48 protein-coding genes and 3 pseudogenes (1 of these 51 cut by a window edge) are annotated in these 57,671 nt (G+C 35.4%); 13 read left to right on the forward strand and 38 right to left on the reverse strand.

Translation table 11 applies throughout. From position 1 onward, the window contains the following. Nucleotides 1–52: the 3' end of a heterocycloanthracin/sonorensin family bacteriocin gene (locus A6749_RS29380; protein WP_084797791.1), read on the forward strand. It extends 281 nt beyond the left edge of the window; only the last 52 of its 333 coding nucleotides appear in the window; the start codon falls outside the window, past its left edge; it ends in the stop codon at nt 50–52. A gap of 610 nt (nt 53–662) precedes the next feature. Here the strand turns inward: A6749_RS29380 and A6749_RS10515 are convergent. Further along, the gene (locus A6749_RS10515; protein ID WP_066389120.1) at nt 663–1,280 is read right to left on the reverse strand and encodes a nitroreductase family protein; all 618 of its coding nucleotides are present in this window, start codon (nt 1,278–1,280) and stop codon (nt 663–665) included. A gap of 130 nt (nt 1,281–1,410) precedes the next feature. Here A6749_RS10515 and A6749_RS10520 point away from each other — a divergent pair, with 130 nt between their 5' ends. Next, on the forward strand, nt 1,411–1,767 hold the full coding sequence (locus A6749_RS10520) for a winged helix-turn-helix transcriptional regulator (protein WP_084797794.1): 357 nt from the start codon (nt 1,411–1,413) through the stop codon (nt 1,765–1,767). Nucleotides 1,768–1,954: 187 nt separating this feature from the next. Here the strand turns inward: A6749_RS10520 and A6749_RS10525 are convergent, their stop codons facing one another. Beyond that, nucleotides 1,955–3,703: an ABC transporter substrate-binding protein gene (locus A6749_RS10525; protein ID WP_066389126.1), complete on the reverse strand. Its 1,749-nt coding sequence runs from the start codon at nt 3,701–3,703 to the stop codon at nt 1,955–1,957. A gap of 219 nt (nt 3,704–3,922) precedes the next feature. Here A6749_RS10525 and A6749_RS27615 point away from each other — a divergent pair, with 219 nt between their 5' ends. The 3 genes from A6749_RS27615 (at nt 3,923) to A6749_RS10535 (ending at nt 5,846) form a co-directional block, all read left to right on the forward strand. After that, the gene (locus tag A6749_RS27615; protein ID WP_084797796.1) at nt 3,923–4,066 is read left to right on the forward strand and encodes a YrzI family small protein; all 144 of its coding nucleotides are present in this window, start codon (nt 3,923–3,925) and stop codon (nt 4,064–4,066) included. A 190-nt stretch (nt 4,067–4,256) separates the two neighbouring features. Further along, nucleotides 4,257–5,288, forward strand: coding sequence for a Delta(5) desaturase DesA (locus A6749_RS10530; RefSeq protein WP_066389132.1), 1,032 nt, complete (start codon nt 4,257–4,259; stop codon nt 5,286–5,288). 36 nt (nt 5,289–5,324) lie between these two features. Beyond that, a complete protein-coding gene (locus tag A6749_RS10535; RefSeq protein WP_066389135.1) occupies nt 5,325–5,846 on the forward strand; it encodes a response regulator in 522 nt (173 codons plus the stop codon). Nucleotides 5,847–6,085: 239 nt separating this feature from the next. Here the strand turns inward: A6749_RS10535 and A6749_RS10540 are convergent, their stop codons facing one another. After that, nucleotides 6,086–6,703, reverse strand: a complete 618-nt coding sequence (locus A6749_RS10540; protein ID WP_066389137.1) for a nitroreductase family protein — start codon at nt 6,701–6,703, stop codon at nt 6,086–6,088. 130 nt (nt 6,704–6,833) lie between these two features. On the opposite strand from A6749_RS10540, the gene A6749_RS10545 reads away from it, so the two are divergent. Beyond that, entirely contained in the window at nt 6,834–7,190 is a 357-nt protein-coding gene (locus tag A6749_RS10545; protein ID WP_084797794.1) for a winged helix-turn-helix transcriptional regulator, read from the forward strand. A gap of 596 nt (nt 7,191–7,786) precedes the next feature. After that, entirely contained in the window at nt 7,787–8,314 is a 528-nt protein-coding gene (locus A6749_RS10555) for an NUDIX domain-containing protein (RefSeq protein WP_066389140.1), read from the forward strand. Between the two features lie 184 nt (nt 8,315–8,498). Here A6749_RS10555 and A6749_RS10560 read toward each other — a convergent pair. Further along, nucleotides 8,499–8,927 (reverse strand): annotated as a pseudogene (locus A6749_RS10560) (transposase). Nucleotides 8,928–9,281: 354 nt separating this feature from the next. On the opposite strand from A6749_RS10560, the pseudogene A6749_RS10565 reads away from it, so the two are divergent. After that, a pseudogene (locus tag A6749_RS10565) lies at nt 9,282–9,635 on the forward strand (DNA-binding response regulator); the annotation flags it as partial. 729 nt (nt 9,636–10,364) lie between these two features. On the opposite strand, the gene A6749_RS10570 reads toward A6749_RS10565, so the two are convergent. Continuing rightward, on the reverse strand, nt 10,365–11,678 hold the full coding sequence (locus tag A6749_RS10570) for a hypothetical protein (protein ID WP_066389153.1): 1,314 nt from the start codon (nt 11,676–11,678) through the stop codon (nt 10,365–10,367). 446 nt (nt 11,679–12,124) lie between these two features. Between A6749_RS10570 and A6749_RS28605 the strand changes: the two genes are divergently transcribed. After that, nucleotides 12,125–12,316: a hypothetical protein gene (locus tag A6749_RS28605; RefSeq protein WP_169809853.1), complete on the forward strand. Its 192-nt coding sequence runs from the start codon at nt 12,125–12,127 to the stop codon at nt 12,314–12,316. A gap of 8 nt (nt 12,317–12,324) precedes the next feature. On the opposite strand, the gene A6749_RS28885 is transcribed toward A6749_RS28605, so the two are convergent. The 8 genes and pseudogenes from A6749_RS28885 to A6749_RS10615 form a co-directional block, all read right to left on the reverse strand. Then, nucleotides 12,325–12,528 (reverse strand): DnaD domain protein, encoded by a 204-nt coding sequence (locus A6749_RS28885; RefSeq protein WP_066389155.1) that lies wholly within the window; start codon nt 12,526–12,528, stop codon nt 12,325–12,327. Between the two features lie 86 nt (nt 12,529–12,614). After that, entirely contained in the window at nt 12,615–13,232 is a 618-nt protein-coding gene (locus A6749_RS28890) for a hypothetical protein (protein ID WP_066389160.1), read from the reverse strand. A gap of 455 nt (nt 13,233–13,687) precedes the next feature. Continuing rightward, nucleotides 13,688–16,360, reverse strand: a complete 2,673-nt coding sequence (locus tag A6749_RS10585) for a tetratricopeptide repeat protein (protein ID WP_066389162.1) — start codon at nt 16,358–16,360, stop codon at nt 13,688–13,690. Nucleotides 16,361–17,011: 651 nt separating this feature from the next. Next, nucleotides 17,012–17,721 (reverse strand): annotated as a pseudogene (locus A6749_RS29280) (sulfatase-like hydrolase/transferase). 22 nt (nt 17,722–17,743) lie between these two features. Further along, complete coding sequence (locus A6749_RS29385; RefSeq protein WP_407937527.1) at nt 17,744–17,905, reverse strand: sulfatase-like hydrolase/transferase; 162 nt, start codon at nt 17,903–17,905, stop codon at nt 17,744–17,746. Nucleotides 17,906–17,958: 53 nt separating this feature from the next. Next, a complete protein-coding gene (locus tag A6749_RS10600) occupies nt 17,959–18,351 on the reverse strand; it encodes a hypothetical protein (protein WP_066389169.1) in 393 nt (130 codons plus the stop codon). An 835-nt stretch (nt 18,352–19,186) separates the two neighbouring features. Continuing rightward, on the reverse strand, nt 19,187–20,521 hold the full coding sequence (locus tag A6749_RS10610) for a glycosyltransferase family 2 protein (protein ID WP_066389176.1): 1,335 nt from the start codon (nt 20,519–20,521) through the stop codon (nt 19,187–19,189). Further along, on the reverse strand, nt 20,518–21,768 hold the full coding sequence (locus A6749_RS10615) for a glycosyltransferase family 2 protein (protein ID WP_066389178.1): 1,251 nt from the start codon (nt 21,766–21,768) through the stop codon (nt 20,518–20,520). The genes A6749_RS10610 and A6749_RS10615 overlap by 4 nt, the downstream gene beginning before the upstream one ends. A 1,450-nt stretch (nt 21,769–23,218) precedes the next feature. On the opposite strand from A6749_RS10615, the gene A6749_RS10620 reads away from it, so the two are divergent. Further along, a complete protein-coding gene (locus A6749_RS10620; protein WP_161487136.1) occupies nt 23,219–23,608 on the forward strand; it encodes an NUDIX hydrolase in 390 nt (129 codons plus the stop codon). A 74-nt stretch (nt 23,609–23,682) separates the two neighbouring features. Here the strand turns inward: A6749_RS10620 and wecB are convergent, their stop codons facing one another. From wecB to A6749_RS10720, 20 genes are all read right to left on the reverse strand, one after another. Next, nucleotides 23,683–24,822, reverse strand: coding sequence for a non-hydrolyzing UDP-N-acetylglucosamine 2-epimerase (gene wecB / locus A6749_RS10625; RefSeq protein ID WP_066389180.1), 1,140 nt, complete (start codon nt 24,820–24,822; stop codon nt 23,683–23,685). 120 nt (nt 24,823–24,942) lie between these two features. Then, nucleotides 24,943–26,220: a nucleotide sugar dehydrogenase gene (locus tag A6749_RS10630; RefSeq protein WP_066389185.1), complete on the reverse strand. Its 1,278-nt coding sequence runs from the start codon at nt 26,218–26,220 to the stop codon at nt 24,943–24,945. A 1,034-nt stretch (nt 26,221–27,254) separates the two neighbouring features. Beyond that, a complete protein-coding gene (locus A6749_RS10635; RefSeq protein WP_066389188.1) occupies nt 27,255–27,710 on the reverse strand; it encodes a serine O-acetyltransferase in 456 nt (151 codons plus the stop codon). 121 nt (nt 27,711–27,831) lie between these two features. Then, on the reverse strand, nt 27,832–29,289 hold the full coding sequence (locus A6749_RS10640) for an O-antigen polysaccharide polymerase Wzy family protein (protein WP_084797803.1): 1,458 nt from the start codon (nt 29,287–29,289) through the stop codon (nt 27,832–27,834). Nucleotides 29,290–29,344: 55 nt separating this feature from the next. Continuing rightward, entirely contained in the window at nt 29,345–30,547 is a 1,203-nt protein-coding gene (locus A6749_RS10645; RefSeq protein WP_066389193.1) for a polysaccharide deacetylase family protein, read from the reverse strand. Beyond that, a complete protein-coding gene (locus A6749_RS10650) occupies nt 30,547–31,167 on the reverse strand; it encodes a hypothetical protein (protein ID WP_066389194.1) in 621 nt (206 codons plus the stop codon). Before A6749_RS10650 ends, A6749_RS10645 begins: the two co-directional genes overlap by 1 nt. Continuing rightward, on the reverse strand, nt 31,168–32,622 hold the full coding sequence (locus tag A6749_RS10655; protein ID WP_066389195.1) for an oligosaccharide flippase family protein: 1,455 nt from the start codon (nt 32,620–32,622) through the stop codon (nt 31,168–31,170). A 10-nt stretch (nt 32,623–32,632) separates the two neighbouring features. Continuing rightward, complete coding sequence (locus A6749_RS10660) at nt 32,633–33,730, reverse strand: GNAT family N-acetyltransferase (protein ID WP_066389201.1); 1,098 nt, start codon at nt 33,728–33,730, stop codon at nt 32,633–32,635. Nucleotides 33,731–33,741: 11 nt separating this feature from the next. Further along, nucleotides 33,742–34,830 carry a glycosyltransferase family 4 protein gene (locus A6749_RS10665; protein WP_066389207.1) on the reverse strand — a complete coding sequence of 363 codons (1,089 nt, stop codon included), beginning with the start codon at nt 34,828–34,830 and terminating at the stop codon, nt 33,742–33,744. 119 nt (nt 34,831–34,949) lie between these two features. Next, entirely contained in the window at nt 34,950–36,911 is a 1,962-nt protein-coding gene (locus A6749_RS10670) for an alginate lyase family protein (protein ID WP_084797804.1), read from the reverse strand. A gap of 30 nt (nt 36,912–36,941) precedes the next feature. Beyond that, on the reverse strand, nt 36,942–38,111 hold the full coding sequence (locus A6749_RS10675; RefSeq protein ID WP_066389210.1) for a glycosyltransferase family protein: 1,170 nt from the start codon (nt 38,109–38,111) through the stop codon (nt 36,942–36,944). A gap of 34 nt (nt 38,112–38,145) precedes the next feature. Next, a complete protein-coding gene (locus tag A6749_RS10680) occupies nt 38,146–39,300 on the reverse strand; it encodes a glycosyltransferase family 1 protein (protein ID WP_066389211.1) in 1,155 nt (384 codons plus the stop codon). Nucleotides 39,301–39,318: 18 nt separating this feature from the next. Beyond that, nucleotides 39,319–40,212 carry an NAD-dependent epimerase/dehydratase family protein gene (locus tag A6749_RS10685; RefSeq protein ID WP_066389212.1) on the reverse strand — a complete coding sequence of 298 codons (894 nt, stop codon included), beginning with the start codon at nt 40,210–40,212 and terminating at the stop codon, nt 39,319–39,321. Continuing rightward, nucleotides 40,209–40,868, reverse strand: a complete 660-nt coding sequence (locus tag A6749_RS10690) for a sugar transferase (RefSeq protein ID WP_066389214.1) — start codon at nt 40,866–40,868, stop codon at nt 40,209–40,211. The genes A6749_RS10685 and A6749_RS10690 overlap by 4 nt, the downstream gene beginning before the upstream one ends. Further along, a complete protein-coding gene (locus tag A6749_RS10695; RefSeq protein WP_066389217.1) occupies nt 40,868–41,692 on the reverse strand; it encodes a formyltransferase family protein in 825 nt (274 codons plus the stop codon). The genes A6749_RS10690 and A6749_RS10695 overlap by 1 nt, the downstream gene beginning before the upstream one ends. 20 nt (nt 41,693–41,712) lie before the next feature. Then, the gene (locus tag A6749_RS10700; protein WP_066389219.1) at nt 41,713–42,393 is read right to left on the reverse strand and encodes a PIG-L deacetylase family protein; all 681 of its coding nucleotides are present in this window, start codon (nt 42,391–42,393) and stop codon (nt 41,713–41,715) included. A 20-nt stretch (nt 42,394–42,413) separates the two neighbouring features. Next, a complete protein-coding gene (locus A6749_RS10705) occupies nt 42,414–44,240 on the reverse strand; it encodes a polysaccharide biosynthesis protein (RefSeq protein ID WP_066389221.1) in 1,827 nt (608 codons plus the stop codon). A gap of 495 nt (nt 44,241–44,735) precedes the next feature. Next, nucleotides 44,736–45,500 (reverse strand): tyrosine-protein phosphatase, encoded by a 765-nt coding sequence (locus A6749_RS10710; RefSeq protein ID WP_066389231.1) that lies wholly within the window; start codon nt 45,498–45,500, stop codon nt 44,736–44,738. Nucleotides 45,501–45,599: 99 nt separating this feature from the next. Beyond that, nucleotides 45,600–46,304, reverse strand: a complete 705-nt coding sequence (locus tag A6749_RS10715) for a CpsD/CapB family tyrosine-protein kinase (RefSeq protein ID WP_066389235.1) — start codon at nt 46,302–46,304, stop codon at nt 45,600–45,602. Continuing rightward, a complete protein-coding gene (locus A6749_RS10720) occupies nt 46,294–47,043 on the reverse strand; it encodes a YveK family protein (protein ID WP_066389237.1) in 750 nt (249 codons plus the stop codon). Before A6749_RS10720 ends, A6749_RS10715 begins: the two co-directional genes overlap by 11 nt. A 261-nt stretch (nt 47,044–47,304) precedes the next feature. On the opposite strand from A6749_RS10720, the gene A6749_RS10725 reads away from it, so the two are divergent. After that, a complete protein-coding gene (locus A6749_RS10725; RefSeq protein WP_066389239.1) occupies nt 47,305–48,114 on the forward strand; it encodes an SGNH/GDSL hydrolase family protein in 810 nt (269 codons plus the stop codon). Nucleotides 48,115–48,213: 99 nt separating this feature from the next. On the opposite strand, the gene A6749_RS28610 is transcribed toward A6749_RS10725, so the two are convergent. Together A6749_RS28610 and A6749_RS10735 are read right to left on the reverse strand one after the other, a co-directional pair. Then, nucleotides 48,214–50,421 carry a patatin-like phospholipase family protein gene (locus A6749_RS28610; protein WP_066389242.1) on the reverse strand — a complete coding sequence of 736 codons (2,208 nt, stop codon included), beginning with the start codon at nt 50,419–50,421 and terminating at the stop codon, nt 48,214–48,216. A gap of 76 nt (nt 50,422–50,497) precedes the next feature. Beyond that, nucleotides 50,498–51,433 (reverse strand): endonuclease/exonuclease/phosphatase family protein, encoded by a 936-nt coding sequence (locus A6749_RS10735; protein ID WP_066389245.1) that lies wholly within the window; start codon nt 51,431–51,433, stop codon nt 50,498–50,500. Between the two features lie 137 nt (nt 51,434–51,570). Between A6749_RS10735 and A6749_RS10740 the strand changes: the two genes are divergently transcribed. Continuing rightward, a complete protein-coding gene (locus tag A6749_RS10740; protein WP_236719784.1) occupies nt 51,571–53,628 on the forward strand; it encodes an AAA family ATPase in 2,058 nt (685 codons plus the stop codon). Nucleotides 53,629–54,065: 437 nt separating this feature from the next. On the opposite strand, the gene A6749_RS28380 is transcribed toward A6749_RS10740, so the two are convergent. The 3 genes from A6749_RS28380 to A6749_RS10750 form a co-directional block, all read right to left on the reverse strand. Then, on the reverse strand, nt 54,066–54,221 hold the full coding sequence (locus tag A6749_RS28380; RefSeq protein ID WP_161487137.1) for a hypothetical protein: 156 nt from the start codon (nt 54,219–54,221) through the stop codon (nt 54,066–54,068). A 371-nt stretch (nt 54,222–54,592) separates the two neighbouring features. Further along, the gene (locus A6749_RS10745) at nt 54,593–54,793 is read right to left on the reverse strand and encodes a hypothetical protein (protein WP_066389247.1); all 201 of its coding nucleotides are present in this window, start codon (nt 54,791–54,793) and stop codon (nt 54,593–54,595) included. Between the two features lie 67 nt (nt 54,794–54,860). After that, a complete protein-coding gene (locus tag A6749_RS10750; RefSeq protein WP_066389248.1) occupies nt 54,861–56,321 on the reverse strand; it encodes an alpha-amylase in 1,461 nt (486 codons plus the stop codon). A 353-nt stretch (nt 56,322–56,674) separates the two neighbouring features. On the opposite strand from A6749_RS10750, the gene A6749_RS10755 reads away from it, so the two are divergent. Continuing rightward, nucleotides 56,675–57,529 carry a glycerophosphodiester phosphodiesterase gene (locus A6749_RS10755; RefSeq protein ID WP_066389249.1) on the forward strand — a complete coding sequence of 285 codons (855 nt, stop codon included), beginning with the start codon at nt 56,675–56,677 and terminating at the stop codon, nt 57,527–57,529. Nucleotides 57,530–57,671 lie beyond the last annotated feature (142 nt).

The following is a 57,671-nucleotide window of genomic DNA, read 5'->3' on the forward strand; positions in this document are numbered from 1 at the left end:
CTATGATGGCTACTATAACGGCTACAACTGTGCCAGCGTTGTTGTTATTTAAACATTTCAGGAAAAACTTTATGAAAAGGAAGTGTCCCTGCAAATCCGCAGGGCGCTTTTTTACAGTTTATCGTATTGGACAAAAAATCGTACCTAAACTGATTATCTGAACGAATTTAGATAAAAGAGATTGTGAAAAAAGTACTTAAACTTAAGGGTGCGTTAGTAAAACAACCTTATATATGACTAAAGCCAAGGTATGCATTATTTTATTCACTCAAATACATATTTTGGGCTTCTTACTATCCTGTTGAGCTATCATTGGTAAATATATTGGCGATGTATGGTGAATCCTCTGGCGTATATTGGTAAAAAAGATGGCAAGGGTGGTAAAATCCTGTGGCCGTAATCATTTAGTTCTAACATACGGGAACAATTCTAAAAAGGCTGCCCAAATGCCATTAAAAAATTGAAATTTAATAGGCTTATTTAACTATGCTCTTAAACAGAAAAATAGTTAACGGCAGTCAAAAAGAACTTTTGACTGCCGTTAACTTGATGGCTATGGTGGCAGGCACCTAAAACTATGCTGCATTTTCTACATACAAAAATTCTATCAATCTTATGCAAAATTCGGGTGGTGACTGGAACTCAAATGACAGGTACCCGAATTAAATGAACTTTACTTTATCCTTTATGGCGAGGCGTGTTGTCTGATAAGCTGGTGCGTTTTCTTTACCTAGCGTAATCAGGACAATTGGGAAATAGCGGTCAGGTACATTGAAGCGCTCTGAGAACTTAGCCTTATCAAAGCCGCCCATTGGCCCTGTAGCATAGCCCCGATCCTTAGCGATCAGCATTAATTGCATTGCGGCTAGGCCGGCATCAAACGTTGCTAAGTTCTTGCGTGCTTCTTCAGGTGCATATGGATAGGTGCTTTTTGCATTGCCGACGAGTATTTCCTTGCTTGAGGCATCAATATACCCTGCCTCCGACATGCTGTCATAGACCGAATCGATATTTTTATAAAACTCTTTATCCCCTAATACCGCGATGACGGCTGAAGCGGTTTCAATCTGCTCCTGATTGTATGCAATCGCCCGCAAGTCCTTCCTCTCTTCGGGATTCAGAAAAACAATGAATTCCCACGGCTGCAAATTACTTGTAGAAGGTGCTAATGCTGCTTCCTTCAGCATTTCCAAAATCTCCTCTTCCTTGATTTTAAAATTCGGATCGTATTTCCTAACCGAACGCCGTTCTTTAATTAAGGTAGTAATCGTTTCAGACATTTTGAATTCCTCCTGTTATTTGAACTAATTTTTAGTAAGTCCAATTAAAGCTTACTTTTAGTAAGTGCAATCTGTCAAGTAGTTTACAATATGGTATGATTAAGAAAAGTAGAAAAAGAGGTTTGAGCGAATGAACAGGAATGCAAATGAGCAAAAGCCAATCAATGAATCACCCTGCCAAACGTACCGGCTAGCGATTGAATTTATCGGAAAACGCTGGACGGGGATCATTATTTATCAACTATTAGAAGGACCGAAGCGCTACCATGAACTCCTTCATACCATTGATGGGATTTCGGACAGGCTGCTATCGGAGCGATTAAAAGATTTGGAATTAGAAGGTTTGCTAAGGAAGCGTGTCATAGAAGAAGCCCCGAAAAAAGTGGAGTACGAACTGACTCCTCCCGGCTATGAATTCATAGAAGTCATTAAGGCGATTATGAACTGGGCGGAGAAAAAAGAAGAGTATTTGAAAGGCGGAAAATGATATATTCAGTTGCAACTCTATCCAACCAAAAAATACCCATAATAAATCCTATCAGTCTTCGACAAAAATGAGGCGGTGACCAGGCACCATTATTTTAATTAATATAATAGTGGAACCTAAGAAAATAATTTCAAAGGTTCCAGATCTATTTAATAGGTTACTTGGGCGGTGACACCAGGCACCTGTATTAAGTATTCGGCTTTAGCCATAACTTGTTATAATTGATTCCATCTCCTTGTAATGAAACATCCATTGAAGAAAAAAATAAAAAACGTCGGCGCCCTCTTGTAAGGAAAATGACAGCAGCTTCGTCAAGGAGAAGCCGCTCAATCCTTTTGAATTGAACATATCTTCTGCTTATCGAAAATTCCCGATAAATTAGATTTAAAATCCTGTTGATTCTTTCTGAAACATCTTTATTTAACAGGTGTTTTATAATGGAATTATTTGAATTTAAGATTGTAATTAAGTCGATTTCCAGATTATCAGGTGCCAGTTCCTTTAGAAGAAAGATGTCTCCGATCAGAATAATCTCTTCATTCCATAATTCTCTATATTTAATAATTTTCACTTCTAAGTATATTCCCAATTGATGAAGCTGCTTCTTTATTAGGTTTGCTCCATTTTCATATTGTTTACCTTCTAAGGTAACAAGAGTAATCTTTTCCCCGCAATAGCCGGCACGTTCCATATATTTTTTTGCCAAGGCAGGATTAAAGGAATTTTTATAACGATCATTACTCAAAAAATAATCCGTTGCAACACTTCCTTCACTAAGTTCTGCTAAGCTAACTTTGTTTATCCCACTTTGAATGGCCCTTCGAAAGTCTTTACTTTGACAAATCCCTGGTTTTCTAAGATTAAAAGATAAAAATGCTGCACCTTTTTCAAGTTCTTTTAACTCTGTGAATTGAATAGGTGAAAGATTAGTTGAAATAGTTGTATCATAATAAACAATTTCAGGAATACACCAAAATTCGATTCTATCTAATAAAGGTCTTTCTTTAAAATAAATAGAGTGAGCTTCTAATGTTAATCCCTTTCCATTATTTTCAGTAACTTTAAATGGACCACTCCCAACTGGTTTAGTAAAAAATTTCTTACCTGACTCATCTATTATGTTATGCGGGATAATAGATGTTTCGAACGATCCTAAAAAATGTAAGAACAAGTGATTTGGTTCAAAAAGCTTGATTATGACAATATAAGGATGTGGAACAGAAATATCTTTAATATTGGTAAAAATATTTTTTAATAGACTCGGTTTTGTATCATATTTAATTCTCTCATAAGAATACTTAACATCATATCCGTCAAGCTCTTTTCCATTATGGAAGAAAACGCTTTTTCTCAAAAATAATGATAATTTGGTTCCCGTTGAATCGAATTCAAAGTGGTGTGCTATATGGGGATCAACCTTATGATCTTTTGTATTAAATCTGACTACTGTATCAAAAATATGGTTTATTAGTTGAATCTCTTCAGCGGATTGTTCATTGAGTGGATCCAATTCCAAAAAGCTTGCTGGAAATGGTAACCTTAATAAATCGATTGTTTTATGATTTTGAGTATTTTCATGGAAGCCAAAAAAGTCTTTAATCAAAGTAAAAAACTTCTCTCGAGTAAGGGGTGAAAAATAATTTAATTGATTAAAGCACCAAGTAAAATCCCCATTAGCGATTTTATCTTCAGCTAATTGGAAAAAGATTGATTCGGGGGACTTTAGAAAAATCAACTTCGAGGATTTGCCTCGTCCCGGTGATGGCGTCCAATCAATCCATCCAAGCTCTTTTAACTCTTTAATAATATATTTAGCGTTCCTGTTTGAACAGAAAAGGATGTTTGCAATTTCTGAAATGGTTATTTCCCATGTCAGTTCACTACTGTCTGTATACAAATGGTTATAGAGTCTAAAATAATGTTCGGCTATATGCATAGAATATCTCCATCATTAATCCCTTTTTATTCCCAATAATTTAATTCTATCCTACATTAACCCGCAACAGATAAAAAAGAGGAAAAAAAAAGAAAGTAATTTCACTTTTTAGAAATTGATTTCACTCTTATAATAATGGTAACGGAAATTATTTCCAATAACTACAAGGACATTGTACCGAGTGAAAAAAGAGGATATTTTTTAAGGAGGACCACGGAAATGACAATAAATATTCTATTCCTTACGATAACCATTAAAAAACGTAAGATAAGTGTTGAAGAGGCTATCCAACAAGACATGGTTGAAAAGCTCTATAAGGAACATAAAGATCGGCAATTTTCTATGAACCGTTTTAGATTATAACAAACAAGTAATGTATGCAGCCCCTAGCGCCTCAAAGTCATTGCTTCCCAAATAATTACGTAACATGAGTGCGGGTCTGACCCCGATATATGACATTTGTCATGTCCCATACATGACAACTACTCCTTACAAAGACAATTCTCTTCCTCTATACTTGGAATTACAACAAAAGAAGAAGGGAATTCAAATCATGACCTTACAAAATACAAAAGATTTAAAAAAACAAGTAGCGCCCTTTGAAAAAGCAACAACAAAGGAAAGTGTATGGCAAATCATCAATACGGTAGGGCCCTTTATTATTCTTTGGTACCTTGGGTATGTAAGCCTTTCCGTTTCTTATTGGTTAGCATTAGTACCGATTATATTAGCGGCAGGTTTTTTAGTAAGGATTTTCATTATCTTTCACGATTGCACCCATCATTCCTTTTTCAAAAGCCGTCGCCTCAATCGAATAATTGGAACATTTACAGGTGTTTTAACGTTATTTCCATTTGACCAATGGGGGCACGATCATGCTGTTCACCATGCGACAAGCGGGAACCTGGATAAGCGGGGAACAGGCGATATTTGGACCCTTACAGTGGATGAATATTTAGCGGCACCGCTGAGACTTCGTTTAGCATACCGTTTTTACCGTAATCCTTTCGTGATGTTTGTATTAGGACCGATTTACGTGTTTCTTTTAAAAAATAGATTTAACAGAAAAGGCGCTCGACAAAAGGAGCGTAATAACACCTATTTAACGAATATTCTAATCCTTGTTCTAGCGGCATTGCTCTCTTGGGCAATCGGCTGGCAGTCTTTCCTATTTGTTCAAGGTACCATATTCATGATTTCAGGTGCAGCAGGTATTTGGTTGTTTTACGTCCAGCACACATTTGAAGATTCTTATTTTGAAGAAGATAAGGATTGGGAATATGTGAAAGCGGCAGTTGAAGGAAGTTCCTTCTATAAGCTTCCGAAAATCTTACAATGGGTCACAGGAAATATTGGCTTTCACCATGTGCACCACTTAAGTCCAAGGGTACCAAACTATAAACTCGAAGAAGCACACAATAATACACTTCCTTTAAAAAATGTACCGACCATTACGCTTGCAACAAGCTTGAAATCACTCCGTTTCCGTTTATGGGATGAGAAGAACAAGAATTTTGTCACCTTCAAAGATGTGAAACATTTAATGAAGAACAGTGTTCCTGCCCAAGTGAAGACCGAGCTATAACTTCACGGCAGCTGTCAGATAAGGAGAGAACATCAAATGATTCGAATTGTCATTGCCGAGGATCAGGAATTACTGTTAGGGACAATTGGCAGCTTGCTCAATTTGGAAGAGGATATGGAAGTGGTCGGGCTGGCAAAGAACGGAGAAGAAGCACTTTCCCTAGTACACCGATTAAAACCGGATGTATGTATCATGGATATCGAGATGCCAGAAATGAATGGACTTGAGGCAGCTGCGGAGTTAGTATCGACTGGATGCAAAGTAATCATTTTAACGACCTTTGCTCGGACAGGTTATTTTAGAAGGGCATTACAAGCGAATGTAAAAGGATATTTATTAAAGGACAACCCGAGTGAAGAGTTAACCCGTTCGATTCGCTGTATTATGAAAGGAAAGCGGATCTATGCCTCCGAACTAATGGATGATGAAGAGGAATTGGTCAATTCTCTTGCTGATGATCAAATAATAAATACCCATAATCAGCAAAGAAAAACAATTGGTACGGTCAAAAATTACTTTTCAACCATCTTGGATAAAATGAAGCTTCCAACTGGGTAATAATTTACAATCGAATTGTTGGTGCCAGCCCCCTAGTGGGGAGGGTACACTGGATTTGGGACAGACTCCTCTTAAAGGTGGTCTGTCCTTTCTTCATTTCAGGGGGACACGGTATCAAAAGCCCATTGAACATATGAAGTTGATTAACTCAAGATTTGAAGGAGATAAAGGAATGTCTACCACTTCCTATTAATCTAACAAGCATCAATCTTCGACAAAATTTGGGCGGTGACAGGCACTTAAATGAACTTTACTTTATCCTCTATGGCGAGGCGTGTTGTCTGATAAGCTGGTGCGTTTTCTTTACCTAGCGTAATCAGGACAATTGGGAAATAGCGGTCAGGTACATTGAAGCGCTCAGAGAACTTAGCCTTATCAAAGCCGCCCATTGGCCCTGTAGCATAGCCCCGATCCTTAGCGATCAACATTAATTGCATTGCGGCTAGGCCGGCGTCAAACGTTGCTAAGTTCTTGCGTACTTCTTCAGGTGCATATGGATAAGTTCTTTTTGCATTGCCGACGAGTATTTCCTTGCTTGAGGCATCAATATACCCTGCCTCCGACATGCTGTCATAGACCGAATCGATATTTTTATAAAATTCTTTATCCCCTAATACCGCGATGACGGCTGAAGCGGTTTCAATCTGCTCCTGATTGTATGCAATCGCCCGCAAGTCCTTCCTTTCTTCGGGATTTAGGAAAACAATGAATTCCCACGGCTGCAAATTACTTGTAGAAGGTGCTAATGTTGCTTCCTTCAGCATTTCCAAAATCTCCTCTTCCTTGATTTTAAAATTCGGATCGTATTTCCTAACCGAACGCCGTTCTTTAATTAAGGTAGTAATCATTTCAGACATTTTGAATTCCTCCTGTTATTTGAACTAATTTTTAGTAAGTGCAATTCAAGCTTACTTTTAGTAAGTGCTATCTGTCAAGTAGTTTACAATATGGTATGATTAAGAAAAGTAGAAAAAGAGGTTTGAGCGAATGAACAGGAATGCAAATGAGCAAAAGCCAATCAATGAATCACCCTGCCAAACGTACCGGCTCGCGATTGAATTTATCGGAAAACGCTGGACGGGGATCATCATTTATCAACTATTAGAGGGACCGAAGCGCTACCATGAACTCCTTCATACCATTGATGGGATTTCGGACAGGCTGCTATCCGAGCGATTAAAAGATTTGGAATTAGAAGGTTTGCTAAGGAAACGTGTTATAGAAGAAGCCCCGAAAAAAGTGGAGTACGAACTGACTCCTCCCGGCTATGAATTCATAGAAGTAATTAAGGCGATTATGAACTGGGCGGAGAAAAAAGAAGAGTATTTGAAAGGCGGAAAATGATATATTCAGTTGCAACTCTATCCAACCAAATAATACCCATAATAAATCAGATCAAGCTTCGACAAAATTTGGGCGGTGACCAGGCACCAATATTCTAATTAAAATTATAGTGGAACCTAAGAAAATAATTTCAAAGGTTCCAGATCTATTTAATAGGTTTAGGGTCAATGGCGTAGCGCTTATCATGTCCTAAACGATCCGTAACAAATTCGATTAGCTGCTTTAGCTGTCTTTGGGGCATTATTTTGTCTATTCCTTTATGGATCATAATGGATTTTATATTCCGGAAACTATTTGGTTGATGAAAAAACTTGCCCGCAAGAAAAATTCGCTTCTCTTGCTTTACCGTTATGGCTACAGCTTTATCACCTGATACCAAATTATTGTAAATTCTATTTAATACTTCAATAGAACTAAAAAGTCTACCATACTCGAAAAGGAATTCCTTCCTCCTTTTGAATCCACCTACTATATCCTTAATGATAAATAAAATTCAAACGTTTGTTTAACAGCTTTCAGTCTGCTTCCCCATTAGATTTACCAATAAACTATCCAATCAAGTACAATGTACATATACTAAATGAGAGGTGAGCCTAATGGAATGGAATATTCGTTCATCAAATACAGAGAAAGTGGATCGCTTTAAGGTTACGGTTGATCAGGTTGTTCTTCCCAATGGAGAGGAAAAGACATTTTCATATTTAGATTTTGCCAAAGGGGTTTGTGTCCTTCCAATTACTGAGGAAGCAGAAGTTATTTGTCTAAAGCAATACCGCCACACATTAAGAAGCTGGCAGTGGGAACTGCCCGCTGGAATGATTGAGGAGTCCGATCAGTCACCCCTGGAAACAGCGAAAAGAGAGCTCGAAGAGGAGACAGGCTATATAGCCGAGCACTGGCTTGAATTAGGAAGCTTCTATCCATCCCCAGGTTCAACGACAGAGGAGATATTCTTGTTTGCCGCGGCTGGTCTCGTTCCTACTGAACAAAAGCTTGAAAACAGCGAGAAAATTGAATTACATAAACTGACCATGGAAGAACTAAAAACGTTAATCAAAGTTGGCGACTTCAAACATGGTGCAGGACTCGCTGCAGTATTAAGATATAAATTCATGACTGATTAATTCGAGTGGTGATAGGCACAGGATTTTATTTTGATATTGACCAGGATGGAAAGGCAGTGATATCACTGCCCTTTTCTACTAAACATCTACAATATCTTACACTCTTCTATTCCCCTGCCCCTTCGTAATAGACCAACAGGCTTCCTAAATACATAAACAGGGTGGAACGGCAGCTAAATATATATTATAAATAATAGCTGATCCATGGATAATGTACGGGTTTCTTGGTTATTTTGGCTTCTACAGGGTTTAAATGAATATAACGGCTGACCGCAAGCACCCTTCTATCCTCAATTACTTTGTCATAATATCGTTTCTCAAACACATGACCGGTTAAACGGTATTTTGTATTATAGTAATTAGCGTATCGTTTATTAATCAGCAGCATCAGTTTCGATAGTGAATATTCCTTTGACCTCATTTGCAGATGTTAAGGATTATTCATTAAACAATAGGAGGCCATAACAAAAGGGAATTTTTCATGGAGTTGATGGAAGATATGAAGGAAGGCTTGATAATCACCGGCATTTCGAAAAAGCGGATCACGGCGATTTCCTCTACAGACAACATGATAATAACAGTTGGAAAACCATACTCTTTTTGGACGTGACATTAGGTTTCCCTTGCTACAGACTGTTGTGCATGTAATCCTCATGCACGCGAATTTAGGATATATTCAATAATCAAATTGTTGAATCGTAATTTATGAAAACTGTTTAATTCCACTTGATGGTTACACCATTTCCATATGAATGTACTAACCAGGATATCTATGAAAGAGCATGGAAAATTATACGGGAGTTCTTCAAAGGTTAACATATGAATTGAAACCATTAAAAAAGCACCTCTAGAAACACATTGTAATAAGAGGAGCTTTTTATTGGTAAAGAGTGGGCGGGGCTTGTAAATTCTTTGTCAAAGAGTGGTACAAAGGATGGCAGTGGTGATAAATTCCTATAGCCGAAATCTGCCTGAAATGAACGGACTTAAGGCAGCTGAGGAGTTAGTGTCGTCTGGATGCAAAGTAATCATTCTAACGACCTTTGCTCGGAAAGGTTATTTCAGAATGGCATTAAAAGCGAATGTAAAAGGATATTTATTAAAGGATAACCCAAGTGAAGAGTTAACCCGTTCGATTCGCTGTATTATGAAAGGAAAGCGGATTTATGCCTCCGAACTAATTGATGATGAAGGAGACCTGGTAGATTCTCTTGCTGATGATCAAATATTAAATACCCATCATCAGCAAAGAAAAACAAATGGTACGGTCAAAAATTACTTTTCCACCATCCTAGGTAAAATGAAGCTGCCAACTGGGTAATACCTTACATTCGAATAGTTGATGCCAGTCCCCTAGTGGGGAGGGTACACTGAATTTGGGACAGACTCCTCTTAAAGGCGGTCTGTCCTTATTCATTTGTATCATTGTTGTTACAAAGGCTATTGAACATGTGAAATTAGGAATGTCTACCACTCCCAATTAATCTCATGATTACAGCCACAAGAATGTACCATCTCTGCCATGTTTTTTACCAGCAGTTGCAACGAAATGTACCACTTGCTGTAAAAGTATTTACCAATAGAAAAACGCCAACTAATTTTGAAATAAAAAAGCCTAAATCCTCTTTATTTTTACCGAGGACTTAGGCTTTTGGTCATCAATCACGCCGATTGTGGAGTATCATATTCTATTGAATAGTATATTTGTACTGCCCAATAAATTTATCTATTGTTTTTCTAATTGTTTATGCAACAATAGCGCCCGATTGCTGAATATCCTAACTGAAGTAAAGCACCTTTACTTCACCTCAATCTCCATTTTTAATATCATTTCTATTGCTTTCATTATTTTTCTTCCATTTCTTTAGATGGCTTTACTTTTTCAACTACCTCTTTGATATGTCGTACAAAATCTGCGGTAGGATTGGTGCAAGTGCCTTTTTAAAAATTTATTGCCCTAAAAATCACCAAATTTCAGTCAAATAACCTCTAATTATTTACAGACTGTATGGAGTGGGAATAATAAAAAGGAGCATAGAAACCGCGCATATTATAACTTCCGTATTACCCCCTCTTTAATTCCAGTAATATAATCGCCGTAAATATTCCTTGTTAAAAACTCATTTTGTACACCTAATCTCCATTTTTCATTTGAAGCAGCAATATAATACTTAAACATATCTTCAACATGTAAATTACTTGACTTTTTATAATAATTCTCATAGCTACTAAATGAACTTATATACCTACAATATATTTCAAAAAGGAGAGTTTCGTCAAAGTAACTATCCCCTATGAAACTGTAAGTATTGTCATTTCCAAAAAAGAACTGTGTCATTTTTAAAATTAGGTCAAACTGATGCTCTTCTAGAACAAACCACTCTTTATCAAGATGTTTAGGCTTTTCTGGTTCCCCTTTATCATAACGAATTGCAGTTATAAGTTTAGAAATGTAACTACCAGTTATTACTACCAACATATCTGCTAATTGTAATCCAACGAAAACTTTAGAATCCTGGTCTACCAGCACTTTCCCAAATCCAATCTTTTCAAATGGCTCAGAAGGTATACCTTGGTCAAGAATTAACGTTGACTGCTCAGGTTGCCATATATCTTTTAACTTGTTCTCGGATAACCATAAGTCAACATCGAAGCTCACCTTATCCCAATCAAATGATACTTTTTCAAACACTAAATTATCAGCTAAGTGTTTCCCCTTCCCAATTATTGTTATCATATTTTTGTAATCTTCTAATTGATATTTCATTCTAGTGTTATTTTTGTGCTTTGCTACGAATTCTTTCAAATCTTTTTGAATAGAATATAATATTTCATTAATTTTTTTTTGTGGATCGAAAAGATTTTTAATGACCTCTTCTGATGCTTCTAATTCACAATATTTTGTGAGGCTATATTTCAACAATATGGCGGATTTAATAAATCTTTTAGATTCAAGTTTTAGAATCCATTGTGTGAGTCTGGCATCAACAACCATTGACATTTTATTTACTGAAAAAAGTAAGTTAGAAACGTCTGCCTCTATCAGGATATCAAATAACTTAAGATAGAAATCACTATTAACTTTTTTTATACTCGCAATGCCAAATTTGAAATTCCCCTGTAGAATATCAGTTCCTTTTAGTTCCTTTTTTACTTTATTTTTTTGTTCTTCTCTATAATCTTCTACAAGTTTAGAATATTTTTTGATAATATCCTTTATAGAACTTTCAGGGATATAAAGTACATCAGCAACATAAGATCGCATTAAATCATCACCAAGACTTATTCTTCTATCATCACTATAGTTTCTTGAAATTCTAATCGTTTCCTGTGGTCCCTTTTCATCAATAAAAACTTGTCCCATAGTTAATTATCCTCACTTCAATTTTAGTCAGATTAACTTTTTATTGATATTGTAAACTGTTATCTGTATCCACTAAATTTCTTATAGTTCTATTTCTTTAGATTCGATATCCACTGAAATCCCATTTGTTGATAACTCAATAAAACACCCGTAACCATCTATTTTAGCCATAATGAGTTTTGTGTGACATTGCCCCATCCTATCTTTTATTCCGTTAAATATCCCGATTGTTGAACACCTGATAAATAAAACCTTTTTAATAAAGTTATCACAAACGAAATTATTTGTTGCGCAGTAATTATCTACTACTATAATATAAGAGTTAATCTGGACCGTTTGCAGAAGACTGATCTTATTGAAAGTCAATCCAATTTTTTATAACATTTTGATTCTCAGAACTATCGTTTATATCCTTTATCACCAGATAGATTACAGTGGTAAACAGTTTGTCATTCTTTGATACATTCTTTGTCATTCGGTTGGTAGAGGTGGTACATTCCAATGGCCGTAATCAATCTAACAAGTCATCCATCTTCGAAAAAATTCATGTGGTGCCTGTCACCATTATTCCAGGCGGTGACAAGCACACGTATTTAGAAGGATTGTTCAGCCACACTCCTCCTCTTCCCCAGCCGTAAGATCGAATTCAAACCCATCTGGAATAGATCTTCCGGCAAGAATCGATTTCTTCTACGGTCAGTAACGATTCATTTTGCCGATTTTTCAGAATTCCCACCACATAGCTCAGCCTTCGCTTGTTATTGGCACAGGCAATAGTCATCGCCTTTAAAATCACCTCTTTAGGGCGTAGAAAGCTAGAATCATCTAACAGCTGCTGTTTCCCATTCACGTTCGTAACACCAAATCCATTAGAGTCCCAAAAAGCAATTACCTCGTTAACATCATCTGTTTTTTGATTACGCTGTAATTGATTCTCTATCTCAGGGTGGTTCTCACGATATGGGTTAAAAACTTTTTGTTGTTGTTTTTTTTTTCTTTTTTATTTTCTTTTTCTTTTTGTCCACGTATCGTATGACGAGACGTGAACGACCCGTCCATTTCTTCATATTGGATTTTATATGTATCATTTTCATCCTGTTCTCTTTCGCCCTTATCGACACTTCTCTCTTCTTGTTCACAAAAAGATTCAAAGAGGCTGCGAATTTCCTGTTTCTGAATGGATTCCGCAACATATTGAATAAGGGAGTGATCCTCAACCTCTTTCAGTTCGGAAACGATACAATCTATTACTGGTTTCCCGCATGCATGCAGGTTATCTTTCCCCCAGTTTTTAATCGCAAGTTCTCTTGTTTCTGGATTGTATCGAATCAACAGATGATGATGGATGAACCGTTCCATTAACGCATGCACACTCTCGATGGAATAGCCTAAATCAAAAGCCATTTGCTTTTTCGTTATTTGATAGATTCCAATTTGAGTTGTATTGGGATTCGTCAGCAGATAAAGATAAAAATACTTATCCTCCGGGCTCATCTCCTCTGAAACAACTGGATTCGTCCAAAAATTAGTACGCACCATTCGATACTTAGCCATCCGCAACCAGTCCCTTCTTCACCTATTATTCCCTTCATAGTACATATATGGAATAAGGGGATATATGGACAGCCTTTTTTTCAATAAGATGTGAATGTTTGATGGCTTTTTTCCACAAAACAATTAAGTCCTAGATAACCCCAAAATTCTGGTAGTGTGGGGTTCGAATGCGAGAAAAATTACAATTGAAATTAAGTTACTCCATTCTCTTTGATACTTGCTAACAGGTGATTCAAACAATTGATTCGTTCTTTTTGGATCTCCTTTCTAAGAGTGCCATCATTAGTAACACCTCTCGATTCGACAAAATACGGGCGGTGACAGGCACCAAAACTAAATACTAAAGAAACAATTGTTTTCAATTAGGGCTAAAATCTGATACACAATACAAATTTTATCTACCAGTAAGTCCCCGATACTTAAATTGAAAAGGCATCGGGGGATTAAATTCTTTATTAGGACTCGTTTGTCAATTTGCGGTATAGTTCCTTATATTTTGCTACCCTATTGGAATCCTTGTAGGTATTTGATAAGGTTAAGATTATTTTTAGTATATCAATGACCTTTTGATGATTCGGACTGAATACCCTCCTAAGCTGTTTGTATTGTTGTTCATAGACAGGTATCATTGATCGATACTTTTTTAAGTTGTTTAGTAGTTGCAGGTAATCATTGATAATCTGAATAGAATATTCAGGAGTTAGAGATTCTTTTCTACTCCTGATTCTTCGAAATGTTTTCCTTAGATACTCCTCTGCTTGGGGAGTATTGGGCTCATTTTTATAGATTAATCCCAATTTATAATAACATTCCGTCAGCAAACTCGAATCCCCATTTATTTCCTCTAATAAAGCTATACATTCTTCTAGATTCTTCTTTGCGTCTGGAAGATTATCCTTTCTTAAGGAAATATTATACAAGCCATAATAGCCATATACAGTATAAATGTTTCTTATGCCGAATTTTTCCAAAATCCCCATACTCTGTATATACTCTTTTTCGACTATCTGTTCAGTAGTAGGTGGATAAAGTAACATCGAATGTTGGAGCATTAACCTGTGGTGAGCATAATCCGGATGTTCCGGATATAAACGTTCACCAACATTATTGGCTTTAGTATAATAAGAAATTGCGTCAACTGTTTTACCATGAGAAGCATAGAAACTCCCAAAATTATGGTAGTGTCTCCCAATTTCGGCGCTATCTTCGTCGAGAACGGTAATTGCATTTTTAAATAGAGTTTTAAGCTCATGGAACTCACCAGGAAATCCTAATGCCATTTCTATTGATAAATAATCTAACACAATACTAGCAAATTTCGGATTAGCGGTATTATTTTGATCTTCCATTCTTTGATAACAATTTAAAGCCTTAGAAATTTCCTCAAATGCGTCTGTTAATTGGTTCATTTTTTGATATAGTGTACACATGTGTTGATGGCCTCTTGCTAACAATGATAAAGAATTATCATCATTTTCTCTGGAGAGCTTATCAATACTATCTGTTAAATATTTCTTTGCTTGCTCATAGTCTTGGATTTGAATATTAAAGTCACCCAGATCATTTAATAACATGTAAGAGAAAATCCCATTAGGTATGAAGGCTTTAAACATTTCCAAAACCTGAATAGGAGCAGAAAACTCTCCATTATTAATAAAATAACTATTATAAGGCTGGAACTCTAAATAAGTTAATACGATATTTTCAGTTTTGCCTCCATGGTAGGCCCCTTCAATCAGGGCATACATTAATTCAGTATTAACCGGAAGTTGGGTCGATTGTGCAACTTTTAATTTTTCCATATAGTAAGAAAAAACTGTCTTGTTAATCCGTTTATATAGGTCTTCATTTTCCTGTTTTAACTGCTCTTCTAAAGATTCTTTCATTAGGTCATGCATGTACCACATGTTTTCCAAGGGAGCTTTTGTAATAAAGGAATGTTGAAATAACTCTGTAATTGAGATGGTCGAAATGCCGGTAGGATGTTCTTTTACCAAATGGTTTGCCAGTTCAGTATTCCACCTTCTCAAAACAGACAATAATTTAAGTGTCTCTCTATCAGGCTTGTCCAAGTGATTTAAAAAGTTTTTAACAACACTCTCTTTATTATTTAGGAAATCTTCAATAGTGGGCGTCCTTTTTAACCCAATCTTATTGTAGGTTTCAATACACAACATAACGTACAACGGAATTCCATTGGTTACTTCAAAAATACAATCTTGCATTTCTACATTTTTAATATAATATAAGTCAAGGAGAGCCTGTACTTCTTCTTTTAAAAGGTGATCAATTGGTTGAGGAGTCTTGGATGCCTTTTTTAATTCCGTATCTATCCAAATAATTGGGTCCCTGCCGAAAATTAACCATTCAAATTCCAGGAAATTTTTAACTAGTTTCTCCATCCATGTATAATTGCCGTGGATATCAGCATATCTTTCTGCCATGTATTGATATTTCTCGAATGTATCTACGATAAAAATGGCATCCACTTTCTTTTTAAGGCAATATCTTCGTAAATCCATGGACCAAAGTTCTAATAGATGATTTTCAATGTCATTTGGCTGCATATTCGGTAATCTTTTTATAAAATCAATGCCACGAAATGTTCTCCAATCGGTTAATTTTTTGTAACCAATGCTTAAAAAGTTTATTGTTTTTGTTAACAGCCCTACCCCTGGTATTAAATCGAATTCTTTACCTGTATCCTTTATCTGATCCGCAATTTCCTTTATAACATTTTCAGTGTAGTCACCGCCTTCAAGCAGTTTAATATTTAAGTTCCGATTGTAAGTGTTATACGGACTAATTTTGGCCCGATAGATTTCATCCGCAAAATAGAATAGCGGAAAGTCAATATCTTTATAGGTTTGTTTTAAATTACTGCTTATAATGGCTAAAGCATTGGCAAGGGAATCAATTCCCCGATTTTTAAAATCGATATGTATTTGAAGTGTTTTAGGATGGTCCGCTTTTATCTTTTGGGCAATTTCATCTTTTAAACTAGATTTTCCAATCCCCCCTACGCCATAGTAGGTCAATATTGTCATTTGTTTGTTTGCATTATTAAAAAAGTCAAAAAAATTATCAAGATACTTTTTTCTTCCAGTAAAACGCAAAGAATTTTCCAAAAAATATCACTTCCTATTATTATTGATTATTTACTAAAAAAATGAAGTACCATATAATAATAAATCTAATTTGAAATTAACTCCATAAGATTAGTTCAAAAGAACTATTTTTATTGAAGTTTGATAGGTTCATACTAATAGAAATTGAAGAAGGTTGTTCTTTGAACCTGAAGTTCTGTGCTTCTAAATAGGTGAAAGAATTCAAAGGAAATGTTATAAATGCCATTTGGGCTTTTTCTGTAGTAATACGGATCATGTGAATATAACTTTCTTCTGTTCTTATTTAGTTTAGCTGAATATTCATAAACTACAGAAATGGGGCCAAAGATTCCTTCAAAGGCGATCTGGGTATCACTATTAAAGGTATTAAAGTAATTGATCATATTTCCGGAAAGCTTCTTGGGTGTCCTTGAGCCATTATTTATTTCAACTAGAAGGTCCACTTTAAACGTGGTAATTTCATCGCTGTCATAATATTTAAAAACTTATATTTTTTCAATAAAAACTTCCATAATCGACACCAATAATCCTTTTGGTTTCAGCCAGTGAAGTTTACCCAATGATTGTCATGTTGATGGCGATATTGGCCATTATTAATCTATTGTCATTAATAATCTTATTTAAATCAATAAATGCATTCATCGTAAATCCCTAAACTATTGCCTTTTTTGAAAACCAATTACTACATTGAAATAAATTATTCTTACTATACTGTTCCCCCACCAACAAATCATACTCAATCAATTCGTAATCATGTAGTAACTCTTTCTGCTTCTTTGTAAGTTTGTTAGTAACAAATTCTTGATTACCGTTAATTTGCAAATTGAATTTTAGGCCTGGTAAATTTTTTTTCAATTTATCAAGCAGCAAATAAAAAGGAGGAGTATTTAAGACAGCCATTTTAAATACCGTCGGTCCAAAATAAACTGGACTTAATGTATGTAATTCTTGTTTCTCCAATTTATAATTTGAATAAATCAGTAATGGCGTTTCCGAGTACTCCATTTCATATAAATCTTCATTCTTAGTATCGGCATAGTTTGCAGCTTTATATATAGCCAAACTTTGACCTAGCGCCGGCAGGTGATCACCCTCAAAAACAACAATAGTTGGTTCACCCGACTTTTCAATTTCTCCACCAATTGCTGAAGCGCTTGGTCAGCTTGCTTTATTCCCTCAGAATAAACCGCCAGTTTCTCATTAAATTTAGATGAAAGACCGGATACCTTCACAGTATTCTCCGGATAGCGGCCAGGCAGGTAGTCAAAATGGTTTTGAATTGAAACTGCATGAATAAAAACTGGCTTCTGCTCGCTTTTTACTTTATCAATTATTTCTTTAGATAAGGAATTATCAGATATATAGGGACCTGCTTTTTCCTTATTATTTCATTGTGTTCATATCGAAAAAGTGATTAAATCCAAATGTTTTATAGACTATATTTCTCTTATAAAAAATTTTATTATAAGGGTGAATGGCCATAGAGTCATAGCCTTGATTCTCCAAATTGCTAACGATTGTTGGGATAAATGTTTTCTTATCAATTAAGTATTGGTACGGAACTGTACCTACCTTAAAGAAATAATTAGTAAACCCTGTTAACGCTCAAACTCGACATTGGCAGTGCCGCCGCCAAAAGAAGAAGATAGATTGTATCCCGAGGTATATTTCCCCATTAACCTTCGAAGATTTTTCATAGGGTCTTCACTAAAATGAAAAGCCGAGAGCTCCGTAGGATCCCAGAAGGCTTCACTCATAAGGTAAATATTATTCGGTTTCTGTTCAATTTGTTTACATTTATTGGTCACGTTCATCCTATTATACTTCGCAGTTATGGCTAGAACATTTTTCTTTGTATATCCCTTTGGTTCATCAAATGCGTCATTTTGCATATTTGATATGAAACCAAATATAAAACCATTTTTCGAATAATTTTCTATCTGATTCCAATCAACAACCTCTATATTGGCTTTATCAACTAACTTTTTCATAAAGGTCTTCGAATAAAATGTATATGAAAAAAGTAATGCAGCCGTTACTACTAAAAGGATAATCCTTCCCATAAACGGATTTTTATTTTTGGCAACAGTTTCACAAAGTATAAAATGATAATAAGAGAAATAAAAAAAATAATAAGCTTATTAATAGAAAGATATTCACTAATCATAGGAATAACGTCTTTAATCTGTGTCACATGGCTAAAATCGGTTGGATATAAAGGCTCTACTCTTACACTTAATTTCGTAAAATGTACAATACCAATTGCTAGAATAGAGATTGTTGTTAAAACCGAACTAAGATGTATATTGCCAATTAGTGTGAACATAATTAGATATATTAAAAATAAATATAAAGCCCCGGCTAAATAAATACTTATGTCTCCTAGTATCCATCTAAAAGTGGTTAATGAATCTTGCAGACTCTGAAAATACTCCAAGTAATAGCTGGAAAATAAGCTAAATATGGACAATAGCCATAATATATAGATATATTTCGAAACCTTTAAAAACAACGGCGAAGACTCTTTTATTCTATTTAATACTCTTTGGTGAACATTCCTGGTAAGGAGAATTAATAATGAACGCAACGATTAATATTTGTATAAAATTCTTCGTAATTTCAACCAACCAAGCCGGAATCGAATGCTTGAAAGGTACTGATAATAATATAAGAAAATAACATAAATAAAAAAGATAAACCACTAATGGCAACAAGGAACAATAGGTTATACTTTTTGTTTTAACGATGATACCTCCCTAGTTAATATAGAAAACTAGAAAAAATCCTCTATGACTATGTTTGACCGTAGAGGATTTAGCATTAAATTTATTCCTTCGTAATCTCATCAATCGAAATACTTCTCGTATGTTTCGTGTGAGACCAGACTTTATCATGTCTATTAACTATTCCAAGAATGGATAAGGGAATAAACAGCAAATTTAAAAAGTAAGTAGGAATCGTCCAATGTATTTCCCTGTATTTTCTTTCTAATATTAATCCTATAAATGGAATACCATATATACCAAGTAATAAAAATAAATAAAAATAGCTAAAAGTATCATTACTAACGATGATATTCCAAATTGAATATGATGGTCTAAGGTTAAAAAATGAAAGACATGCAAACATCCAAACTACTAAATTTAAAGCAATTCTAGAAGGTGATAACAAATATAAGGCAGAGTCAAAATGAAGTAAACTACGTTTTAGAATAGCCTGTTTCATAATCGGACCTGTTAACCGAAACATGCAGTCAGCATGCCCCTTCATCCACCGTAATTTTTGCCTCCAGGCTGCGATAAAAGTCAGCGGCTTTTCATCATAGACAATAGCCTCATGTACCCAACAAACAGGAAGACCTTTATGTAGGATATATAGCTGTGTAAATTCTACATCTTCAGTTAAAGATGTTGCATTCCATCCTAAATCTTTTAATACATTGGTTTTTACTACAAAACCTGTGCCGCCAAGCTGTGCACTTAAGCCTAAATTTTGTCTTGATAATTGACGCATTCGGTTATTCGACCAATACGATATCGCATAAGACTTGGTTATTAATGTATCCTTGGGGTTCTTAGAATCTAAATACCCTTGTAATACCTCATATCCTTCCAGAAGTTTGGTATTCATAAAAGATAGGAAGTCTTGATTGACTAAATTATCAGCATCTAAAACGACAACCGCATCATAGGATGTCCCTTCCTCCTCTAGCTTCCACAACTGGTCAAACATCCATTTAAGAGCATACCCCTTTCCGCGCTCTTTATCATTAAAGCGCTCCATGGCAACAGCTACATTTTCTCTAACAACCTTCGCTGTTTTATCTGTACAATTATCACAAATTACATAAACATCATAAAGTTCATTTGGATAGTGAAGTGTTTTTAGGTTTTTAACTAACTCACCAATTACAGCCTCTTCATTATGTGCTGCTACGACAATAGCAAACTTGGATGCCGGTTCCTTTATGGTTAACCTTTTTTGCCTTCGTAAACCAAGCACACTAATAATGGTATTGTAACAAATAGAAAAGATCACTAAACCCTCAGTAACGAGAAATACCGAATTAAATAATGGAGATATGCCTTTAGTGTAAACTACTATTAAAGCTAAAATAATAAGCAAAAAAAAGAATGACTTTTGTTTCAACAATGCTTTCATACTGCAGACTCCTTTTGGTCATCAATTTCTTCTATTGTAATGTTACTTACATGCTCCGTTTTCACCCAAGTTTTTTGATTTTTCCATGACCATATGCTTTTTAAAAAGGCTGGCAGCCACTTTATGGAGTACCAGATAATATGAGGGAATAAGGAAACATATTTAAATGTAATCTTCTTAAAACGAAAAGAAGGGCTAATAACAAAAATAAATAACGATTGTATAATTGCTGTACTTATCCAAATAAAACTAATAAACTTTAGAAAAAAAACATCAAAGAAAAAAGTCAAAAATAAAGGAATTGAAAAAATAGTTAATGAGTAAATGACAGCCGTTTTCCCTGGCGAAATCAACGTAAAAAACAAATCTAAGTATTGCAAATTCCATTCCATTAAAGCCTTCTTTAATGCCGTAAACCCAAATTTTCGAAACACCCATACAATCCCCTGTAGCCATCTGGAACGTTGTTTACGAGAGCTGCGGGCGTCAATTGGCTTTTCATCGTAGGTTATGGCATCCAAATTATAATAAATTCTTTCTCCTGATAGAATGAGCTGTGCAGAAAGCTCTAAGTCTTCAACTAAGGACTGTTGGCGCCATCCGTATTCTTTTAGACAGTTTGAAGTAATCAGCATGCCGGTCCCGCCGAGCATGACCGATAACCCAGCTTTAGAACGAGCATAACTCCAAAAGCGATTCTGAAACCAATAGGTTACTGCATATAACTGGGAAATCCATGAATCATTACTATTCTTCGTTTCCAAATAACCTTGTATTGCTTGAACATTAGGATGACATTCTAATAAATCATTCATTTTGGAAAGAAAATGACGATCGACTATATTATCTGCATCAAAAAATAAGACTGCATCAAATTTATGAATATTTATTTTTGATAAAGCCCATTGCACGTTCCATGTCTTCCCTTTTGTTGCTTTATTTTCTCTTTCAAGGACCTTAACCCCTAATTCTCTGCTAACGTTTGCAGTATCATCGGAGCAATGATCACAAGAAACTATAATCTCATACATATCTTTTGGGTATGCTTGGGCTATTAAACTATTAATTAAATTCCCTATCACCTTTTCCTCATTATGAGCCGGAATTAGGATAGCAAACTTTCTAAAATTATTAGTGCCTTGTAGTAAATTAGGGGAGGTTAATCCCCATAACCCGATAATCATTTGATAGATCCAAATTAACCAAATAAAGATTAGAACACCTGCAATAACGTATAAAAAGCTCATTCTATCGCTTCCTTATTTTCCTTACCTAGGACCAATCCATTTCACTTAACTCAATGGATTTAGCGTTTTCGGTAGATACAAAATTAAGATTAGAGAACTGCTGATCATAAACTAAATTACCAAATAATTTTCTGTTAACCTTTACATTTCTAGTCAATAAAAATAATTTACCTAAAAAAAGGAGAAAGAATTAATCTCCTATTAATGGCATTGGCGATCAAGGCTGCTAAATCACTTGTACTTATATACTCTCTATTCTGAGGATGATGAATACCACCAATTGCCTTATCAATTAAGTATTAATATATTTGCATATTAAATCATTTTGATTCGAAAGTGTTGACATAGACCACGAAACCCATATACTCCTTTAAAAATATTAATTTATTGCGATAATTCGTCTAAGCTGGAATTTCCGTAAATACCTACCAAGTTGAATAATATAATATTGTGTATTTACCAAAAGATGTGTTGAAATATATGGGGGAATAAAAGAGAAATCCAAATAGTCAAAAAAAATAATCAACTAGTCGCTTTCCAAAAGCTCTATCAATCACTTCATCCTCACCTCAATCCCAAAACGTATAAAAGGCAAAACAAAATAACAAAAAAATAGATTGATTTCCCCACTTTATACCTAACCCTTCTTTATGAAAATTGAAACTAATAAAATTGTCATTTCCACAAAGGTTCTTAGGTCAATTGTCTTATATAAAAATGAATCTTTTGATAAATATGAACTAATATTCCTAGTTTTGAGTAAGTTTATTTTACCAGAGTTTTACCTGCTTTTGAATCACTCTCCAACTTTTCCCTACTAAAGATTCTGTAAACTAATCTGTAATTTGGGAAAGTTATATGTTAAGGGATGGATTAATACTAGAGACAAAATCAATAACTGTAATTGTGTTACCTGTTGAGAATATTGTGAATGAGGAATTATCTCTAGAGTTATTTATTTATATAACTAAACGTTATCAAAATATGTTTGGAATAATATGACGGTAGTGGAATGAGGAAAAGAAATGAAAGACACTGATGATACCTTCATAAACATGACTATATTTCAAAAAGAAGGCAACTTTTATCCTTAGAATGACGGTATTCTTTTTTCACTATGAATAATTTAAACAATTAGATAGATATTTTCGCTTTTTGTGCTCTAAAATGAAGAGTTTAGAATTCAATTTATAACATATGGATCTGTACAACAAACCAATAAAATTAATGTTCCTTTAGAATTTCCATTAACAACCGGAAATAAACCCTTTTATTACTAACGGCATAAGATAAATTAGGTTTTCTCGAACCATAAAAATAACCACTTCTATTTACAGTTGGACAAAAATACACATTAAAATGACACATTAATTTATGTATAAAATAAGGAGTGGTTTCCCTGGGTTATATAGAAGATATAAGAAAACTTGTAGGAAATTCCCCTTTAATTTTGAACTCCGCAGGTGTATTATTTACTGATCAAAATTCAAAAATATTACTTATCCTAAGAATGGACAGCAATAATTGGGGATTACCCGGCGGTTTCATGGAACCTGGCGAATCTTTTGAAGAAACCGCCAAAAGGGAAATCCTCGAAGAATTAGGTATTAAAGTGAATAACATGACCTTATTAAAAGTATTCTCCGGCCCTCAATTTTACTATGTATGTCCTAACGGTGATAAAGTATTTAACGTAATTTCACTTTTTACCATTAAGGAAAAAGTAAACCAGATATTCGTTGATAATAATGAAATAAGCCACGCTAAATTTTTTGGCATCCATGAGTTACCTTTCAATTTAACAAAAGTTACCAAAGTAATTTTAAATGAAGTTCTTTAGCGCCAAAAATAAAAATGGAAACTAGTTCAATCCCAAAACTAGGTTCCATCATACACAATTCTTTTTTCTGATGACTAAAAATCCTCAGGTTTCTCACTATTTACACTAAAATGGTAAAGTATTGCTTCTGCAATCCTCTTGGAAGCAAATCCATCTCCATAAGGGTTAGATGCCTTTGCCATTTGATCATGAGCATTACTGTCACTTAAAAGCTCGTCTGCTAGCTTAAAAATCGTTTCCTCATCAGTTCCAGCCAGTTTTAATGTCCCAGCACCTACCCCTTCCGGACGTTCTGTTGTATCCCGTAGGACTAGAACAGGAACTCCTAAAGATGGTGCTTCTTCTTGGACCCCGCCGGAATCCGTTAAGATTAAATAAGCTCTGGAGGCAAAGTTATGGAAATCAATAACATCTAATGGCTCAATTAAATGAATTCGGTCATTATCACCAAGTATTCTGTTTGCAATTTCACGAACTACCGGATTCATGTGAACTGGATATATCACTTGAATATCATCATGCTTTTCAACAAGACGTCTAATCGCATTAAACATATTTTCCATAGGATCACCGAGATTCTCACGACGGTGAGCTGTCATTAATACTAACTTGTCTTCACTAAGTTTATCTAACACCGGATGTGAATAATTTTTTTTAACAGTCGTCTTTAAAGCATCAATAGCAGTATTACCAGTAATAAAAATGGTTTCTTCCTTTTTATTTTCAGATAATAGGTTATCTTTCGATTGATTAGTTGGAGCAAAGTGCAGATCCGCTAAAACTCCAGTAAGCTGCCTGTTCATTTCTTCAGGGTATGGGGAATACTTATTTCTTGTACGAAGCCCGGCTTCTACATGACCAATTGGAATCGAATTGTAGAACGCAGCCAAACTTGCCACAAAAGTGGTTGTCGTATCTCCATGAACTAATACAATATCAGGCTTTACATCCTGAAATACTTTATTTAACCCCTCTAAACAACGAGTTGTAACATCGATTAATGTTTGCCGGTTTTTCATTATATTCAAGTCATAGTCAGGGGCGATTTCAAAAATGTTTAAAACTTGGTCAAGCATTTCACGGTGTTGAGCCGTAACAGTGACAATAGACTCTATTTTATCGTTATTTTTTTCTAGCTCTTTTACAAGTGGGGCCATTTTAATTGCTTCTGGTCTTGTACCAAAGACAGTCATTACTTTCAACTTTTTTAGCATTTTAAAGCTCCTCTAGTCTCTTTTATTGAAGGATGACAAAATATGCTGCACCTCTTAGTTTTTTAAAAATGAAAGGTGCCTTCCCTAAAATAAGAGAAAAGGCACCCTTAATAGATTTTATTAAACTAAAGATTCCTGCTTTTTACCCATTGTGTATAGATTCCCATAATTATAATATTTAATAAATTGACTATTAATAGTGACACAATTTTTTGTATCGAAAACAATCGGGTTTCTCATTTTAGAGTAAATTTTCACTTCATCTAGGCATTTGAATTCATTATGATCTGTTAAAACTAAAATTAAATCAGCTTGATCAATTGCTTCATCAAATGTAGATAGTGGAAAGCTAACCTGTTCTTGCATAGCATGTGGTTCATAAATAGATAATTGATATCCTTTGTCTTGTAATAAACTTACAACATCTAATGCTGGGCTCTCGCGAACATCATCAATATTTCCTTTATAAGTTAATCCGAATACCGCAACTTTTCCACCGTTTTCGACAATCTTCTCAACATGCTCTACAACAAATTCCGGCATTGAGTTATTAATGCTTCTTGCATTAAAAATTAAAGGAGATTGCTCTGGAGCTTTTTCAATAATAAAGTAAGGATCTACAGCTAGACAATGACCACCTACTCCTGGGCCAGGTTGATGTATATTTACTCTTGGGTGTCTATTAGCTAACTTAATAACTTCCAAAGCATTAATACCAAGTTTATCGGAAATTTTAGCAAGTTCATTTGCTAATGCAATATTTACATCTCGAAAAGTATTTTCCATTAGTTTTGACATTTCAGCAGTTACAGCACTTGTTTTAATAATATCCCCTGTTACAAAAGAACCATATACTTCAGCAGCTTTAATTGCTGAAATTTCATTAATACCACCAACAATACGAGTATTTTCAACTAACTCTATTAAAATTCTTCCCGGTAATACTCTTTCCGGGCAGTGTGCTAAATAAATTTCTTCTCCAACTTTCCAACCTTCTGCTTGAATAATTGGAGCTACAAAATCATCAATTGTTCTCGGAGGAATAGTGGATTCTACTATAACTACATTTCCTTCCTTTAAATATGGAAGAATATTTTTGGTAGCTATTTTTACATACTCAAGATTCGCCGTATGATTTGGATAGTTTGGAGTTGGGACGGCAATTATAAATACATCTGCTTCCTCAGGAGAAGTAGTTGCTCTTAGCCGGTTCTCTTGTACTACTTTCTTAACAAGATTGCCCAATCCAACTTCTTCTATATGAATTTTCCCTTGATTTAATAGATTTACTGCACTTTCATTAATATCTACACCCACTACATCATAACCTGATTTTGCAAACATTGCTGCAGTTGGAAGACCAATATAACCTAACCCTATAATACATATCTTTTTCATTTTGTAACTCCCCCATTAACTTAATAATCATCCACCGTTTATTAAAAGTAAATTTAGTTCCGCTATCCGCTATCCAATTAATGAATGAATAGCAAATAGAATTAATAAATCGTACTGAACCAATTACGATATTATAATAAAAAACTTAGACATTCTTATAATACTTTTATATAGGAACCTCTCTTATATACACTATCACTCCCAGAAATCTATTTTCTGAAAGTGTACAAAAAAAGTAATATTAATTAGTTACTAATCTTCTCTATTTCTATTTGCTATATGATATATCCTTTTACTGTCTTTAATGAGTAATTGTGAAGGAATTTAAAAAAAATTAAAAACACTCATAACAAGTAAATTTAACTATTGATTAAAGAAAGTTCCGAGAAAATGTTAAATTTGAAACTTTAAATTCTAATCTTCGACTCTTTCCGTAATAAAAACAGCCCGTTAGCATTGCCTAACGTGCCATTTACTAACAAACACCAAAATTTCCATTTTACAATAACATTACTTGACTGTATTACGAATAATGGGGTTACCCCCTAATTTTATTAATTCAAGCAGTTCAACTTTTTTATTCAGCAAAAACAGTGTAGCTACTTCACCCTTGGTTCTTCCAATGGACTTTTCTCCGTCATATTAGATTATCTGTGCTTACCAATTTAATAGTGATGGTCTCTCCTTGCCTGTCCAAGTAGTAATCCCCCATATAAAATCAATTACTACAGAACCGACACACCAGTTTTTCATAGTTGCAGGCAGATTCCAATACCAACAACTACTTTTATTTCATCATGAGTCCTAACGGCGTTAACTACATTTCTCTTCATAGCTCATAAACCCAAAGGGAAGTCTCAAAGTGAAAAGGCGGTACCATAAGTCCTCATAAAGTAGCTATTGTCACTTTATGAGTGCTTAGATAGTACGAAACTGCAATTGATACCATGTTCCTTAGAAAATAAGACTTCCAATTGCATTTTTTCTCAATTGTGTTTGAATAATGGGTAAAACTCCACTTTATCTTGCCAAATTTAAATGGATGCTATCTTATTATATTTTTTAATATCTATATCTGTTCTCACTATTTTCCCAGGAATTCCAACGACCATACAATTATCAGGAACATCTTTCGTAACAACAGAATTTGCACCAATAACTACATTATCCCCCACTTTTACGGGTCCTAATATTTTACACCCTGTTCCTAGTGCTACATTGTCACCTAAAATAGGAGCACCCTCCTTTCCACTAGTCCCCCCTATAGTTACACCAGGTCCAATGACACAATTTTTACCTATAACTGTTTTATAATGAATTACTACACCTACGCCATCATAACCTATTGAAGTACCTTCGCCAATTTGTACAGTAGGAGGTATATAGCACCCATATACTATTCGTATAAAGTATGTTAAAAACTTGGGCATTAATGGGAGTTTCTTTTCATATAGTATTCGGGAAATTTTGTGTATTTTATTTACAGCCAACTTATAATTCACCTTTTTCCTTGATAATTTGTGAATCTAACTTTTTATAATGATTCTTTTAATAAATCATCTAACTCCTTCTCTTCAAGGGAGGATTACCTGTAATAGATTTACGAATTTATCATTGTAAAACCCTTTTTCTATGACTAGCTTTTTGCAGAACGATATTGGAGAAATATACTATAATTAATATTCCTATTATATTTGGAATGCTAAATACTTCTGTTAACCACCCCAATGTACTACTCCGGGGTATATATATAATTTCTTTAATTAAAATTAGCAAAAAAGTAAACTGCCACCACTTTTTTACAGCAAAAGTGTCACAATATCTTATAATCATGCCAATAATAAAGCTACCAAAGATAATTCCTAAATATCCATAGTCATGAAACAATTCAGCTATAAAATTCGAACCCATACCTTTACCTTCTAAATACCCTTTTGGAAATAAAATATATGCTAATGAAGAACCATAAAGAGATGCTTCTCTTGCTTTCGCAATTGGATCTTGTTGCCAGTTCTTAAAATTGAAGATTTCTTGGCTTACAACATTTTGTGTTAAATAATCATAGATAGGTCCCAATATATAAGGTAAGTGTTGATTAGGAATATTATCTCTAAGTTGGTATCCATATGTTATTACATGAATTGAGCCTCCTTGAGATACAAAGAATTGTTCTAGGTTTTCTATTATTGTATTATTTGGGTTATCAATGTCTAACCTCGAATTACCAATATTATATAAAATCGATAACAGAAAAGGTAAAATACAAATACAGAGAAAAATCTGCTTCTTTGTGATCCATCTAGAGTTTTGTTTTTCACTTATTAAAAGACGGTTTCTAAATGCAAAATAAACAAGTAAAACTAGTATATCAAGAACAAACCCATTACGTTGCCCAAAAGATAAAGATAGAATAGCAATTAAAATATACAAAAAAATAAATGGAAAGGCTTTTTTCTTACTAGGTAGTGTAGAAAGATAAGCAAAGATACTTATATAATAAAAAGCAGCAAATCCAGTTATATAGAAAGGTAAACTACTTGTATAACTTATATAATATTCTGTGTATCCAATGGTATCTACAAAATTAGCCTTTTCTATTAATACAGCAGCCTTGGAGATCAGTGAAATAAAAAATAAAATTACACTTATTAACCTTATTTTACTATCTTTATTTGAAGTGATTTTTTTATAAGGGTCTAATTTCACTTTCTTCTCTATTAAGTTATATCCTAAGAAAATACATAGCAATGATAAGATAAGTGATAAGTATGTGTGTACGTAGGTTTCATCTGAAAGTTGGTGCAAATTTAAAATTGCATTTTTTTCATTTATAAGACTAAAAAAGAATTCACCATATAAAAATGTAAAAAAGGTTACTTGAAAGATGAAAAAAACTATTCTATTGCTAATATCTCTTGAAGAATAATATATATTAAAACATAGGATTATTATGCTTAAATATGCTAAACAGTTGATAAAGTCAAAACTTATTCTAGTAAATAATAGTAGTAAAAATAAAACAATAGTGCTTATAACTAAGTAGCGAATTAAAAATAATGAGTATTTTATTTTGGATCATCTACCTTTTAATTGGTGTTATTATTTGTTCTTATTTTCGTAGAAATTAATCAATTAAAATATCATATATCCCACTTGAAGCATCGAGATTAAAGACTCCGTTTTTACCGGCTATTATCTTATTGTCAGGCTGTTTTACTTTTGTTACATTACTATCGAGAATAAGACTTAGCTTTTTATTCTTTATTGGTTTTTCTATACATGTAACTATCTTAAACTGATTCCCATTCAATTGAATAATCTGAGAGTTATCTCTTAAATATACATATTCCGCAAGTTCTGTACCTGTACAATACCAAACATTTTTATTTTTCAAAAAATCAAAAATTAATTTTAAGCTTTTTTCATCATCTATTATATTGGGTGTCTGTCTTTTCCCATCATCCCTTGAAGGACTCATATGTTCTTGTACGCTAATCACCAATTTATTCTTTAATAAGGATTCAAGCTCCTGGTATTTTTTGATTAGCAAATATGGCTTTAAAAGAAACTTAATTACTCCTCTCACATCTTTTCTATTAAATAATACATCGTTGAACATTCCACCTAGAAGCGTTGAAGGGATATCAATAACTCCGTTTTTCCCAAACTTCTTAATATCAAAATTCGTTATTTTATTATAGTCCGAACCTACATCGGAATTACCTTTCATATTAATACCTTTATTGAAATATCTATTCCACCATAAAAATCCTGTTTCATCTATACTCTGATCTCCGAATTTCCCTGATTTATAACCACAGTATTTCCCACCTTTAGGATATTCACCAAAGACTTTAAAAAATACCTCTTTTCCTGCGTTGATAGTATTTTTTGCTTCATCTAAACTTTTGTAGGTTTCCCATTCCTGTATAAAATCCTTACTAGTTACACCTACACGTCCATGAGATGTTCCGTGGTAGGCAATTTCAAATTTTGGGTTTTGATGAATTCCTCTAAAAAAGTCTATTGTATCTTTGTCATAATCAATTCTTTTAGAAATAGACTTAATTTTTGGGTTTTTCACCATTCCAACCCTTGGGCCAACAGGAACATAAAATGTTGTTTTTACTTCTGGATAGTCAAGTAAGATTCTTTCATTTAAATATCTAAATGCAGAATTACTTGCGTTTTTCGCATACCCCCAATCCTCTTCCACACTAATAGTACTATCTCCATTTACATCAACCCACACATTTGCCAAATCATCAATCATTAATAAAACTGGGGATGCTGAGTTATTAAACCATTTACATATTTTAACTTTCATTACTTTAACTCCTTGACTACAGTTTTATTAATATACTTATAGTATTTTATTTCTTTACTTTTAGTAAAACCGTACTTACCATAGGATTTTTCTGAATTAATATTACCATCTCTAATAATTACTGTTGCAGTTTTAAACCCTTTTTTCTTTCCTTCTCGTAATCTACTTAAAACAGAAAATTTATGAGCTCCTTTGCCTCGTTTATCTACAAACGTGTAATCATCAAACAAGTAAATATTATGCAATTCATCAGGTACTATATAATTTGTTGCAGGATCAAAATTTTCACCAAATGAAATGTTATAGTAACCATAAAATTCATTATTACTATCTATTACAACGTATGGTGTGTCAGTAGATCCTTCACTTAATCTTTTTCGAAGAATATTGTACTTTCGATAAGGAATTTCATGTTTATATTTTTCAAACATTTCATCTAGTAGTTTTTGATTTAGGGATATTAGTAACAAACCATTATCTTTATCTGTTTGTGTCAGCTGTCCTTCTAATGATTTCTTATAGACAACATTTTTCAGAAGAACCTTATTTTTCAACCTGTCAACTAAGGGTCTTCCATCTTTATTGAAAATTGTATTGAATGCTTTTTTAAAAAAATACACTTATTTTCCTCTCAATCTCCCTTTTAACTTCGATACTATAAGAGTAACATCTTCTTTAGATATAAATCCCATTAAAATGTTTAATAAGATATATACAAGTATAAGAAACAGATTTAGTGGAATTTCAAACCACACAATATCAATCATATTTCCAATTACATAATATATAGGGAATATAACTATAAAAACTAAACCGTATTTATAAGGTAACAATATGCTTATGCCAATATCATAGTGTTTTTTTCCTGCTAAATAGTAAATAATATTCATTAAAATATACGCAAGAACTGTGGATAAGGCAGCACCAAAAATTTTAAACACAGGAATTAATACAATATTTAATAAAACATTAACAACTGCACCCAGAAAAGCTATACCAGAATTTGTCCACATTTTATTTGAAATATGGAGACCTAACCCATAAAATGAACCTAATCCCCACAGAAAATATGAAATGGCAATAAGTGATACAAGGTAGTAAGCACCCTCATATTCTGATGTCCCTAATATGTTTACTCCTAATTTTGCAAATATTGATAATCCAAAAACACAAAACCACCCTATTAAATTATAATATTTAAACATTTTTTGTATCTTGTATTTTCCATCGTGTTGGCTATATACCTGAAATTTATATGGTGTAAATATTTTATTAAAAGGAATCAAAAAGACAGGTTGAATTAACATTCCAATATTATACGCTAAAGAATAAATACCAACAGCACTTAAGTTAATTAACTCTTTAATAAAATACCGATCAATCAAAGTTAAAATCCAAGCGGAAATTTGTCCAGGAATCAGTCCAATGCCATATAATAATTGTTCTTTTAATTCTTTTTTTCCAAAGGTGAACATTATATGTTTTAAATCTATTAATATTATTACGGTTAATAACAACAAATAAGAGTAAAACTGTGCATACAATATTCCATCTATCTTATAATCTTTGATAACTAAAAAATAAATAGAGAATACTAAAACAAGTATTATTTTACTTACAAGAATTAAACTGGATTTTAAGGCCTTATAAATCATTGAATAATAAGTTTCAAAAATCGTTATTAAACTTAGCATAAAAGAGTTTAATAAAATATATTGAATGTAAAAAACGCCATTAACATCATTTTCAAATAGAGAATTTGCAAAAAAAGGACTTACACATTTACCTATAATTAAAATTAAAATTCCCCAAATAAAAGAAAATGTTAAGGTTATATTTTTTACCCTATTTTTGTCTTCATATTCATAAAGAAATCTGCTCATACCTGCGAAGATACTAAGATTAATAAATATTGATAATAATCCTTGAATAGAAGTAATAATGTTATATTGACCAAATTCGTCTATACTCAAGTTACCTGTATATAGAGGAATCAAAAAAAGATTAACAATATTTACACATATCGAACAAATCAGATAAATACTACCGGTTTTTACTAAATTAGTTTTTTTCATAATTGGAATTTTACACCTGTTTGTTTAAAATTCTCTTGGAATATTCAAAGAGCTTCTTTATTCTTCTGCCTTTTTTAGCATCTGTATTCCATAGGTCAAGTTGGTAAACCAACATAAAATCATCAGTCCACTCAAACTTCCATGGATACCTTCCTGCACCAAAATCAAAAGTATTTGATATTTGATGTTCAAATATATACAGCATCATTTCATAATTAATTACTTTTCCCACGCTATATTTAAAATAGTTAGGATCATACGCAGTATTCCAAGAATGTAATACTCCTTTATATAAATAACAAGTATCATAAATTATTAGCTTTCCATCTTTATCTTGTATCATAAATGTGATTACATTTTTATTATTACTATATAATTTATCCAAAAACCCATAAAATTTTTGATCCTCATACAAGCTACGCCTATCTTTTCTTCCTTCAACCGCTTTTAAATATTCTTGAGTTTTTTTATGCAACTCACTAATTTTCTCTAGTACATTTCCCTCATTACCCTTAATTATATTAAAGGAATAATCAAATTCTCTTTTTAGCTTGTTTCTATACTTTTTAGCACTAGATGTTACAAACTTCTGTTTATATTCATCCCAATTTTTAAATTGTTTAAATTTTAATTGGGGGCATTCTATAAGATATTTTAGATTTGCATTGTACATGTTTTGTTTCAATAGAAATGCAGCAAGCTTTGAATTGTTTTTTATATGGGTAAGGTTTAACCTATCCCATAAATGTTTATTTTGATCAATACAATTAAACATTTCCTTAACTATGGTTAATTCATTATTATTATGTCTGTTTAGTACAACTCCAAGGAAATCGCCTTTCCCTAGAAAACCTAATGTATTCCATTCCAAAAACATTCTTTTCTCTTTCTTTATTATAAATGGACCAATCCCTACTATTTCTGCTTCTTCGTATACGCAAATAACAAACAGACTTTTATCTTTATCATTTTTATAAACATCCCACCATGCTTTGGCGTATTCAAAAGTACTATAATAGGTTATATCTTCATCCAGTTCCTGAAGCTTTTCCCAATCTTTTTCTAATTTATAAAACTCATTAGTTGTGGTTATTATTTTCGATAACATTGCTTTCTCCTCTATTTCTCAAGTAAAGTGTTATAAACACGTTTTACTTTTTCGGCATAGTCATTGTTTCCCAGATCTCTTAACAAACTCTTGAATTGATTATAATTTTCAATTACTTCGGTCACTTTAGTTAGCAAATCATCCTGATCCCTTGTATTAAAAATAATGGTCCCTTCCGGTCTCTCCACTATGTCACTTGCTATTGTTGGTATATGAAAATATAGTGCCTCCCTAACTGATATAGCGTCCCCATCAGTGTTCGTGGGTCTAATAAATATAGATGCCAATTTTATTATAGGAAACATTTCTACCTTTTCAGTTACGAATAAAAAACTATCTTCTAGCTGGAGGTTTTTAATTTCCTTTTTAAGCCGTTGGAAATATTTCCCATTTTCTATTTGAGGTAAGAAAAATATAAAGCCAGCTTTAATCCCTTGCTGCCTTAAAGAAGATAATAGTTCAATACACATATCAATACCGTACAAATCTTCATTCTTATAAAATCTAATCCCTGACGCATTTGCAGTTAAAACAATTTCGTGTGCCGGTAAGAAATCCGTTACTATTTTCGGGATAACATCCTCATCCAAAGGACGAATAAAGGCTGGAATAACTGTTATCTTATCATGATTACATCCAAATTTAATAAGCTTCGTTTTTTCATTATTACCAACTGCAATAAAATGATCACCCAACATTAAAACTGATTTTACAATCCCTTTTTTTATAAAGTTAAAATTTTCTATTTCATCTCTAAAACTATGAAAAGTAAAGCAAACCTTCGATTTTTTTACCTTTCCGATTATTATTAATAAGAATCTTATAATCCAATTATGGGAATGATAATGGATTATCTTATTCTTACCAAACAATAACAACTTTAGTAAAAATAGTACTTTGCTTCCTGAAAAAAGGTAAGGTGGTTTTTTTATTTCAGCTTTGCCTTGTTTACTATCATCAAAAATAGCAAATTCCTCTTTGGTGTTCATCATTAAGAAGTGACCTAAACGTTTTAAATGAATTGATAGTCCACCAATGGGTGGTGGATATGGCCCTATTATTAATATTTTCTTTTGTAAATAGTTATTTGTTTCTTTCATATTAGGCTTTTTTCTCCCATTTACTTTTTAAGCAAGGCTATAAAAAATTCACTAATTTCTTTAATTAGTGAATCAGGTATGTTAACGCAACAAAATGTATAGGTAAATGTTAAATACAATTAGAATTTGATAAAAGTTGTATAACATAAATTTCCTTCACTCAGAGTAGTAGAGATTTTATTACTTTGCACCTTTACCCCATAACTCGGAGAAATAAAGGTCTCTGTTATTGAAATGTCATTATCAAAAACCACTTCAATATGATCATTTAGAATGATATGTCGATTATTTATTTTTCTAAGTTCTAAATTTTCATTTAATATCCAATTTAGTTTACTTTCATTAAATTTATTTACAGAGTCTTTTATAAATAAGGTTTTATTAATAAAATTGTAAATAATTTCTCTCCTATGGATTATCCCGTACTCCTTTTCAAATCCATCATGCTCTCCTATAAAGATAACTTCATCATCGTTTTGTTCAAACTTGATGAGTTTAGTGTTTGCATTGTTTAATATTCTGAATAATTGCCTTTCCTCGATCTGATGCTGTTCTGAATTATTAACTTGGAGAGTATTATGATAGCCGGTACCTCTAAACAAATTCCTTTGCTCAAAATCTGAAGTATAAACAAACGTTCCTGGATCAATGAAAATATCCCTTCCATCAATTTGAAGTTCAATACTTAATTGATCATTGTGGTTATGCCCTTCAATCCCGGGTTTCCATACACTACCACACCGAATTAACAGATAGATTCTTTCGTCCCTAATGAGATAGTAACCCATTTCTGCATAAATCTTAGAAATTAAATTTTTTTCTTGTAAATAACTATAGTCCTTAATTTCACCAAATAACCATAGGGCATCTATTCTCTCAGATCCTGCAAAATATCTAAAATCATTTCTATCGAAATATTCTCCAGCTACCCCCAAAATATGTCTGTGGTCTCTTTTCTCTTCTGTTCCAAAGCGAGAAAGAATATGCAATCTCCCATTATCGGCATCTCCTATCTGAGGAGCAAGACCATTGTCTTTAGTATAATGCATAATAAATTCACACATTTTTTCCAGTTTATCCATATAAACTTTAGGAAATGTTATCCCATTACTTTCAGCTAATATTGTTGTACTTAAAAATAATTCAGTTACAAGTCGATGATATGGGATTGAGGCTTCAAAATCGGTGCCCTCTGAATTTACCTGATAATCCATTTCCTTAATAAGACCTTTAACCCCTTTATCTAGCCATTTCTTCGAATGTTTGTCAAATCCATTAAAGAAAATCCCTAGCCAAGTCAATCCGACTAAATTTGATAAATAGTGATTGTTACCATGCCCATTAACAAGACGCTCTAAATTATTTATTATAAACCTTCCAGATAAATACAAATGTTTATAAAACATAACCCAAAAATCAGAAGATAAAACTTTTGAATTTTTAAAATAATAGGATCCTATTATCCAATTTATGTTACGAATAGATACATCCATGGTACAAGTCCAATTTACTCCAATCGCGACAGGGTTCTCTTTTATCCAATCATCAATTTGACTCATAAATTCAATAGCATATTTTTCATTTCCGGTTAACCAATATGCTTGCCCTAATGTTGGTATATGTTGAAACCGTGATAATTCCCATGGAACCTTCACATCTGAGTTATTTGACAGATCTACTGTTTTAATCTTCTTAAAATACTCTTGTGGCCAAGTAAATCCAGTTTTAAAATCTTGATGCCAATTTATTTTTTCCCCAAGACTCTTTTTTCCACTACCTAGAAGGTCGAATATATGTTCACAAATTTGTTCAGCTTGATAAATAATTTCTTTTTCTATTTTCAAGGAACGCAGTGTATGAGTATAGTAGTCCTTATTTGTAACTTTAAAAAAGAAATTTTCATTAGGAGTAAAGTCTTTAAATTTACTATTAGGAAAATCAATAGGGCGTTTATCCAAAATTTTTGCAGATAATGAATGATATAACTGGTTATAAATTTTTTGGCTAATCTTCTTCAAAACTTCATTAAACTTGTATTTCCCTTTAGCATACTTATATTGATAAAGAAATTTATTTATCATAACTTGTACTCCCTATTTAAAAACTCTAACTTATTGCTTAAATTCATTTTTTATTTTTTCAAGAATTATACGTTGATTAGTTGCCATATCGAAATAATCTTGATAAGTACTCTTTATTTCTTTATATTGTTTATTGTGATAGAGATTTTTAACCTTATCAATCCAGTCTTTTTGTGATAACTTTATAAAGTCGCTCTTTCCAAAAGCAGCAATTAAATCATCTATAACTCCAATTTCACCATCGTAAAGTATTGGGACGTTCTGACTTAGATACTCTGCAATTTTTGTTGGTGCTGCTACTTTATTTACAATACTATTATTTCTAATCACTAAACCTAAATCACTTAAGTTTAAATAATATTTAACCTGGTCATACTTGACAGACCTTATTGAAACATCATCCTTTATTAAATGAGGAACAGAAATTCTACCATTTGTTAATATTAACAACTTAGCAGAATTTATTTCTGTTTTGATACTAAGAAAGACATCAAAAAGACTATTAATACTTTGCCATGCTGCAACGGAACCTATATATATTAGATAAAAGTTCTTTGGATTATAGTTAATCTCTTTTTTTATTTCAGCTAATTGACCTTCTTCTAGATTATGATATGAATTAAGAGTTGGTACTATAAAATATTTTCTTTCTGTTGAATAATTATAATTTTCTAATAAATAATCCCTTAAGTTATTTGTTACAAAAGAATAAATATCACAATTATCCTTTGCATATAAAACAGCATTTTTTTTAACTCTTTTATTCAAACTATAAATTAAGTTATTTTTACCTCTAAAATCTAACTCTTCTACAGGTAAACCGCGATTATCGAATAATATTTTTTTGTTTGTAAAATCCTTAAATGCTTTGTGCGCAATATACGTAGATAGTTCACCTCTACAGTGTATTAACAATGGCTCATCCTTTTTAAACTTTGATTCTATACTCATTTTTAGCCTAATGGCATCTAAATTTAGTTGTAAAAATGTTAAGGGGGGTAAAGAACTAAATGTAATAAAATTATTTAGGAACCCAGAAATTTTTTTTTCTACTTCTTCCTTTTTAAAAAAAGTTTCATGATTTCTAAATAAGTACAGGTTCACTTTATAATCATTTTTTAATAAACTTAGATACTCCAATACCTGAGAATTAAAAACCATAGTGTTATCTTCTCTATACACAATATAAATAATCTGCATTTATTCCCCTACCTCATGTAACATTCTAAACCCTTTAAATTATTTGGTCTTTTGTTATACCGTTATGTCTGTTAATGTAAAAATCCTGCATCCATTCTGATACTGTCTTAATGTCATATCCAGCCTTTATTATTTTATCTCTAGTAGTTTCTCTATTTAAACAATTAGAGAAGTCCAGAATCTCTTTTGCCCAAGCTTGGGGTCCTATCGATAAAGGGAGAAATTTAATATTTCCTGTAATATCTGTTTCAGTAGTAATCGCATCGGACATAACACACTTAAGTCCAGCTGCTTGCGCCTCAACCCCAACTACAGGTAAGCCTTCAAAGTGTGATGGCATAACAAAGATATCCATCGCCTGCATTAATCCAGCAATATCAGATCTTTTCCCCAGGATTTTAACTTTATTATTTAAATTTAGCAGATTGACCTTCGATTCTATTTCATTTCTTAATACACCTTCACCTATTAGTAAAAGAACACTCTCTGGATTAATTTTAACTAATTCATTAAAAATATCTATTAAATAGTCATGATTTTTTTGATAATAAAATCTTCCCACGTGGCCTATTACTAGCTTATTATCTAATTTTAATGACTCTCTATACACTTTTCGCCTGTCTTCATTATAATCATATAATTTAGAATCTATAGCATTGTGAATTATTTTTACTTTTTTTTCTGTAATATTTTTTTTACTAAACATCCATTCAGCTGCCTTCTCTGAACAAGAAAAATACTCGTTAGAAACCCTTTCTATAGGTAGTTGTAGTATATTCGTTACAACCCCTGTTAAACCTTGTCTAGCACGTGCTAAATGACTATGAGCTATACAACATTTAACTCCATGTCTCCTTGCAATTGGCATATAAATAGAAGCGGTATTTGTCATATGGCCATGGACTACCTTAAATTCTTGGTGCTCCTTAAAAAAGGCTTTTAAGGCTTTTATATATTGGAAAATCTTATGATAATTGGTTTTTGTGGTAGTTTTTATTACTGGCATCTCAAATATCCTACCACCTAATGATCTAATTTCTTCATTGTAATCTGCTTCTTCTCCATAATGCGCTAAAAAATCAAACTGCACTTTCGATCTATCAATATTCCTGTAGATATTCATTATTAACGTTTCAAGTCCCGCTCTTTCCATTCGCCCCACAACTTGTAATACCCTGATTGGTGCCATTGTTACCCTCCAAGAAATTTATTTACTACTTAAAGAATTTAAATCTTTTTTGCTTATTGTTTTTATAGTTTCTTCAAAAGGGATAGTTTCATAACCACATAATCTATTGTTAATCAAAGTGCCGGGACAACCCGGCATTTCTCTATCGTAGACAAACGATCCAAAAACCTTTCGTAAGGTTTCAGACTTATTAAGTCCTATTTTAATAAATATGTTTAGTATTTTTGTTGATTTAATTTCCCTACCATGAGCCTTAGCTATATGCTCTACTAGTTTAGTCGTATTTACATACTCCTTATTTTGAGGAAAATACAGTCCTCCAACACCATCTTCAATTAGCTGACGAATAAATTCCGATAAATTATCTATATATATCATACTCCGCTTATTTTCTATATCAGGAAAAAATGGTAGCCTTAAAGCTAAATTTTCTAGCCTCCTATAATTACCTGGACAGCCCTTTCCATAAACTATTGGTGGCCGGAGAATCACCACTTTAAAATCATCGGATTCAATTTCCAATAAAAGCTTTTCTGCTTCATATTTTGACTGTGCATACCGAGTTTTTGGTACAGGAATAGTATTTTTTGTAATATATCCTGTCTCTTTACCATAAACACCCATTGTACTTAGAAATATAAATTGCTTAACGCCTTCTTGTTTTGCCTTTTTGGCGAGTTCCATTGTTAAATCTCTGTTTATTTTAAAATAATTAGATGTATCATTTTCTCTAATATGAACAATAGCAGCGGTATGAAAAATGACATCATAGCCAATAAATGAACTTTCCTTCCAACGACCATCTCTTACACTAATAGCATTTACAAAATACTTATCAGGATATTGTGAAACCCACTTTTGAAATGAAGTACCTATATAACTATTAATACCTGTAATAAGTATCTTTTTCATCGTAAAACATTCTCCTCTTTAGCACTTGCTGCTTCTGTAGATCCTAAATTTATATCAACTAAACACTTATTGAAATATTTATCTTCCCCAAATAATACAACACTAATAGTCCTAATAATTATTTTCAAATCAAGCCACAGGCTGAAATGCTCTACATAATAAACATCTAGTATATATCGATCCTCTAGCGAGAGATAAATATTGCCACTTACTTGTGCTAGCCCTGTCATTCCAGGATTTATATTAAGTCTTTTAGAAATTTCATCCGTATAATCAGCAAGTGATGCTACACGTTCAGGACGTGGTCCAACAAGACTCATTTCTCCTTTTAATACATTCAGCACTTGTGGGATTTCATCAAGTTTACTTCTTCTAAGAAACCTGCCAATTGCGGTAATACGATCATCATCTTTCGTTACTTCTTGGCCTTTGACCATTTTTTCTGACCCAGGTTTCATAGTCCGAAATTTGTAAACCTTAAAAATTTTCTTGTTTAACCCCGGTCGGTCTTGTAAGAAAAACACAGGACCTGTTGAAGTTGCCTTAATTAAAATTGAGATTATCAACCATATTGGAAGAAACGGAATTAAAACAATTAAGGAAACTACGATATCAAACAAACGTTTAATTAACTTTTGAAATTTCTTATCCTCCATTACAGTCCCTCTATTTCAAAATCAATAGGAGTCAAAAACCCATCAACGAGTTTTATTTCGCCATTATCTTTACTTGTTTTTGCTGACCATATCCTCATTTTTCTATTTCCATCTTTGTAAAAAGCTCCAGGATAGGGTCTTGTTACAGCTCTAACTAATTTATCTGCTTCATCAATAGTCATACTATTAAAAATCTCGCCATCCTCCGGCTTTCTACCGGGCCATTCGGTGGCTTGAGCGTCATTTTGTTTTGTAAGAGTAATGTTATTGTTTACGATATCGCTATAATACTTTGAAATTAATGTAATATGCATATCATCGACTTTTTGATAAAGTTCAGTTGCCGTTGTATTATCTTCTATTTTTAGAATTCCTTGGCCAATAATATCTCCTGTATCTACGCCCTCATCTAACTTAAACATTGTTACTCCAGTTTCCTTTAATCCCTTTATAATTGCCCAAGGTATTGCCGCTCTACCTCTACCAACTGGCAACAAAGTTGGATGCATTCCAATACAGCCAAAAGTTGGAGTTTGAAGAACTTCTTTTTTAGCAATCTGTGACCAACCAATAATAAATAGCCAATCAATTTGCTGTTCCTTTAGAGCATCTATAACTTCTTGATCATTAATATTATTAATTTTCAAAAGAGGAGCATTGTTTTTAGCTGCGATATCATCAAGGTATATTCTTCCAGACTTATTCTTAGCCTTTTCATCTTTTAGTGTAATAAGTAATTCTAGGTTTCCACCAATTCTATATATCTCTTCAATGCAACTTAGACCTAATTGAACACAAGTTGCAAATGCAATTCTCTTTTTCAATTTACATCCCCACTTTTTAATTAAAGTCCGCGTCGAAATACACTTTCAAAAGCTTCAGCATAAACCATTCCGGATTGTCCACCACGGTAGGCAGCAAGCCCTTTTATCGCTTCCCTGCTTCTAGGATGAGGATAGTCTCTCATGACTCCACGATACTGTGCTAAAGCTTCTATTTTCTTTTCTACACTTGTCTCTCCTACTTCAAAGAAGGTATTTGGTGAGAACTGATTAAATGTTTTATTTAATCCCCACTCAGTAGACGAAGGAACCTCCATAAATAACAGTTCTTTTAATGGTGCAATATCACTTCTTCTTTGGAACAATCTTACTGCAGCCTGACAAGCAAGAGACGTGTGTAAATGATCGTTATTTAAATCTGCTGGGTGGTGAGTAAATACTACATCTGCATTTGTTTCTATTATTGCTTTTTCAATAAATTGAACTAATTTTAAATGGGATACGTTGTTTAATTCAATATTAGGAAAGTCACCTTTTATCACTTTATCAACACCTAATATTTTCATTGAACTGTTAACATCATCATCAAGCTCTTCGGTAGAAGGTCTGTGATTCCTCACTTTAACTTCACCTGATAAAATACACACATTAACCGAATGACCGGCTTGTGCAAGCTTATACATGGTAGCGCCTGCCCCTAAAACTTCATCATCTGGATGTGCAACAACTACTAAATATGACATTTTAATTCCTCACTTAATTTTTAATTTGCTTCAACTAAGGCAGTAACACATTCAAATTTATTATTAGCCACCGCAATCAAAGTATCATGCATTTCCTTCTCAGACATATCAAGCAAACTACCAATCAATTTTCTTAAGACATCCTCATGAATAACCTTAGCCTTGCCAATATGAATCTTCTCGAAGACCTGCTCTGGATGTACTTCATTCTCATTCAAAAGCTCTTCATACATCTTCTCCCCAGGGCGCAGCCCGGTAAAATGGATCCCTATTTCTTCTATATTATATCCCGATAGTTTAATTAGATTTTTTGCAAGGTCCACAATCTTAACCGGCTCACCCATATCTAGCACAAACACCTCGCCGCCACGTGCTAATGATCCTGCTTGGATAACTAGACGTGATGCTTCTGGAATCGTCATAAAATAACGTGTCATTTCTGGATGAGTTACCGTGACCGGTCCGCCAGCTTGTATTTGTTTTTTAAACAAAGGAATGACACTACCGCGGCTGCCAAGTACATTCCCAAACCGTACCGCAACAAACTTGGTCTTGCTGGTGGTTGCTAAACTCTGAATAACCATCTCAGCGAACCGCTTCGTCGCTCCCATTACATTCGGAGGATTCACTGCTTTATCCGAAGAAATCATCACAAAAGTATTCACACCGAAGGTGTCCGCCGCCTCTGCAACATTCTTAGTACCAAATATATTATTCTTCACCGCTTCACGAGGATTATATTCCATAAGTGGGACATGCTTATGTGCTGCTGCATGATAAACAACAAACGGTCGATGCTCTTCTATGATTTCAAAGATTCTATTGCGATCTTGTATGTCACCAATTACAGGGACAATCTCAATCTGTCCTTGATATTTATTACGCAGCTCCATATCAATCTGATAAATACTGTTTTCCCCATGTCCAACCAAAACAATTTTACTAGGATAAAACTTGCATATCTGCCGGCAAATCTCTGATCCGATTGAACCGCCTGCACCTGTAACTAATATCGTTTTATCGCTAACCTTTTCAGAAATACTGCCGATATCTAATACGACCGGTTCTCTTCCTAGAAGATCCTCTACCTGGACATCACGGAATTGATTGACGGAGACTTTTCCGGTCATGATGTCTTCGATTCTAGGAATTATTTGTGTCTTTGCTTTTGTTTTGGCACATTCATCAAAGATGCGATTTAGTTCTATCTTTTTTAAAGAAGGAATGGCAATAATGATGTGTTCAACCTGAAATTTTTCAACTGCTTCTACAATTTTATTCGAACTGCCGACTACCGGAAGTCCGAGGATATCTAACTTGAACTTCTTAGGGTCATCATCAATAAACGCGACCGGCTTTAAATCGACATCAACGTTATGCAGCAATTGCCGTGCCACCATGGTTCCGCCCGCTCCGGCGCCGATGATCAGCGTTCGCTTGATGTCTTCCTGTTTATTTATGACATTATCGCGGAACATCCGCCACGAAAATCGTGAGCCACCGATAAATAACACATGCAGCATCCACGTAATCGCAAGTGCCCGAACATAAATATTGCCGAAGAACAGCTTTTGCATGATTCCTGTCACCATAATCGTAAAAGTCACCGCTTTGGCAATCGCAATCAGCTCACCGATGCTCGCATATTGCCATGCCTTGTTATACAGCTTATAAATCGATGCAAATACATGATGACTGATTAGCAGCGTTATCGACGTAGCCAGCAGCATTGTATTTTCAAAAATCGAAAGTTTTGGAACTAAGATAAAATAGCTTATGTACACTGCTGTTAACACAATAGCTGAATCAAGTATTGCGAGAGCAGCCAACCTCTTCCCATATGTCACTAGACATTCCCCCATTTTTCCTCTTATCAAATAAGCCTTTCCCTCAAAAAAGGCGGTGAGAGCAAAGCTAAACTTCAAATTATTAATAAACTAAACTAGATAAATTATTTAGGTATGACTTGTAGAGCCAAAAATATATTTTTTTGCGACGCTCCGTTCCTTTACTTTTCGGGCAAAAAAATAAATACCTAATGGAATTGCAAGTGTCATTACACTTAACCTTTCATTAAGTATTTATTATTGTTTATGTGTATTTTTAATTGGGCATCTAACCCACCCTCACACCATGCTCTTGACGACGCAGCGTCTAAGGTCCATTTTCCAATAGACCCACAGCATGGCCGAGTGCCCCCATGTATAACGGACAGGAAGCTTCGCCGGTCAGGGATGATGTACCTGATAAGATGTCAAAATTGTGATTTTAAATACTTTATTGCTTTATTAATTAAACAGCCCGAAAGGGAGCACCCTATTTATTCACAAATCTAACATCCGCTAGAAAATCTTAAAAAACTTCTTCTTTTTGATCCGTTCTGGTACCTCTTTATAAACATGAAGTCCTTCTACAATATGGGCTGCATTTTCTTGCAATACAAACATCATTTCATTTCCATACTTTGCTTGAATGACGCTAAAAGCATCGCGCATTTTAAAGCCGCGGTTTGTAGTGTTATGGGCATCTGAAGCAACCATATGCGCTAGATTCGCTTCCACTAAATTCAGCGAAAATTGCATTATCTTTTTACCAAAATCCCCTGTGAGGCTGGCAGCTGTCACTTGTGACAATGCGCCTTTTTTCACAAACTGATAGAGGAGATCCGGTTTCTCGATGATTTCCTGGTTTCGCTCCGGATGCACGATAATAGGGATCAGGCCATTTACCTGCAGGTCATAAAACAACCTATCCGCGTATCTCGGTACGTGTGCGGATGAGAACTCCACCAATACATATTTGCTGCCATTGACTGGCTGGATTTCTCCCTTTTGAAAGCCTTCTACCATTTCACCGTGAATCCGGACTTCCTGCCCAGGGACAATCTTTAGGTCTATTTTTTCCGATTGCAGGATTTGGTTTAACTCATCTACTTTATTTAAGATTACTTGTTTCGGATTTTTATATTGGTTATTTAAATGATGGGGTGTCGCCACAATGGTATCGATTCCATGTTCGACAGCCTGCTTTGCCATGCGAATGCTATCCGACACATCTTGTGCCCCATCATCTAACCCAGGCAATATGTGACAATGTACATCAATCATTTACGACAACTCTTTCCAGTTAATTGTGAAAAATGTGTGACAATCTCATCGTACCACCGTCGAAAGTCCTAGTAAAGGGATGAAATTTGTCGAAAGTTGTCAATTAGTACCATAATAATAGTAATAATCTCCCTTTTGGGCTTCCTTCGCGTTTAACACGACTCCCAGCAATTTGCTCTGGGCATTCTGCAGTAGTTCTTTCCCTTTCTTTGCGGATTCAATTTCTGTTTTTTCACTGAAGACAACGAGAATGGTACCATCACATTTATTGGCGATAATTTGCGGGTCGGCTACTGCTAATAATGGCGGCGTATCAAATAAAACGTAGTCAAACAGCTCCTTCACCTCTTCCATGAACTGTTCCATAGATTTGGAGCTTAATAGTTCAGCTGGATTCGGCGGAATCGGTCCGCTCGGCAAAATATACAGGTCTGACTCACTTGTTGCGACAACTGTTTTTTCAAGTGACCGCTGCTTTGTTAACACGGTGGTGAAACCAAATAGGTTTTCTGTCGCGAATGTGTGATGGACCGTTGGTTTACGCAGGTCAGCATCGACAAGCAGGACTTTTTTACCAAGCTGAGCAAATGTCACTGCTAGATTCGCAACTGTCGTAGATTTCCCTTCCGCCGGGCCGGAAGAGGTGACCATAATCGTTCTAATTTCATTATCTATAGAAGAAAATTGGATATTGGTCCGTACCGTACGATATTGCTCGGAGATTGGCGACTTCGGTGCAATCGCTGTGATTAATTTACGCCTTGCATCTTTACTAACTAGTTTCTTCTTTTTTCTAAGAGCCATGAGTCTCACCTCTTACTGTCGTATTTCTAGCCTCGCGGCGTCTGCTTAATTCCTCTAGCTTCTGGTCCTCAATCGGCGCAATTACACCTAAGATTGGCAGACCAAGTTCTTTTTCGATATCTAGCTCGTTTTTGATGGTGTTATCCAAGTATTCTAGTAAGAAGGCGATCCCAACACCGGCCATTAAACCGACAACGATGGCAATCGCAATATTTAATAATGGCTGAGGTTTAATTGGCGATGGGTTATCTGCCACTTTTGCTGGCGAAATAATATGGACGTTATTAATACTCATAAAACTAACGATTTTTTTCTGAAATACTTCAGCTGTTTTGTTGGCAATGACTGCTGCTGTTTTTGGACTAGGGTCTTGCACTGAGAGATTCAACAATTGGGATCCGTTATCACTGGAAACGGTAATTTTTGAAGCTAATTGTTCAGCCGTCATGTTTAGATTTAAATCTTTAGAGACGATTTCTAAAACGGGCGGACTTTTGATAATCCCACTGTAGGTATTGATTAATGCCAGGTTGGTTTGTACTTCTCCTGGATTATATATAGATTGTTCACTTTTTGATTGATTTACGAGAATGAGTGTTGAAGCTTGGTAAATTGGGGTTAGCACAAAGAAACTGACAATCCCGCTGATGATTGCCGCTACTAAGGTGATCGACACGATTAACATCAAACGTTTTTTCAACGTTTCAAACAACTCTTTTAAACTGATGGTCTCTTCCATTTCGGGTTTGGCCCTCCTACATATTGTTACAAACATATGACATTATACCATAAACCTGTCATATTTTTAGTGAATTTGTCATTATTTGTTTCGCTGATTTAATTAAACACCTTTTTGTAAGAAATTTGAAGGAAAATTTATAAATTGGTAGGAATTTCTTACGACATAGGAAATTTTGTCTAGTTTATGTCGATTTAAGGGGAATTTGGAAATGTTTATCTGCTATAATAGAGTCGGATTTATTTATTGGGGGTTTTTTTAATGAAGAAGATTCTTACGTTGTTATTAGGGGTGGTCTTCCTCGCTGTCCTGTATCTCGGGCAGTCCCATTGGAATGAACAGCAGCAGGCTGCGAAGGGCGCGGAAAAGGTTGTGAAACAGGAGAGTGCGGATGTTCAGGGGGAGGAAGCTGCCGACGACAGCTCAACTGAGAAACTGCTTGCACTGACAAAGAATTGGCCGGCGGATGCGGTTGAACAGTTAAAGGTGTCGCTTGAGGAAAAGAAGCCATTTAAGATTTTGTTTGTCGGATCTCCAGCTATTGGGTCCAAAGAGACTGGTCCCTTTGCCGATGTGAAGGCTCGGTTGGTTAAGGCATTCGGTGAAGAGCATATAGAGGTTGGTTTGCACACATATGATTCTACGTCAACGCAATTTTTGAAAGACTCGCAGGAGGATGAAATCGCTGCGGAGGCTGCTGATTTGATTGTGTTGGAGCCGCTTATTTTAAAAAATAATGATGCGGGCGTTACGAATAACACGCTAACGGATTTGCGGAAGATTGTAGACGAGGTGAAAACTGTGGTGCCTGACACCAGTTTCATCATTCAGCCGTCTTACCCGCTTTACAAGGCGAAGAACTATCCGAAGCAGGTAGCTGCGCTTAAGAAGTATGCTGAGGAACAGGAGCTTCCTTACCTTGATCATTGGCAAGCCTGGCCTGACAGCAACTCTTCGGAACTGAAAGATTACATGCAGCCAGACTTAAGTGCTCCGAATGAGAAAGGTAACAAGCTGTGGAGTGATTATTTGACAGATTATTTGATAAGTGATGGAAGCGAATCTGAATAAGGGATTCGCTTTTTTGCCGACTTTAGTTGCCGACATTAATGTCAAAATCCACCTGCTTTAGCAGGTGGTCGTTTAAGAATGAAGAATAGTAATCTTGATTTAGCCTTTTGTTGCCCAAACAGGCTTACCGTCTGGCCGGTAAATCACCACATTGCCATCGTCTTGAACTACCAGCCGGCTGCCTGGGTGCTGCCAAGTATTGGATGACCATCGGGGTTGATTGAGAGTGTCATAGATGACAAGATTGCCGTCGGTTTGCATGATACATACCTTCATTTTCCCTACTGTTCCCGACGCCCAGATTGGTTCCCTCTTGACGGTTGTCTGTGGCGGATGAACAATATTGCAGTCACGCAGTTGGTTGCCATATTGTGTAATTTCAGAGTTGATTTTAAGAATCCTAGCGGCAATTGCTGCTTTTCCGCTCCCAACTGCTTCTTTTAGTTCTTCCTGAAGACCGGTACGCTCATTCTTTAGGCTGTTAATCTTGGCTTCAATGGGACGGCATTCCGCTGCAAGACCTGTAACTTTAGAATTTTTATATAGTACCAGATTCCCATCTCCCTGGAAAATGAAGGTGTACACCCCATTCGCTGAGTTAATAGGCTGGTCAATTTCAAGTACCTCACCCGGCTGCATGTCATTCCCTGTTGCAGCTGGATCTGACCACAAACTTCTAGTGGGCTTCCATGGGTGGCGTTCCCAATCATCCCACCAGTTTTTAGCTTCATTTGGGACGGCTCCTCCCGCATCTTGCCGTTCACGTACGAGATCCTTGAGTGTATTCTTTAGTGAACGCACTTCCAGCAATGCCTGCGGATCAGGTTTGATGGTCGGCGCGGGATGCACCGGACGATTATTATCATCGTATTTTAGAAGGAACCCATTGGCTGCGTACTCTCTCTCCCAGATTGCCTGGCGGGTCTGTACTATTAGACTGGTGCGACGAAGATCAGCGAACTCATCGGCAATCCTCAGGTAGTCAGCCTGATTTTGCTTCTTGGCCTGCAAAGTATCATCAGCCCGCATATAACCGTGTGCCATACGGATATCAATAAGACCGGGATCAATGGTCATAATATCGCGTATATCGAAATTAGGCTGGATAATGGTCACATTCACACCCCATCCTAGTGGTGGCTCTGTTTCGTTTAATACAGTTTCATTGGTCATGATGTCATTAGCGGCACGGCCCGCTACATCGACAATATTAGCAACACCCACATCAAATGATGGCAGAAGCTTACCACTTACCACGCTGCGGGCAGCATCTACCGTGCTATCAGATGCAATAATAGCGTAAACATCGGTGGCCCCCTCCTGAATCGCAGCTTGGATCGGTAAGATTTCACGCACTCCTCCGTCTACATAATTCTCATTGCCGAGCTTGACTGGCGGAAAGGCTAAAGGAATCGAAGCGGAAGCAAGCGTGCCTTGTATTAGGTCGACACGGAGCGGATTGGACGGTGTCGGGTGAGCAGCATTGCAGGTACGTAGTTGATTGTTCAGCTGAATAATCTCCACGTTGATTCGGCGAATTCTGGCACCAATTGCAGCTTTTCCGCTGCCAACTGCCTTTTTCATTTCTTCCTGAAGACCGTCACGCTCACTCTTTAGATCTTTAATCTTGCCAGCGATAGATTGGCACTCTGGAGCAAGAAGTGTCGGTGCATGAACTCTTGTCGTGTTATCACGCTCTACTATTTCGCCAGTCTCCGTCACATAGCGCAGATTACCGCTTTCTAGTGCTACTGCAGCTAGACGCAGCTTAATACCGCTCTTCTGTATCTTACTTAAATCCAGCTTAGACGGGTCATACATCTTGGCCTGGATAGGTCCAAGATTATAAAGCGAGCGAGAACGGGCATTCACCACCTTATCGAGTTCACTCTTAAATTCTTCTAAATCTTTGACAGTCTGTGCTAGATCACGGGCGACCCAGACCCAGCCAATAGGGCCAAGGAACAGTTTGCCCATTTCCAAGGCGGCCGTACCAAATTGACTATCAGCTGACTGCTTGAGAAAGGCAGCCACCTTCGAGTTCTTAATGTTGGTCAGCCATTGTTCCTCTTTCCACATGTCATTGTTGCTATTTAATTCGCTCCAGATTTTGATCAGCCCTCGATAACCGCGATTAGAATCGTTGCCGTCCCCTTCTCCCTCGGCCAACTTAATCGCATTAATAGCACCGACCGAACAGCCTGTCAAGACAGCAGGTCGAATATTGCGCTCGTAAAGGTAACGTACTGCGCCAACCTGGAAGTCACCGCGGGCTCCCCCGCCGCTTAATACAATTCCAACACTCATAGGGTCCCCTCCTAATGAATTCTATTTTTCTAGATTTGTGTGTATTAGGCATGGTATGGTTAAACCTCCATCGGTTTTATCCACATCCAAGGGAAGCCGCTCGTTCTTCCAGACCACGAATCTTAGTCCCTAGGCTTGCGATGTCCTTATTAATCTGGAGAATTTCCTGTCGATCGATACGATCCCTTGGGTTCAGACTGTTCTTGGACTCTTGCAACAGACGAATTTCCTCACGGTATTTGGCAATTTGAGAACGGATTTGTACACATTCTGAGGTTTCTGTACTTAACAACTCAGCAAAGACCCACGCATGGTCCGATACACCATCCGTCCATGGAGCCCTTTGTTCCATCTGGTTTACTTTGTAGGAACCGCGATAGAAAATACAGTCGATCCGTTCATCCGGGTTATTGACCTCGGGATCAGGACGTTCCGAGAAAACATCGGTTAGTCCACTAGAAGCAGCGAACTGCCTCATCTGTTCACTTGATTGGTTTGCATTGAAGTCACCGCCGAATATCACTGGGACTCGCGGGGGAATTCTTCGCACCAGATTGATGGCTTGCTGGTGTCCTGCAACATTGTCATTTGCGGCATTTGGATCGTACGCAGGACTCCCCGGCTTGTGCAATGGAGCGAAACGCGTAGAGAAGACCCGATGATCCACACTGTTGATCCTTATAGTGGCCTCTAACGTTCCAAAAGTAGTCGGCTGAGAGCCGCGCATCACAGGATGCATAGTCGTCACCCCCAATGGGTAGCGCGAAAGAATAGAAACCCCTTTCCAACCGGTAATTCCGGTCATGACAGTCTCGCCAAATTTGTAATATTTCAGCCCAGTTTTCTGAGAAAGATATGGAGTTTGATCGACATCCCAAGGCATTCTTTTTTCCCTTATTTCATTAAGCAAAACGATATCCGGAGATTTTTTTCGGATCTGTTCTGCTATCTTATCTAATCCCCCAGCCCCCTCGTTGATGTTCCAACACAGTATTCGCAAACTAAAAGGCATTCCTTTACCTCCTTCAATATTTTCCACCTAATGAAAAATTTATTCGAAAAACACTCTCAAAAACAATATCAATTGACTCTCAAAAATAAGCACATCTTAATAGCCCCTGTTAAATATAATGAGAATAAAAAAGATTGATGGAGGTAAATGATTTGCAGTTTGGCGGTGTGTTGTATGGTGAAGAATCACTTTCTTTTGTAGGCCGGGACAAGGAATTAGAAGTTATGCATAGACATATAGCCGGGGAAAGAAAATGGCTTCATATTCATGGACAAAGTGGAATAGGTAAATCTTCACTGCTTCGGCGATTTACATCCGAATTGGAAGGCCGGGACTGCTTTCTTATAGATGGAAATAGAGGGATTATGCATAAAGAAGATGTAGCAGGCCAGTTGGCTGAACAGCTTTGGGGAGGAGAACGGATTTCAACTGAACAAAAGAACGACGATTTCATCAAAAATGGCCTCAACGATGCGATCCAGTCAGGCTTGAACATCGTGCTTATCTTTGATGCATTTGAAAAGATGCGAGCAGTAGAGGAGTGGCTCTCTGTGTGGCTCCGTCAATTGAATAAAGATGTGAAAATTATTTCAGCTGGACGGCATCCGCTCACAGGAGGATGGCTTCGTAACGGATGGATGAGCTTGACTGATTCCATCCAATTATCAGCTTTAACCCCATTTGATGTTAAACAATATGCTTTCAACCGAGGAATAAGTGACAATAAGGCCCAATCACAATTGATACGTTTTTCCGGAGGCATTCCTTTAGCGATGACGCTTGCTGCAGAAGTCCTGATTCGAGGAAATAAATCGAATCGATTTGATCGCAATGAACAATATCGGTTAATTTCGATCCTGATGGATGAATTACTGAGCGAGCTGCCTCAATCAATCGCCCATTTATTAGAAGCTGCTTCTGTCTATTGGCGATTTAACGAGGAAAGAATGGCCGTGCTGTTAGATGATGGAATCATCAAAGAATTTCGGAAGCTTATTCAATTACCATTTGTTGTCCTGGTGGAGGGCGGTTGGATGCTTCATGACGCTGTTAGGGATTGGGTACAAGAGGATTTAATACTCCGTAAACCACAAGCCTATGAGCAAATGCGCCGGAAGGCACTTCAACAAATTCGCATGGAGGAACGGGTAAATCCTCAGCTTCGAAATAAACTTCGAATGGATAAGCTATTTCTACACGAACATCCGATTGTTCGAAATACATGCTTTCTAGGATATATGGACGATGTGGAAGTGCGTGAATGCCGAGAATGTGATCTACCGGCCATTCAGTCTTTATACCATCGTTTTCTTCAGCATGCATTACCATTCTTGCCTGGGGAACGACATTTGGAAGGAATCATACGGCCCGTTTGGGAAACCGATCCATCTTCTTTTTTCACACTGTGGAAGCAAAATGAACTGATTGCGTTTTACGGGATGATTCCCTTGCATGATCAGATGCTGAAGGTATTAAGGAATGAACCATTATTACAGCCGCTCTTCCATGAATGGAAACCTATTTCAAATGCATATTTCCTTTCTGTTATCGGAATTGAGCCGGAACTTGAAGGTCAAACGGGGGCATGTGTGACAAATATACTTATCAATCATTTCTCAGTGGCAGATTGGATCATAGACTTTACATGTTTAAAGGAATGGTTTCCTGTGTTCGAATTACTCGGGTTCGAACGAGCAGCTTGGGCAGATGCCACAACCAATTCTGGAACAGAATATCGTGCTTTTACACTAGATCTTGCTGAGGAAGATTTTCTAGCAAAATTTGATAGATTGCTAACCAGTAACTTAACAGAAGAGACGTTTGCCCATACTGATCCAGCTAAAGGTATTCAAGACCTGAAACAAATATTGAAGGAGTGGGCCAGCCTTCCTCGCAATCTATCACTATGTGATTCATATAATCGGCTGTTTCCCCACCGGATACTAGCCGAGGTCTCAGTGCAGGATTTAGGGAGCAGCATTCAGCAGGACCTGCTCAGAGCGATCAATCAGCTTTCAGCAGGCGATGATCGAGACGCCATTTTAGGAAGGCTATTAAGATACACCTATACCCAAGGGATACGTCCACAAACGTTAGTCGCAGAAAGGCTTAATCTCTCTCCAGCATCGTACTATCGGTACCTGAATAAGTCGGTGGAACGCTTGTATGAATTATTAAACGGTGAGGAAAAATAAGGATTTTTCAATAGTTAATGTGGATCAGGAGATTTCTGTTAATTACGAGAATTCGGCATAACCCGCTGCTTAAAAAACAAACAAACGTTTAATTATTTCTCCTAGAAACTACACCAGTTGGGATTCCAACCCAATAACAGCTGCAAATTTTGCCATTCAAAGCGAACCTGAATGATTGGATTCGCTTTTTTTGTTTTGTTTATGGAGGCGCCCTAGGCGGTGGTTGCGCGATCTGCTTACTCTCTGAATCTGATTTTTCTGTTTAAAGAGCAGCTAGAACTGCTCTACTTACTCTCTGAAGCCCCATTTTCCCGTTCAGAGGGTAAGTAGATTCTTTCTACTTGCTCTCTAAATCTAATTTTCCTGTTTAGACATCAGCTAGAACTGCTCTAATTACTCTCTAAAGCTCATTTTCCCTTTCAGAGAGTAAGTAGAACCTAAATCGGATGAACATGATTATTATTCTTTAACCCACTTAGTTTCTCCTCAAACAATTGAAGTGCAACCATGATTGCATCATCATGCTTATAATTCAACACTTCGAGTTCAGTGGATTTTGTATCATACAGGCTTTTTAAATCATATAACCTCACTAATGTTCCCCCTAATCCGTAGTCCATTGCTTTATATCCCATAATTATACAAAATTTAATGATAAGTGTGTGGAAGGCGCTGGAACTTTGTCGGTGGAATAGAGAATAAAGTTTAACAAAAAGGTTCAGTACAACTTGGAAATTTTGTTTTTTTTTTGCATTAATAAAATACACTGCAACTATAGCATGTTAATTGCCGAATACACCTAAAGAGACTCCAGACAAGACTTAAAACGCTTATCTATGGATACATATAAACAAAGATAAAAGGTGCGTCATTCAAAGGTTTTGTTTGCTGAAACTGTATATAAGCACCTATTACTTTAAGAGAATAATGAAGGAGTAACCTACTCCTTTTTTGATGGCATTTGTCAGCCGCCTTCTATGCAAGTTGCAGTAGAACTTCCGACAACAAAATTTAATTCTTGAAGTAGTAAAGGTAAAAGTTCACTTTCAACTAAGGTTTCTAATGATTGTTTTGTAATTGGTACATTATACTTTTTGAAAATATCTGCCGTATCTCCCCAAACATCTACAATTGCTTCTGGGGCCATATTAGACTGTATAACCACTTTAGTACCCCCTTTATTGACATGGTGCCAATAACATTACTGTAAACCAACTAAGTATATACTTGCACTAGTATTCCTTAGGTAAGGCCCAAACAGAAACACTTCCTCCATTAACAGGGAACATGGCGAATCCTTTATCGTCAATACTAATTTGATCATTTCTATTTTGAGTGATATCCACCCATAGTTCTCCTGCACGTTCCGTCCCGACAAACATTTTTTTGAAGCCTCCATCACTATTACAAATAATAACCGCACAGCCGGATCGCTTGATCGCTGGTGTTCCTCGTCGTACCCAGCCAATCGTATTCGGATGGTCGAAATAATCATCCTGGTCTCCGTAAGCATAATGATAACGAGCGTTTAAAAGGGGATCAATGGCTGCTTTTTTACCAGGGATAGGATGATCACCAGCAATCCCAAAGTAGTCACCATAAAATACAACGGGGTATCCATCTCTTCGTAGTATAATGAGGGCATATGCAATTTGTTTAAACCAATCTTCTATCCAAGACTCAAGTGCCTCATTAGGCTGTGAATCGTGATTATCTACAAATGTTACGGCATCATGAGGGTGAGATTGAACGAGGGTATGATCGAAAATGGCAGCAAGGTTAAAATCGCGGCCTGCTTTTGATGCAGCGTGTAATTTATAATGTAGTGCAACATCAAATAATGACATTTTATAAGTGCAAGAATGTAAAAACTCCTGACTTTCTCTTACATCTGAATTCCAAAACTCTCCTACGAAATAAAATTCCTCTCCTCGATGTCGCAGCATTTCTGTTACAAAGTCACAAAGAAAATCATTCTTAATATGTTTAATGGCATCTAACCGAAACCCGTCACATTGCAAATTGTCTATGATCCATTTTCCTGCTTTCATCACCTCTTCTTTTACCGCAGTATGGTCATAGTCAATATTGGCAAACATTAAATAATCATAGTTCCCAAATTCGTCGCTTACATGGTCATTCCAATCTTTATTGTCTCCTAAAATTCGATAGATTCCCATTTTTCCCGTATTATGATCATAATCAGTACCGTTAAAATGTTCGAAGTTCCATTTAAACGAAGAGTACTGATTTCCTCGACCAGGGAAAGTGAATTTAGTAAAGCCCTCAATATCAAATGGTTCCGAAATCACTTCTTTACGATTTTGTGGATTTACTTCAACGACTTTAAAGACTTCTGTTTCATCAGCCGCCGCTTTATGATTTAACACTAAATCTACATAAACTTGTATGTCATATTTATGACACTCGTTAATAGCATCTATCAGCTCGTCTTTTGTTCCGTACTTTGTTCGAACTGTTCCTTTTTGATCAAACTCGCCTAGATCGTATAGGTCATAGACACCATAACCTGTGTCTTGTGACGTTTGACCTTTTGTTACGGGGGGAATCCATAAAGCATTTATCCATGCTTTACTTAGTACTTGTGCCATTTCTTTTAATCTATTCCAGTGCGACCCGTCAGCTGCAACATGCCACTCAAAGAATTGCATCATCGTACGATTTCTTTCCAAATCTCATTCCTCCCTCCATGATTAAAATACACCTTTTTACCAAGCTGCATCTATAAACCACCTTTCTAGATATATTTCACCGAAAAGTTAAGATTTTCCTTCTTTGATTGAGACGGATGCTTCTATTTGTTACGGCTGGCATGTCGGTATAATATGGCAAAAATAAGATAGGAATAACAATCATTGTAAATAGAACTACCTTTGGCAGGAAATTAGTAGTATCTCTCATATAGGTAATTATCCTTACAAAATTTCACATTATTTTTACATCAATCCTCTATAAAATTTATATTCTATTGCTATTTTTAATAGGTAATCTATTTAAATAAATGGAATGATTGGAGATGTTCAGATTGAGAAGAAATTGGTTACCTGCTCTAGGTGCTCTTGCATTAGGCATCGGTGTGATGACTGGCGGAGGGACTGCCTTTGCGAAAGAAAAACATAAGGATATTTTAAATGTATCACACCGTGGTGCTTCAGGTCATGCTCCTGAACACACTTTAATATCCTATGACATGGGAGAAAAAATGCACGGCGACTATATTGAAATTGACTTGCAAATGACTAAGGGTGGACAATTAATCGCCATGCACGATGAGAAAGTTGATCGGACGACAGGTGGGACAGGCTTTGTTAAGGATTACACATTAGAGGAAATCAAGCAATTAGACGCAGGAAGCTGGTTTAACGAAAAATATCCACAATACGCTAATCCAGATTATGCAGGGGTAAAAGTGCCAACTCTTGAAGAGATCTTCCAAAAATTCGGCAAAAACAACCAATATTATATTGAAACAAAGTCACCAGAAATTTATCCAGGTATGGAAAAGGAACTTTTACGTCTCATCGATAAGTATGGTATCGATAAAGAGACACTTCTTGTTCAATCTTTTAGCCCACAAAGCTTAGAAATTATGCATAAACTTGACCCATCTGTTAAGCTAGTTCAATTATTATCTTATAAAACAAATACGGCAATAACAGATGAAGAAATTGCAGCCATTAAAGAGTATGCAATGGGAGTAGGTCCTAACCACACATATTTAAACGAAGAATACGTACAAAAGGTCGTTAACAACGGGCTGGAAATCCATCCATATACAGTAAATGATAAAGAAAGAATGGCGCAGTTAATTGACTGGGGTGTTACAGGAATGTTCACAAACTTCCCAGACTTACTTCATGAAGTTAAGAAAGGTAAATAAGTTCCTTTTAGTACAATCGAAGGGGGAGGAGCAATCCTCTCCCTTTCTTTGTTTGTCCAGGTTTGATCTTATTGATAGGTGATTATCAAAGTTGCTGTTTATTTACGAATAGGTGCTCATTCATTGCATAGCAGCGGGTTTT

The organism is Neobacillus mesonae, assembly GCF_001636315.1.
Classification (GTDB): domain Bacteria; phylum Bacillota; class Bacilli; order Bacillales; family Cytobacillaceae; genus Neobacillus; species Neobacillus mesonae.

What these genes read in the sequence shown, in the direction of transcription:
- A6749_RS10720 (WP_066389237.1), bottom strand. Translation starts at nt 47,043, where the DNA reads ATGGAAGAGACCATCAGTTTAAAAGAGTTGTTTGAAACGTTGAAAAAA.
- A6749_RS10670 (WP_084797804.1), bottom strand. Translation starts at nt 36,911, where the DNA reads ATGATAAATAAATTTCTTTATCAATATAAGTATGCTAAAGGGAAATAC.
- A6749_RS10515 (WP_066389120.1), bottom strand. Translation starts at nt 1,280, where the DNA reads ATGTCTGAAACGATTACTACCTTAATTAAAGAACGGCGTTCGGTTAGG.
- wecB (WP_066389180.1), bottom strand. Translation starts at nt 24,822, where the DNA reads ATGCTAAAAAAGTTGAAAGTAATGACTGTCTTTGGTACAAGACCAGAA.
- A6749_RS10700 (WP_066389219.1), bottom strand. Translation starts at nt 42,393, where the DNA reads ATGTCATATTTAGTAGTTGTTGCACATCCAGATGATGAAGTTTTAGGG.
- A6749_RS10665 (WP_066389207.1), bottom strand. Translation starts at nt 34,830, where the DNA reads ATGAAAGAAACAAATAACTATTTACAAAAGAAAATATTAATAATAGGG.
- A6749_RS10740 (WP_236719784.1), top strand. Translation starts at nt 51,571, where the DNA reads ATGGAGGTAAATGATTTGCAGTTTGGCGGTGTGTTGTATGGTGAAGAA.
- A6749_RS10540 (WP_066389137.1), bottom strand. Translation starts at nt 6,703, where the DNA reads ATGTCTGAAATGATTACTACCTTAATTAAAGAACGGCGTTCGGTTAGG.
- A6749_RS10715 (WP_066389235.1), bottom strand. Translation starts at nt 46,304, where the DNA reads ATGGCTCTTAGAAAAAAGAAGAAACTAGTTAGTAAAGATGCAAGGCGT.
- A6749_RS10525 (WP_066389126.1), bottom strand. Translation starts at nt 3,703, where the DNA reads ATGCATATAGCCGAACATTATTTTAGACTCTATAACCATTTGTATACA.
- A6749_RS10570 (WP_066389153.1), bottom strand. Translation starts at nt 11,678, where the DNA reads ATGGGACAAGTTTTTATTGATGAAAAGGGACCACAGGAAACGATTAGA.
- A6749_RS27615 (WP_084797796.1), top strand. Translation starts at nt 3,923, where the DNA reads ATGACAATAAATATTCTATTCCTTACGATAACCATTAAAAAACGTAAG.
- A6749_RS10660 (WP_066389201.1), bottom strand. Translation starts at nt 33,730, where the DNA reads ATGTTATCGAAAATAATAACCACAACTAATGAGTTTTATAAATTAGAA.
- A6749_RS10555 (WP_066389140.1), top strand. Translation starts at nt 7,787, where the DNA reads ATGGAATGGAATATTCGTTCATCAAATACAGAGAAAGTGGATCGCTTT.
- A6749_RS10690 (WP_066389214.1), bottom strand. Translation starts at nt 40,868, where the DNA reads ATGGAGGATAAGAAATTTCAAAAGTTAATTAAACGTTTGTTTGATATC.
- A6749_RS10725 (WP_066389239.1), top strand. Translation starts at nt 47,305, where the DNA reads ATGAAGAAGATTCTTACGTTGTTATTAGGGGTGGTCTTCCTCGCTGTC.
- A6749_RS10610 (WP_066389176.1), bottom strand. Translation starts at nt 20,521, where the DNA reads ATGAAAGCATTGTTGAAACAAAAGTCATTCTTTTTTTTGCTTATTATT.
- A6749_RS10530 (WP_066389132.1), top strand. Translation starts at nt 4,257, where the DNA reads ATGACCTTACAAAATACAAAAGATTTAAAAAAACAAGTAGCGCCCTTT.
- A6749_RS10675 (WP_066389210.1), bottom strand. Translation starts at nt 38,111, where the DNA reads ATGCAGATTATTTATATTGTGTATAGAGAAGATAACACTATGGTTTTT.
- A6749_RS28890 (WP_066389160.1), bottom strand. Translation starts at nt 13,232, where the DNA reads ATGGCTAAGTATCGAATGGTGCGTACTAATTTTTGGACGAATCCAGTT.
- A6749_RS28610 (WP_066389242.1), bottom strand. Translation starts at nt 50,421, where the DNA reads ATGAGTGTTGGAATTGTATTAAGCGGCGGGGGAGCCCGCGGTGACTTC.
- A6749_RS10735 (WP_066389245.1), bottom strand. Translation starts at nt 51,433, where the DNA reads ATGCCTTTTAGTTTGCGAATACTGTGTTGGAACATCAACGAGGGGGCT.
- A6749_RS10655 (WP_066389195.1), bottom strand. Translation starts at nt 32,622, where the DNA reads ATGAAAAAAACTAATTTAGTAAAAACCGGTAGTATTTATCTGATTTGT.
- A6749_RS10600 (WP_066389169.1), bottom strand. Translation starts at nt 18,351, where the DNA reads ATGAAAAAGTTAGTTGATAAAGCCAATATAGAGGTTGTTGATTGGAAT.
- A6749_RS10615 (WP_066389178.1), bottom strand. Translation starts at nt 21,768, where the DNA reads ATGAGCTTTTTATACGTTATTGCAGGTGTTCTAATCTTTATTTGGTTA.
- A6749_RS10520 (WP_084797794.1), top strand. Translation starts at nt 1,411, where the DNA reads ATGAACAGGAATGCAAATGAGCAAAAGCCAATCAATGAATCACCCTGC.
- A6749_RS10545 (WP_084797794.1), top strand. Translation starts at nt 6,834, where the DNA reads ATGAACAGGAATGCAAATGAGCAAAAGCCAATCAATGAATCACCCTGC.
- A6749_RS10710 (WP_066389231.1), bottom strand. Translation starts at nt 45,500, where the DNA reads ATGATTGATGTACATTGTCACATATTGCCTGGGTTAGATGATGGGGCA.
- A6749_RS10685 (WP_066389212.1), bottom strand. Translation starts at nt 40,212, where the DNA reads ATGAAAAAGATACTTATTACAGGTATTAATAGTTATATAGGTACTTCA.
- A6749_RS10645 (WP_066389193.1), bottom strand. Translation starts at nt 30,547, where the DNA reads ATGAAAGTTAAAATATGTAAATGGTTTAATAACTCAGCATCCCCAGTT.
- A6749_RS10630 (WP_066389185.1), bottom strand. Translation starts at nt 26,220, where the DNA reads ATGAAAAAGATATGTATTATAGGGTTAGGTTATATTGGTCTTCCAACT.
- A6749_RS10680 (WP_066389211.1), bottom strand. Translation starts at nt 39,300, where the DNA reads ATGGCACCAATCAGGGTATTACAAGTTGTGGGGCGAATGGAAAGAGCG.
- A6749_RS10535 (WP_066389135.1), top strand. Translation starts at nt 5,325, where the DNA reads ATGATTCGAATTGTCATTGCCGAGGATCAGGAATTACTGTTAGGGACA.